Origin of the sequence: Ruegeria arenilitoris (genome assembly GCF_013032855.1) — a bacterium.
Taxonomy (GTDB): Bacteria; Pseudomonadota; Alphaproteobacteria; order Rhodobacterales; family Rhodobacteraceae; genus Ruegeria; species Ruegeria arenilitoris.
Map to the genome: position 1 here is coordinate 1,190,738 of NZ_WQDA01000001.1, position 54,888 is coordinate 1,245,625.

The 54,888-nt window shown below is 61.8% G+C and carries 61 protein-coding genes (2 of these 61 only partly in view); 44 read left to right on the top strand and 17 right to left on the bottom strand.

Annotated features, from left to right (window positions below):
• Both GOW72_RS05765 and moaA read right to left on the bottom strand, forming a co-directional pair.
• Positions 1-110, bottom strand: partial view of a 3-deoxy-D-manno-octulosonic acid transferase gene (locus tag GOW72_RS05765; RefSeq protein ID WP_170365847.1) — the beginning only. 1,201 nt of this gene lie to the left of the window's left edge; only the first 110 of its 1,311 coding nucleotides appear in the window; the start codon lies at positions 108-110; the stop codon falls past the left edge of the window.
• 1 nt (position 111) lies between these two features.
• Positions 112-1,119 (bottom strand): GTP 3',8-cyclase MoaA, encoded by a 1,008-nt coding sequence (moaA, locus tag GOW72_RS05770; RefSeq protein ID WP_170365850.1) that lies wholly within the window; start codon positions 1,117-1,119, stop codon positions 112-114.
• Positions 1,120-1,210: 91 nt separating this feature from the next.
• Between moaA and GOW72_RS05775 the strand changes: the two genes are divergently transcribed.
• Positions 1,211-1,615 (top strand): hypothetical protein, encoded by a 405-nt coding sequence (locus tag GOW72_RS05775; RefSeq protein ID WP_170340364.1) that lies wholly within the window; start codon positions 1,211-1,213, stop codon positions 1,613-1,615.
• Here the strand turns inward: GOW72_RS05775 and GOW72_RS05780 are convergent.
• Genes GOW72_RS05780 through glmU form a run of 3 tightly spaced genes read right to left on the bottom strand, consistent with a single transcriptional unit; the run spans position 1,603 to position 5,476 of the window.
• A complete protein-coding gene (locus GOW72_RS05780) occupies positions 1,603-2,289 on the bottom strand; it encodes a DNA alkylation repair protein (protein ID WP_170365852.1) in 687 nt (228 codons plus the stop codon). The genes GOW72_RS05775 and GOW72_RS05780 overlap by 13 nt on opposite strands.
• Positions 2,290-2,295: 6 nt before the next feature.
• Positions 2,296-4,119: a glutamine--fructose-6-phosphate transaminase (isomerizing) gene (gene glmS / locus GOW72_RS05785; RefSeq protein WP_170365855.1), complete on the bottom strand. Its 1,824-nt coding sequence runs from the start codon at positions 4,117-4,119 to the stop codon at positions 2,296-2,298.
• Positions 4,120-4,123: 4 nt separating this feature from the next.
• Entirely contained in the window at positions 4,124-5,476 is a 1,353-nt protein-coding gene (glmU, locus tag GOW72_RS05790) for a bifunctional UDP-N-acetylglucosamine diphosphorylase/glucosamine-1-phosphate N-acetyltransferase GlmU (protein WP_170365858.1), read from the bottom strand.
• Positions 5,477-5,609: 133 nt separating this feature from the next.
• On the opposite strand from glmU, the gene GOW72_RS05795 reads away from it, so the two are divergent.
• The 3 genes from GOW72_RS05795 (at position 5,610) to GOW72_RS05805 (ending at position 8,832) form a co-directional block, all read left to right on the top strand.
• Complete coding sequence (locus GOW72_RS05795) at positions 5,610-6,281, top strand: HAD-IA family hydrolase (RefSeq protein ID WP_149776861.1); 672 nt, start codon at positions 5,610-5,612, stop codon at positions 6,279-6,281.
• 40 nt (positions 6,282-6,321) lie between these two features.
• Positions 6,322-7,512, top strand: a complete 1,191-nt coding sequence (locus tag GOW72_RS05800; RefSeq protein ID WP_170365860.1) for a DegT/DnrJ/EryC1/StrS family aminotransferase — start codon at positions 6,322-6,324, stop codon at positions 7,510-7,512.
• Between the two features lie 156 nt (positions 7,513-7,668).
• Positions 7,669-8,832 carry an isovaleryl-CoA dehydrogenase gene (locus GOW72_RS05805; protein ID WP_170340987.1) on the top strand — a complete coding sequence of 388 codons (1,164 nt, stop codon included), beginning with the start codon at positions 7,669-7,671 and terminating at the stop codon, positions 8,830-8,832.
• A 51-nt stretch (positions 8,833-8,883) separates the two neighbouring features.
• Here GOW72_RS05805 and GOW72_RS05810 read toward each other — a convergent pair whose 3' ends face one another.
• Positions 8,884-9,489, bottom strand: coding sequence for an OmpW/AlkL family protein (locus tag GOW72_RS05810; protein WP_170357333.1), 606 nt, complete (start codon positions 9,487-9,489; stop codon positions 8,884-8,886).
• Positions 9,490-9,625: 136 nt separating this feature from the next.
• Here GOW72_RS05810 and GOW72_RS05815 point away from each other — a divergent pair, with 136 nt between their 5' ends.
• The 31 genes from GOW72_RS05815 (at position 9,626) to GOW72_RS05960 (ending at position 38,348) form a co-directional block, all read left to right on the top strand.
• The gene (locus GOW72_RS05815) at positions 9,626-11,158 is read left to right on the top strand and encodes an AMP-binding protein (protein ID WP_170365862.1); all 1,533 of its coding nucleotides are present in this window, start codon (positions 9,626-9,628) and stop codon (positions 11,156-11,158) included.
• A complete protein-coding gene (locus GOW72_RS05820) occupies positions 11,148-11,948 on the top strand; it encodes a hypothetical protein (protein ID WP_170365865.1) in 801 nt (266 codons plus the stop codon). The genes GOW72_RS05815 and GOW72_RS05820 overlap by 11 nt, the downstream gene beginning before the upstream one ends.
• A complete protein-coding gene (locus GOW72_RS05825) occupies positions 11,945-13,549 on the top strand; it encodes a carboxyl transferase domain-containing protein (protein ID WP_170365867.1) in 1,605 nt (534 codons plus the stop codon). Before GOW72_RS05820 ends, GOW72_RS05825 begins: the two co-directional genes overlap by 4 nt.
• Before the next feature lie 13 nt (positions 13,550-13,562).
• Positions 13,563-13,979 (top strand): ASCH domain-containing protein, encoded by a 417-nt coding sequence (locus GOW72_RS05830; protein WP_170365869.1) that lies wholly within the window; start codon positions 13,563-13,565, stop codon positions 13,977-13,979.
• Between the two features lie 5 nt (positions 13,980-13,984).
• Positions 13,985-15,916, top strand: a complete 1,932-nt coding sequence (locus tag GOW72_RS05835) for an acetyl/propionyl/methylcrotonyl-CoA carboxylase subunit alpha (RefSeq protein WP_170365871.1) — start codon at positions 13,985-13,987, stop codon at positions 15,914-15,916.
• A gap of 57 nt (positions 15,917-15,973) precedes the next feature.
• On the top strand, positions 15,974-16,828 hold the full coding sequence (locus GOW72_RS05840) for a hydroxymethylglutaryl-CoA lyase (protein ID WP_170341000.1): 855 nt from the start codon (positions 15,974-15,976) through the stop codon (positions 16,826-16,828).
• A gap of 9 nt (positions 16,829-16,837) precedes the next feature.
• Positions 16,838-17,626, top strand: coding sequence for a crotonase/enoyl-CoA hydratase family protein (locus GOW72_RS05845; RefSeq protein WP_170365873.1), 789 nt, complete (start codon positions 16,838-16,840; stop codon positions 17,624-17,626).
• A 187-nt stretch (positions 17,627-17,813) separates the two neighbouring features.
• Complete coding sequence (locus GOW72_RS05850) at positions 17,814-18,179, top strand: NADH-quinone oxidoreductase subunit A (protein WP_093964903.1); 366 nt, start codon at positions 17,814-17,816, stop codon at positions 18,177-18,179.
• Positions 18,170-18,703, top strand: a complete 534-nt coding sequence (locus GOW72_RS05855) for a NuoB/complex I 20 kDa subunit family protein (protein WP_093964904.1) — start codon at positions 18,170-18,172, stop codon at positions 18,701-18,703. The genes GOW72_RS05850 and GOW72_RS05855 overlap by 10 nt, the downstream gene beginning before the upstream one ends.
• A gap of 12 nt (positions 18,704-18,715) precedes the next feature.
• Positions 18,716-19,318: an NADH-quinone oxidoreductase subunit C gene (locus GOW72_RS05860; protein ID WP_170341004.1), complete on the top strand. Its 603-nt coding sequence runs from the start codon at positions 18,716-18,718 to the stop codon at positions 19,316-19,318.
• Positions 19,319-19,320: 2 nt separating this feature from the next.
• Positions 19,321-19,494, top strand: a complete 174-nt coding sequence (locus GOW72_RS05865; protein WP_010442775.1) for a hypothetical protein — start codon at positions 19,321-19,323, stop codon at positions 19,492-19,494.
• A gap of 7 nt (positions 19,495-19,501) precedes the next feature.
• Positions 19,502-19,627, top strand: a complete 126-nt coding sequence (locus GOW72_RS19020) for a hypothetical protein (protein WP_261391884.1) — start codon at positions 19,502-19,504, stop codon at positions 19,625-19,627.
• Positions 19,627-20,850 (top strand): NADH-quinone oxidoreductase subunit D, encoded by a 1,224-nt coding sequence (locus GOW72_RS05870; RefSeq protein ID WP_170340391.1) that lies wholly within the window; start codon positions 19,627-19,629, stop codon positions 20,848-20,850. Before GOW72_RS19020 ends, GOW72_RS05870 begins: the two co-directional genes overlap by 1 nt.
• Positions 20,850-21,998 carry an NADH-quinone oxidoreductase subunit E gene (locus tag GOW72_RS05875; RefSeq protein ID WP_170365875.1) on the top strand — a complete coding sequence of 383 codons (1,149 nt, stop codon included), beginning with the start codon at positions 20,850-20,852 and terminating at the stop codon, positions 21,996-21,998. Before GOW72_RS05870 ends, GOW72_RS05875 begins: the two co-directional genes overlap by 1 nt.
• A 32-nt stretch (positions 21,999-22,030) precedes the next feature.
• Entirely contained in the window at positions 22,031-22,252 is a 222-nt protein-coding gene (locus GOW72_RS05880; protein ID WP_093964908.1) for a DUF5337 domain-containing protein, read from the top strand.
• A gap of 12 nt (positions 22,253-22,264) precedes the next feature.
• Positions 22,265-23,563 (top strand): NADH-quinone oxidoreductase subunit NuoF, encoded by a 1,299-nt coding sequence (gene nuoF, locus GOW72_RS05885; RefSeq protein WP_170365877.1) that lies wholly within the window; start codon positions 22,265-22,267, stop codon positions 23,561-23,563.
• Positions 23,564-23,568: 5 nt separating this feature from the next.
• The gene (locus GOW72_RS05890) at positions 23,569-23,985 is read left to right on the top strand and encodes an MAPEG family protein (RefSeq protein WP_170365879.1); all 417 of its coding nucleotides are present in this window, start codon (positions 23,569-23,571) and stop codon (positions 23,983-23,985) included.
• A complete protein-coding gene (locus GOW72_RS05895; protein WP_170341011.1) occupies positions 23,985-24,362 on the top strand; it encodes a hypothetical protein in 378 nt (125 codons plus the stop codon). The genes GOW72_RS05890 and GOW72_RS05895 overlap by 1 nt, the downstream gene beginning before the upstream one ends.
• Before the next feature lie 98 nt (positions 24,363-24,460).
• Positions 24,461-24,865 (top strand): DUF5333 domain-containing protein, encoded by a 405-nt coding sequence (locus GOW72_RS05900; RefSeq protein ID WP_170357345.1) that lies wholly within the window; start codon positions 24,461-24,463, stop codon positions 24,863-24,865.
• A 3-nt stretch (positions 24,866-24,868) separates the two neighbouring features.
• Positions 24,869-26,854, top strand: a complete 1,986-nt coding sequence (gene nuoG, locus GOW72_RS05905; protein WP_170365881.1) for an NADH-quinone oxidoreductase subunit NuoG — start codon at positions 24,869-24,871, stop codon at positions 26,852-26,854.
• Positions 26,855-27,094: 240 nt separating this feature from the next.
• A complete protein-coding gene (gene nuoH / locus GOW72_RS05910; RefSeq protein ID WP_170340401.1) occupies positions 27,095-28,132 on the top strand; it encodes an NADH-quinone oxidoreductase subunit NuoH in 1,038 nt (345 codons plus the stop codon).
• 2 nt (positions 28,133-28,134) lie between these two features.
• Positions 28,135-28,629 (top strand): NADH-quinone oxidoreductase subunit NuoI, encoded by a 495-nt coding sequence (gene nuoI, locus GOW72_RS05915; RefSeq protein WP_170341017.1) that lies wholly within the window; start codon positions 28,135-28,137, stop codon positions 28,627-28,629.
• Complete coding sequence (locus tag GOW72_RS05920) at positions 28,626-29,048, top strand: carboxymuconolactone decarboxylase family protein (RefSeq protein ID WP_170341019.1); 423 nt, start codon at positions 28,626-28,628, stop codon at positions 29,046-29,048. The genes nuoI and GOW72_RS05920 overlap by 4 nt, the downstream gene beginning before the upstream one ends.
• A complete protein-coding gene (locus tag GOW72_RS05925) occupies positions 29,045-29,647 on the top strand; it encodes an NADH-quinone oxidoreductase subunit J (RefSeq protein ID WP_170340404.1) in 603 nt (200 codons plus the stop codon). The genes GOW72_RS05920 and GOW72_RS05925 overlap by 4 nt, the downstream gene beginning before the upstream one ends.
• Before the next feature lie 4 nt (positions 29,648-29,651).
• On the top strand, positions 29,652-29,957 hold the full coding sequence (gene nuoK, locus GOW72_RS05930; protein WP_005984024.1) for an NADH-quinone oxidoreductase subunit NuoK: 306 nt from the start codon (positions 29,652-29,654) through the stop codon (positions 29,955-29,957).
• Positions 29,958-29,963: 6 nt separating this feature from the next.
• On the top strand, positions 29,964-32,090 hold the full coding sequence (gene nuoL / locus GOW72_RS05935; RefSeq protein WP_170365883.1) for an NADH-quinone oxidoreductase subunit L: 2,127 nt from the start codon (positions 29,964-29,966) through the stop codon (positions 32,088-32,090).
• Positions 32,090-33,631, top strand: coding sequence for an NADH-quinone oxidoreductase subunit M (locus tag GOW72_RS05940; RefSeq protein ID WP_170365885.1), 1,542 nt, complete (start codon positions 32,090-32,092; stop codon positions 33,629-33,631). Before nuoL ends, GOW72_RS05940 begins: the two co-directional genes overlap by 1 nt.
• 15 nt (positions 33,632-33,646) lie before the next feature.
• Positions 33,647-35,089, top strand: coding sequence for an NADH-quinone oxidoreductase subunit NuoN (gene nuoN / locus GOW72_RS05945; RefSeq protein ID WP_170365887.1), 1,443 nt, complete (start codon positions 33,647-33,649; stop codon positions 35,087-35,089).
• A gap of 54 nt (positions 35,090-35,143) precedes the next feature.
• On the top strand, positions 35,144-35,893 hold the full coding sequence (locus GOW72_RS05950) for a biotin--[acetyl-CoA-carboxylase] ligase (RefSeq protein ID WP_170365889.1): 750 nt from the start codon (positions 35,144-35,146) through the stop codon (positions 35,891-35,893).
• Positions 35,894-35,904: 11 nt separating this feature from the next.
• A complete protein-coding gene (locus GOW72_RS05955) occupies positions 35,905-36,684 on the top strand; it encodes a type III pantothenate kinase (RefSeq protein WP_093964922.1) in 780 nt (259 codons plus the stop codon).
• Positions 36,681-38,348, top strand: a complete 1,668-nt coding sequence (locus GOW72_RS05960) for a ribonuclease J (protein WP_170365891.1) — start codon at positions 36,681-36,683, stop codon at positions 38,346-38,348. Before GOW72_RS05955 ends, GOW72_RS05960 begins: the two co-directional genes overlap by 4 nt.
• A 6-nt stretch (positions 38,349-38,354) precedes the next feature.
• On the opposite strand, the gene GOW72_RS05965 is transcribed toward GOW72_RS05960, so the two are convergent.
• A complete protein-coding gene (locus tag GOW72_RS05965) occupies positions 38,355-39,056 on the bottom strand; it encodes an NUDIX hydrolase (RefSeq protein WP_170365894.1) in 702 nt (233 codons plus the stop codon).
• Between the two features lie 24 nt (positions 39,057-39,080).
• The gene (locus GOW72_RS05970; RefSeq protein WP_170364465.1) at positions 39,081-39,479 is read right to left on the bottom strand and encodes a DUF983 domain-containing protein; all 399 of its coding nucleotides are present in this window, start codon (positions 39,477-39,479) and stop codon (positions 39,081-39,083) included.
• Between the two features lie 218 nt (positions 39,480-39,697).
• Between GOW72_RS05970 and GOW72_RS05975 the strand changes: the two genes are divergently transcribed.
• Genes GOW72_RS05975 through GOW72_RS05990 form a run of 4 tightly spaced genes read left to right on the top strand, consistent with a single transcriptional unit; the run spans position 39,698 to position 41,599 of the window.
• On the top strand, positions 39,698-40,165 hold the full coding sequence (locus GOW72_RS05975) for an EF-hand domain-containing protein (protein WP_170340413.1): 468 nt from the start codon (positions 39,698-39,700) through the stop codon (positions 40,163-40,165).
• A gap of 6 nt (positions 40,166-40,171) precedes the next feature.
• Positions 40,172-40,786, top strand: a complete 615-nt coding sequence (locus GOW72_RS05980) for an RNA polymerase sigma factor (protein ID WP_170365897.1) — start codon at positions 40,172-40,174, stop codon at positions 40,784-40,786.
• Positions 40,779-41,132, top strand: coding sequence for a hypothetical protein (locus GOW72_RS05985; RefSeq protein WP_244952326.1), 354 nt, complete (start codon positions 40,779-40,781; stop codon positions 41,130-41,132). Before GOW72_RS05980 ends, GOW72_RS05985 begins: the two co-directional genes overlap by 8 nt.
• Positions 41,129-41,599 carry a periplasmic heavy metal sensor gene (locus GOW72_RS05990; RefSeq protein ID WP_170365902.1) on the top strand — a complete coding sequence of 157 codons (471 nt, stop codon included), beginning with the start codon at positions 41,129-41,131 and terminating at the stop codon, positions 41,597-41,599. The genes GOW72_RS05985 and GOW72_RS05990 overlap by 4 nt, the downstream gene beginning before the upstream one ends.
• A 5-nt stretch (positions 41,600-41,604) precedes the next feature.
• Here GOW72_RS05990 and GOW72_RS05995 read toward each other — a convergent pair whose 3' ends face one another.
• Positions 41,605-43,005 (bottom strand): diguanylate cyclase, encoded by a 1,401-nt coding sequence (locus GOW72_RS05995; protein WP_170365904.1) that lies wholly within the window; start codon positions 43,003-43,005, stop codon positions 41,605-41,607.
• Between the two features lie 88 nt (positions 43,006-43,093).
• On the opposite strand from GOW72_RS05995, the gene GOW72_RS06000 reads away from it, so the two are divergent.
• From GOW72_RS06000 to GOW72_RS06020, 5 genes are all read left to right on the top strand, one after another.
• Positions 43,094-43,378, top strand: coding sequence for a DUF3572 domain-containing protein (locus tag GOW72_RS06000; RefSeq protein ID WP_093964931.1), 285 nt, complete (start codon positions 43,094-43,096; stop codon positions 43,376-43,378).
• A 26-nt stretch (positions 43,379-43,404) separates the two neighbouring features.
• Positions 43,405-44,097 carry an HAD family hydrolase gene (locus tag GOW72_RS06005; RefSeq protein ID WP_170365907.1) on the top strand — a complete coding sequence of 231 codons (693 nt, stop codon included), beginning with the start codon at positions 43,405-43,407 and terminating at the stop codon, positions 44,095-44,097.
• Between the two features lie 119 nt (positions 44,098-44,216).
• A complete protein-coding gene (locus GOW72_RS06010) occupies positions 44,217-45,776 on the top strand; it encodes a trimethylamine methyltransferase family protein (RefSeq protein WP_170357356.1) in 1,560 nt (519 codons plus the stop codon).
• Positions 45,777-45,920: 144 nt separating this feature from the next.
• The gene (locus GOW72_RS06015; RefSeq protein WP_170365909.1) at positions 45,921-46,505 is read left to right on the top strand and encodes a heme NO-binding domain-containing protein; all 585 of its coding nucleotides are present in this window, start codon (positions 45,921-45,923) and stop codon (positions 46,503-46,505) included.
• Positions 46,505-47,497, top strand: a complete 993-nt coding sequence (locus GOW72_RS06020; RefSeq protein ID WP_170365912.1) for a GGDEF domain-containing protein — start codon at positions 46,505-46,507, stop codon at positions 47,495-47,497. Before GOW72_RS06015 ends, GOW72_RS06020 begins: the two co-directional genes overlap by 1 nt.
• Positions 47,498-47,526: 29 nt before the next feature.
• Here GOW72_RS06020 and GOW72_RS06025 read toward each other — a convergent pair whose 3' ends face one another.
• From GOW72_RS06025 to GOW72_RS06060, 8 genes are all read right to left on the bottom strand, one after another.
• Entirely contained in the window at positions 47,527-48,222 is a 696-nt protein-coding gene (locus tag GOW72_RS06025; protein ID WP_170341048.1) for a CbiX/SirB N-terminal domain-containing protein, read from the bottom strand.
• Positions 48,223-48,285: 63 nt separating this feature from the next.
• Entirely contained in the window at positions 48,286-49,218 is a 933-nt protein-coding gene (locus GOW72_RS06030; RefSeq protein ID WP_170365914.1) for an AEC family transporter, read from the bottom strand.
• A gap of 61 nt (positions 49,219-49,279) precedes the next feature.
• Positions 49,280-50,077: an MBL fold metallo-hydrolase gene (locus GOW72_RS06035; RefSeq protein ID WP_170365916.1), complete on the bottom strand. Its 798-nt coding sequence runs from the start codon at positions 50,075-50,077 to the stop codon at positions 49,280-49,282.
• Entirely contained in the window at positions 50,074-50,889 is an 816-nt protein-coding gene (locus GOW72_RS06040) for a TatD family hydrolase (RefSeq protein ID WP_170365919.1), read from the bottom strand. The genes GOW72_RS06035 and GOW72_RS06040 overlap by 4 nt, the downstream gene beginning before the upstream one ends.
• Positions 50,886-52,007, bottom strand: coding sequence for a DNA polymerase III subunit delta' (locus tag GOW72_RS06045; protein ID WP_170365921.1), 1,122 nt, complete (start codon positions 52,005-52,007; stop codon positions 50,886-50,888). The genes GOW72_RS06040 and GOW72_RS06045 overlap by 4 nt, the downstream gene beginning before the upstream one ends.
• Before the next feature lie 7 nt (positions 52,008-52,014).
• Positions 52,015-52,641 (bottom strand): dTMP kinase, encoded by a 627-nt coding sequence (gene tmk / locus GOW72_RS06050; protein ID WP_170341058.1) that lies wholly within the window; start codon positions 52,639-52,641, stop codon positions 52,015-52,017.
• Positions 52,638-53,804, bottom strand: coding sequence for a D-alanyl-D-alanine carboxypeptidase family protein (locus tag GOW72_RS06055; protein ID WP_170341060.1), 1,167 nt, complete (start codon positions 53,802-53,804; stop codon positions 52,638-52,640). The genes tmk and GOW72_RS06055 overlap by 4 nt, the downstream gene beginning before the upstream one ends.
• 13 nt (positions 53,805-53,817) lie before the next feature.
• Positions 53,818-54,888 carry the 3' portion of an SPOR domain-containing protein gene (locus tag GOW72_RS06060; RefSeq protein WP_244952327.1) on the bottom strand. The gene runs 33 nt beyond the window's last position, so the window shows 1,071 of its 1,104 coding nt (coding positions 34-1,104); its start codon lies off the right edge, out of view — the gene reads right to left on this strand; it ends in the stop codon at positions 53,818-53,820.

Sequence of the window (54,888 nt, forward strand, 5' to 3'; positions counted from 1 at the left end):
GCCGTCTGCAGCTTGGCGCGAACGGTGCGCCAGGCCAATGGCATGGCGATGGACGTCAACGCGCAGTACATACGGTACAGCGTCGTGGGTTGCCCCGACTGGTCTGCCATGTCAGCCGCCCGTGTGGCTCATGTGACGGCTCATCTGGCCATCGATCTTCTGGCGGGAATAGTCGAAATCATGGCCCTTGGGCTTGAGGGTAATCGCCGCGCGGATCGCCTGTTCCAGCGGCTCTTCGCTGTCGGGATGGTCGCGCAGGGGCGCGCGCAGGTCGGCCATGTCCTCTTGCCCCAGGCACATGTACAACTCGCCCGTGCAGGTCAGGCGTACCCGGTTGCAACTTTCACAGAAATTATGGCTGAGCGGCGTGATGAAGCCGATCTTCTGCCCGGTTTCCTCCAACCGGACATAGCGCGCCGGTCCGCCCGTGCGCTCGGCCAGATCGGTGACGGTATATTGGTTTTCGTACTCGGCCCGGACGTCCTTCAGCGACCAGTACTGGTCCAGCCGGTCCTCGTTGCCGATGTCACCCATGGGCATGACCTCGATCCAGGTAAGGTCCATGTCGCGTTCGGCGCACCAGCGGGTGATCTTGGGCAGTTCGTCCTCGTTGAACCCTTTCAGGGCCACCGCGTTGATCTTGACGCGCAACCCGGCCTTCTGCGCGGCATCGATCCCGCCCAGGACCTGTTTCAAGCGACCCCAACGGGTGATCTGGGCGAATTTGTCCTCGTCCAGCGTGTCGAGCGAGACATTCACCCGCCGCACCCCGGAGGCATACAGGTCGTCGGCGAACCGGGCGAGTTGCGAGCCATTGGTGGTCAGCGTCAGCTCTTTCAGTGCGCCGCTGTCCAGATGCCGGGTCATCGAGTCGAAGAACCCCATGATCCCGCGGCGCACAAGCGGCTCGCCCCCGGTGATCCGCAGCTTTTCCACGCCCAGCCGGACGAAGGTCGAACACATCCGGTCCAGTTCTTCCAGCGTCAGCAGCTCTTTCTTGGGCAGAAAGGTCATGTTTTCAGACATGCAGTAGACACAGCGGAAATCGCAGCGGTCCGTGACGGAGACGCGGAGATAGGTGATTGCGCGGGCAAACGGGTCGATCAACGGAGCAGTCATGCCCAATAGGTAAAGCGCACCGTGCCTTGCGACAAGTCAGAACTGCGCTTGAGGGGTGGAACGCGGGCGCGGGCAGGGGTAGGCTGGTTGCATGCGATACCTGTTTGTCATTATTCCTGCGTTTTTGACCGGCTGTGATGCGGTGCGGCAAAGCCTTGATCGCGCCCCGGATGCGGAACCTGCGCAGACGACAGAAACCGCCGCTGCGACCGAAGAGGTGGAAGCAACGCCTGTTGCGGCCGTGAACACCGGATGGGCCGGCGCCAAGACAACGATTGCCGGACTGGGCGATCCGAACAAGCCCGGACGCTGGCTTGAAACGCCGTTGGTCGAAACAGAGATCAATGGCCGGGTGGTCGTGCCCAAGACGGGCGCGCAGGCCTATATCACACTTGTACCGGCGCCCTCAGGCGGCAGCCGCCTGTCGGTTGAGGCGATGCGTGCGCTATTGGTGCCGTTTGACGAACTGGTTGAACTGGACGTTTATTCCAACTGATCTTTCAGGTACTTGCCGGCCTCTTTGCGGGCAAACGGCTTCATCGCGTCACCATGCGCGGCCAGAAACGCCCGCACCCGGTCGGGGTCATGTTTGGACAGGTCGCGCAGCCACCAAGCCACCGCCTTCTGGATGAACCAGTCGCGATCAGGGGCATAACCGGCGGCCCACCCCAGAATTCGGTCGCGGCGCTCAAGGTCTTCGGGCTTGGGGTGGTTCTGCTTGGTCCAGGGCAGGGTGGCCACCAGCGCCGCGCGTCGGGTCCACATGTGATCCGAGGTCGTCCAGCTTTCGACCTGGTCCAGCCGCGACGGATCGGCCCACAGGCGCTTTTGCACGGCCATGCTCGCATGATCGGCCACCGCCCAGGCGTCGAAATCGGGCAGCCAGCTTTGCAGCAGGTCCCAAACCGCCTGATCGGGGCGGATGCGCGCTTGGGTCAGCAGCTTGGCGGCGGCCAGCCGCGCCTCGTGGATGTTGGTCTGCCACAGCTGATCGGCCAGCGCGACACGGGCGTCCACGTCCATCTGCTGCCGCCAGCTTTTGGTCAGATCATTCAGCACCGGATTCGGTACCCCAAGATAGGGACGATCGACCTTATGATAGGCCGCCATCTGGGCGGCCCGATCCGGGTCGGCATACGCCTTGATCTGGTCCAGAGGGCTGTCCGGCATGGCGGTTTACTCGACCGTGACGGATTTCGCCAGGTTGCGCGGCTGGTCCACATCGGTGCCCTTGGCGACCGCCGTGTGATAGGCCAGCAGCTGCGCGGGTACCGAATACAGGATCGGCGCGACCGAGGCGTGGGCATGCGGCATTCGGATCGTGCTCCAGACCCCGTCCTTGGCATCTGCGATCCCGTCGTCGTCCGAGACCAAAATGACCTTGCCCTTGCGTGCCATGACCTCTTGCATGTTCGACACGGTCTTGTCGAACACCGCGTCGCGCGGGGCCATCACCACCACGGGCATGTGCTTGTCGATCAGGGCGATGGGGCCGTGCTTCAGCTCGCCCGAGGCATAACCTTCGGCGTGGATATAGCTGATTTCCTTGAGTTTCAGCGCGCCTTCGAGGGCCAGCGGGTACATCAGGCCGCGCCCCAGGAACAGAACGTCGCGTGCCTCGGACAGGCGCTGCGCGGATTTCCGGATCGCCTCCTCCTGATCCAGCGCGGCGTTCAGCAGCGTCGGCAGGCCGCGCAGTGCGGCGGCGTGATCGGCTAGCGCATCTTCGTCCAGTGTGCCCCGGTCGGCCGCGGCCTTGAGCGCCAGCATCAGCAGAACGCTCAGCTGGCAGGTGAAGGCCTTGGTCGAGGCCACGCCGATCTCGACCCCGGCATGTATGGGCAGCGCCACGTCGCTTTCCCGCGCGATCGAGCTTTCGGGGACATTGACCACCGACACGATCTTGTCGGCCTTGCCCTCACAATAGCGCAGCGCGGCCAGGGTGTCGGCGGTTTCGCCCGACTGGCTGACGAACAGGGCCAGCGTGCGGTCGGTGATCGGCGGTTCGCGATAGCGGAACTCGCTGGCGATATCGACCTCGACCGGCATCCGGGCCAGTTTCTCGAACCAGTATTTGGCGGTCAGGCAGGCATAGAAGGCTGTGCCGCAGGCCACCATGGTTAGGCGGTCCAGCTTGGAGAAATCAAGATCCGCGTCCGGTAAAACCACCCTGTCGCCGCCGGTGGGCAGGTACGAGCGGATCGCTTCGGCCACCACCACCGGCTGTTCGGCGATTTCCTTGGCCATGAAATGCTTGTGCCCGCCCTTGTCGGTCCGGGTCTGATCCAGCTGGATCTTGCGGATCTCGCGATTTGCGATCTCGCCCGCCTCGTTGCGGATCTCGACCGAAGTGCGGGTGACCACGGCGCGGTCGCCTTCTTCCAGATAGGTGATCCGGTCGGTCAGCGGCGCCAGCGCAATGGCGTCCGAGCCGACGAACATCTCGCCATCCCCGTGCCCGATGGCCAGCGGCGAGCCCTTGCGGGCGGCGACGATCAGGTCATCCTCGCCGTCGAACAGGAAGGCCAGCGCAAAGGCACCTTGCAGCCGGTCGATGGTCTTGAAGGCGGCCTCGACCGGGCTCAGCCCCGATTTCATGTAGAATTCGGTCATCAACGCGACGGTTTCGGTGTCGGTCTCGGTCTGGAAATCGATTCCGTTCTCGGCCAGTTCGGCCCGCAGCTCGCGATAGTTCTCGACGATGCCGTTGTGGACCACGGCAACCGGCCCGGCCTGATGCGGGTGCGCGTTGCTGACCGAGGGTGCGCCATGGGTCGCCCACCGCGTATGCCCGATGCCCGACTTTCCGGGCAAGGGGTCATGCACCAGCAGGTCGCTGAGATTGACCAGCTTGCCTACCGCGCGCCGACGACCCAGCTTGCCGCCGTTTACGGTTGCGATGCCCGCGCTGTCATAGCCGCGGTATTCCAGCCGTTTCAGTGCTTCGACCAGAATGGGCGCCGCTTCGTGCTTGCCCAATACGCCAACAATTCCACACATTTACTCAGGCTCCCTTGTCCCGGCGTGCCTTTTTCGCCTTCAGCATCTCGAACAGCTTGCGGGCATAGCCCGGTTTGTTTTCCTGTTTGGCGCGACCCACCGCCAGGGCGTCGGGTTCGATGTCGCGGGTCACGATGGTGCCCGTGGCCGTCATCGCGCCGCTGCCCACGGTGACCGGGGCCACCAGCATGGTGTTCGAGCCGACAAAGACGTTCTCGCCGATCACCGTGCGGTGCTTCATCACGCCATCATAGTTGCAGGTGATGGTGCCCGCGCCGATATTCGTACCCGCGCCGACCGACGCATCGCCGATATAGCTGAGGTGATTGACCTTGGCGCCCTCGGCGATTTCGGCATTCTTGATCTCGACGAAATTGCCGATACGGGTGTTCTCGGCCAGTTCCGCCCCCGGGCGCAGCCGGGCATAGGGGCCGACCACGGCGCCGCGGCTGACATGGCAGCCTTCCAGGTGCGAAAACGCCCGGATCGCCGCGCCGCTTTCGACCGTGACGCCGGGGCCGAAGACCACGTTGGGTTCGATCACCGTGTCGCGGCCGATCACCGTGTCGGCAGCCAGATAGACCGTCTCGGGGGCCATCAGGGTGACGCCCAGATCCAGTAGCTCGGCCCGGGCGCGGGCCTGGAACACGGCGTCGGCCGCGGCCAGATCAGCGCGCGAGTTCACGCCCAGCGTCTGCGCCTCGTCGCACGAAACGGCGGTGACCTTCAGGCCGCGGTCGCGCGCGATCTCGACCACGTCGGTCAGGTAGTATTCGCCCGACGCGTTGTCGTTTCCGACCGCGTCGATCAGGTCGAACAGGGTGCCCGCGTCACAGGCCAGAAGACCGGAGTTGCAGAAGGTTATGGCGCGTTCTTCATCTGACGCATCCTTGAACTCGACGATCCGTTCCAGAGCATCTCCGTTCATCACCAAACGGCCATACCGGGCCGGGTCGGCGGCCTCGAAGCCCAGGATCACCAGATCGTTGTCAGCCCGCGCGGCGATCATGCGCTCCAGCGTGTCGGGCTGCAGAAACGGGGTATCGCCGTACAGAACGACCACGTCGCCGGTGAACCCGTCCAAAGCCGCGCGCGCCTGGGCGACGGCATGGGCGGTGCCCAACTGTTGGTCCTGCACGACGATGCGGGCGTCTTCATCCTCGGCCTGCGCGACTTTGGCCACCGCCTCGGCGCCGTGGCCGGTGACGATGGCCGTGCGTTCGGGTGCCAGAACCGACCCGGCGCGCATGGCGTGCACCAGCATCGGAACCTGGGCGATCGGGTGCAGAACCTTTGGGATATCCGAATTCATCCGGGTGCCTTTTCCGGCGGCAAGGATGACAAGGGCAGTGCTCATGAATGCGTTTTCTCTTTTGTTTTGTCGCGGTCCGTTTTATCCGCTGAGGGCAAAGGCGCAAGCCGTTCGGCCATCAAACAAGATTGCCGTTTGCAACACGACATGGCGGAAAACTGCCGAGCAAGGAGACAGAATGCGCACGGTCATCTTCGATCTGGACGGGACTTTGGCCGATACGTCGGGCGATCTGCTGGCGGCGGCCAACCATTGTTTCCGGCAGATGGGGCATGGCGACGTGCTGGTGCACGGGCAGGATGCGGCGGTGGCTTTGCGCGGCGGGCGGATGATGCTGACCCACGGGCTGAAACGCGTGGGCGCCTATGACGAAGAGACCGTGAACGCCTATTACCCGGTCCTGCTCGAGGCCTATGGGCAGGCGATCGACACCCACACCACCTTCTATCCCGGCGCGCTGCAGGCGGTCGAGGCGCTGAAGGCCGCCGGATACGGTGTCGGCATCTGCACCAACAAGCCCGAGGCGCTGGCCGAGCTGCTGATGACGCGGCTGGGAGCGCGGGCGTTGTTCGGCTCGTTGGTGGGGGCGGACACGCTGCCGGTGCGCAAGCCCGACCCCGCGCCGCTGCGCGAAGCGGCGCGCCGGGCCGGTGGGCATCCCGACCACTGCATTCTGGTAGGCGACTCGGATACCGACCGTAACACGGCCCGGGCCGCAGGGGTGCCTTCGATCCTTGTGACCTTCGGCCCGTCCGGTGATGACATGGCCGCACTGCAGCCCGAGGCGCTGTTGCACCATTTTGACGATCTGCCCGCAATCGTCGCCGAGCTTGTGGGCGCGGCGGCCTGATCTCTTGACCCGGGCTGCGACTGGCCCCACAAACGACGCCATGACCGAGCGATTTTCAGGCAGTTTCACCCAACAGGAGCCGATCCCCGACGCGGCGATCGAGGCGGCGCTGGCCGTTCTGCGCCACGGGCGGTTGCACCGCTACAACGTGGCCCCCGGAGAGCTGAGCGAAACCGCCCTGTTGGAGCAGGAATTTGCCGCGCAGATGGGGGCGAAATACTGTCTGGCCGTGTCCTCGGGCGGCTATGCGCTGGCCACGGCCCTGCGTGCCGTGGGTGTCCAACCGGGGGACGCGGTTCTGACTAACGCTTTCACGCTGGCCCCGGTGCCGGGGGCGATCGCCTCGGTCAATGCGCGCCCGGTTTTCGTCGGCGTGACCGAGGGGCTGACCATCGATCTGGACGATCTGGAGGCCAAGCTGGACCGCGCCAAGGTTCTGATGCTCAGCCACATGCGCGGGCACCTCTGTGACATGGACCGGTTGATGCAGATGTGCGATGCCGCCGGGGTGACGGTGATCGAGGATTGCGCCCATACGATGGGCGCCGCCTGGCGCGGACAGTTATCCGGCCGTCAGGGGGCGATCGGCTGCTATTCCTGCCAGACCTACAAACATGTGAACTCGGGCGAGGGTGGCCTGTTGATCACCGATGACGAAATGCTGGCGGCCAAAGCCACGATGCTGTCGGGCTCGTACATGCTGTACGAACGCCACCTTGCGGTGCCGGGTCCCGAGGTGTTCGAGCGGATCAAGTACACCACGCCAAACGTGTCGGGGCGGATGGACAATCTGCGCGCGGCGATCCTGCGCCCCCAGTTGCGCGAGTTGGATCGGCAGGTGCGGCGCTGGAACGAACGCTATGCCGAGATCGAGGCGGGCCTGCGCGGCACGCCCGGCCTGACCATCGTCGAGCGGCCTGCCGAGGAGAGCTATGTCGGCTCGTCGATCCAGTTCCTTCTGCTGGATTGGGCGCAGGACAGGATTACCGAGGTTCTGCGACGCTGCGCCGATCGCGGAGTCGAGTTGAAGTGGTTCGGCGGGGCCGAGCCGACCGGGTTCACCTCGCGCTATGACAGCTGGCGCTATGCCGAGTCGGAACGGATGCCCGAGACCGACCGGATTCTGCGCGGGATCATCGACATGCGCGTTCCGTTGACCTTCTCACTGGACGATTGCCGCCTGATTGCCGGCATCATCCGCGCCGAGGTCGGCGCCGTTTTCCAACAGTAATTCAATCGAGTGCGCCATGCGGCGCACGCTCGAACACTGCAAAAGCCGCCCGAGGGCGGCTTTTTCATTTGGGTCACGCGATGATTGACCGCGCGGGGAAAGGTCTGTATCAGTTTATTGAACACCTGTTCATTAACGCGAAAGAGGAGAGCGCGGATGTTCACGGCGACAATGCAATTCGATCTGGGTGAGGATGTGAACGCGCTGCGCGAGATGGTGCACCGCTGGGCGCAGGAGCGGGTCAAGCCGATGGCGGCCGAGATCGACAAGACCAACGCCTTTCCCAACGAGCTGTGGAAGGAAATGGGTGAACTCGGTCTGCTGGGCGTAACCGTTCCCGAACAGTATGGCGGCGCCGAAATGACCTATCTGGCGCATACGATCGCGGTTGAAGAAATCGCACGCGCCTCGGCATCGGTGGCGCTGTCCTACGGGGCGCATTCCAACCTATGCGTCAACCAGATCAAGCTGAACGGCACTGAAGAACAGAAGCAGAAATACCTGCCGCGCCTGATTTCGGGCGAACACGTAGGTGCCCTGGCAATGTCGGAACCCGGAGCGGGGTCGGATGTTGTGTCGATGAAACTGCGGGCGGAAAAGCGCAACGACCATTACCGCCTGAACGGCAACAAATACTGGATCACCAACGGGCCGGATGCCGATACGCTGGTCGTCTATGCCAAGACCGACCCCGAGGCCGGGTCCAAGGGCATCACGGCCTTCCTGATCGAGAAAGAGATGAAAGGGTTCTCGACCTCGCCCCATTTCGACAAGCTGGGTATGCGCGGTTCGAACACGGCCGAGCTGATCTTCGAAGATGTCGAGGTGCCCTTCGAGAACGTGCTGGGCGAAGAAGGCAAGGGCGTTGCGGTTCTGATGTCGGGCCTCGACTATGAGCGCGTGGTTCTGGCCGGGATTGGCACCGGCATCATGGCTGCCTGCCTGGACGAGATCATGCCCTATCTGGCCGAACGCAAGCAGTTCGGCAAACCGATCGGAACCTTCCAGCTGATGCAGGGCAAGATCGCCGACATGTACACCGCGATGAATTCGGCCCGGGCGTATGTCTACGAGGTCGCCAAGGCCTGTGATCGGGGCGACGTGACCCGGCAGGATGCGGCGGCGTGCTGTCTCTATGCGTCCGAGCAGGCGATGGTGCAGGCGCATCAGGCGGTTCAGGCCATGGGCGGGGCCGGGTTCCTGGCGGATGCGCCGGTCAGCCGGATCTTCCGCGATGCCAAGCTGATGGAGATCGGCGCGGGCACCAGCGAGATCCGCCGGATGCTGATCGGCCGCGAATTGATGAACGAAATGCTCTGAAGAAAAACGCCTCGCCGACGAGGTCACGGCGAGGCGTATCCGATCGAAGGATCAGAAGCGATGGACGTAGGACACGCCAACCAGCCACGGATCGATCTCGGCCTTGCCGATGTCGGCTCCGTTGAGGGTGACGTCCGAGTCGATGTCGAACCAGCGGACGTTCAGGCGAACCGCGCCCTTGTCCGTGACCATGTAGTCCAGGCCGGCCTGCAGCGACACGCCGAACGAGTCGTCGACCTTCAGATCGCCCAGCGGCGATTCCTCGTCAAAGAACACGGTGTAGTTCAAACCGGCGCCGACATAGGGTTTCCAGGCGCTGCTGGTTGCAAAGTGGTAGTTCAGCGACAGTGTGGGCGGCAGGTGCTTGACGCTGCCCGCGTCGACACTTCCGCCCAGCGTGATGTCATGGCTGAACGGCGTTGCGGCCAAAAGCTCGATGCCCAGATTGTCACGAATGAAATACTCGGCGGTGAAGATCGGGCGGGTGTCCGAGTCGACATCGGCGCTGAAGCCGGCGAGGGATCCGTTGTCGGATTTCGGGTCGAGGTAGCCGATACCGACACCAACGGTCCAGTCTCCCTGAGACTGGGCGAATGCGGGGGCCGAAACAGCGGCCAACGCGGTGGAAAGGGTGAGGATGGCGAGTTTGCTGGTCATGTTCTTGCCTTTGGTTTTGTGTGCAAGCCGACCATGCCTGCAGGACGGGGCGGCCACTCTGATCTGCATCAAGTTTCGTTGATGTTCGATATTCAATTTGGCGCGGCAAGTCGCTTAAATTTAAGGGAAAAACGCCATGCGTCCCGCTGAGGTCATACCGGGTTTGCGGTCTGGTGGCAGCTGGGACATTCCGCCCAGGCTGAACATGGCACGTCAGTGCCTGTCGCGGCCTAGTGAGCAGGTGGCGATCCTCGATCTGTCTTCCGCGGCTACGACCGAGATCACCTATGGTGAACTTGAACGTATGACCGACCGGCTGGTGCGCGGGTTGCTGGGTAGGGTGCAACCCGGCGATCGGGTCGGCGTGCTGCTCAGCCAGTCGCCGTGGTGCGCGGCCGCGCATCTGGCCATCTGGAAGATCGGGGCAATCTCGGTGCCGTTGTTCAAGCTGTTCAAACGCGATGCCCTTGCCTCGCGCATCGGCGATGCGGGCGCCAGGTATGTGCTGACCGACGGCGAGGGCGCCGGTATGCTGGGTGATCTGGCGCAGCCGCTGATCGTGTCCGAGCTTGGGGCGGACGGGCCTGCCTTGGATTTTGCTGACACAGGCCCCGAAGATCCGGCGGTGCTGATCTATACCTCGGGCACGACGGGCAAACCCAAGGGCGCGCTGCATGGGCACCGGGTGCTGACCGGGCATCTGCCGGGCGTTTCGATCAGCCACAACCACCTGCGCGCGGGCGACTGCCTGTGGACGCCGGCCGACTGGGCCTGGATCGGCGGGTTGTTCGACGTACTGATGCCGGGGCTGGCGCTGGGCATTCCGGTCGTTGCCGCGCGGCTCGACAAGTTCACCCCCGAGGCCTGCGCGGATGTGATCGCGCGCGGCGGCGTGCGCAACGTTTTCTTTCCGCCCACGGCGCTGCGGATGCTCAAGGCCGCGGATGTGACGATCCCCGGCCTGCGGTCCGTGGCTTCGGGCGGAGAGCCGCTGGGCGCGGAAATGCTGGCGTGGGGAGAGCGGGCCTTTGGCCTGACGATCAACGAATTCTACGGCCAGACCGAATGCAATATGGTGGTTTCCTCCTGCGCCGAGGATTTCCCCGCGCGCCCGGGCTGCATCGGCAAACCGGTGCCGGGGCATGAGGTCGCGGTGATTGACGCGGACGGCAACCCGACCGACGCCGAGGGTGACGTGGCCATTCGGCGGGGCTCAGCCTCGATGCTGCTGGAATACTGGAACAACCCGCAGGCCACGGCCGAGAAGTTTCGCGGCGATTGGCTGGTCACCGGTGACCGCGGCGTGTGGGAGGGCGACTATCTGCGCTTTGTAGGCCGCGAGGATGACGTGATCACCTCGGCCGGCTACCGCATCGGCCCGGCCGAGATCGAGGATTGCCTGCTGACCCATCCGGCGGTGGCCACCGTGGGCGTGGTCGGCAAACCTGATCCGCTGCGGACCGAGATCGTGAAGGCCTATGTGGTGTTGAAACCGGGGTCCGAGGCCTCGGAGCAAGAGCTGCAGGATTGGGTCAAGGACCGTCTGGCGCATTATTCCTACCCGCGAGAGGTGGCTTTTGTGCAAGACTTGCCTTTGACCGTGACGGGAAAAGTCATTCGCAAGGAATTGAAACGTCGCGCGTCCGAGGAGATGTGCCATGGCAGATAAATCCAGCGTCCGGACCGGAATCGAGTTCAGCGCGACAGTCATCGCGGTCATCGGGGCCGTGTGGGCCGGAAAGACCTATTTCGAAACGTGGATGCACGACACGATCGACAAGGCGGTCGAAGAAAAGATCGCCGTCATCGAAAAACTGCAATTGGCCGACCTTCTGGTTTTATACGGCTACCCGGATGAGGCCATCTCGGAATTGCGCAAGATCGCCGATCGGGTCGCCAGGCTGGACGCCGATGACAAACGAAAGATCGCCTTTTACGACAACTATCTGGATGCGGTGGCCGATTCCGACGGCACCCTGAAATTCGAACCGGAAATCCGGATGTTGCACTCGGTTTTCAGCAATGAAATGCAGACCGACGGCTGGCATGACGAGAAGCTGGCCTATGTCGCGATGTTCCTGCCCGAGGCGCAGGCGGATGATGGGTATTTCGACCGTCAGGTCGTTGGGCGGCTCAAACTTGCGGTCAACCAGTACGAGGCAGACGACGACAATGAGAGCCTCGGGAGCGCCTATCGTAACCTGTCGCTGGCCTATCTGTGTCGCGGAGAACAGGACATGGCCGTCGAGGCGATGGAAATGGCGGCCGAGATGCTGCCGTTCGAGTATTATTTCATGGTTCCGATGTGGGACCTTGAGGATTTCCTTGAAGAGCCGGAAATCAAGAAGCTGGACACCGTCTGCTCCAGCAATGTGTCGCAGGGCTATGCGCGCATCATGCAGAGCTTTGGCGTCAGCGAAAACCCCGTTCGCGAATTCCTGAGAGAGTATACCAGATGAAGCTGCGATCTTCCGCTTTGCCCTCGTCCGATGGCTTCAAGCAAAACCGTGCTGCGCACCTCGACGCGCTGGCGCAGATCTCTGACGCCGCCGAGGCCGCGCGCATGGGCGGGGGCGAGAAATCGCGCGAACGCCATGTGTCGCGGGGCAAGATGCTGCCCCGGCGGCGGGTGGCCAACCTACTGGATCCGGGGTCTCCGTTTTTGGAAATCGGCGCGACGGCGGCGCATGGCATGTATGGTGACGCGGCCCCCTGTGCCGGCGTGATCGCGGGCATCGGCCGGGTGCAGGGGCAAGAGGTCATGGTGGTCTGCAACGACGCTACCGTGAAGGGCGGCACCTATTATCCGATGACGGTCAAAAAGCACCTGCGCGCGCAGGAGATCGCCGAGGAAAACCATCTGCCCTGCATCTATCTGGTGGACAGCGGGGGCGCGAACCTGCCCAACCAGGACGAGGTCTTTCCCGACCGCGACCATTTCGGCCGCATCTTCTACAACCAGGCCCGGATGAGCGCCAAGGGCATTCCGCAGATTGCCGTGGTCATGGGCTCGTGCACTGCCGGCGGCGCCTATGTGCCGGCCATGTCCGACGTGACGATCATCGTCAAGGAACAGGGCACGATCTTTCTGGCCGGCCCGCCGCTGGTCAAGGCGGCGACGGGCGAGGTCGTCAGTGCAGAAGACTTGGGCGGCGGCGATGTGCATACGCGCCTGTCCGGCGTCGCCGACTATCTGGCCGAGGATGACGCCCACGCGCTGGCTCTGGCCCGCCGGGCCGTTGGCTCGTTGAACCGGAACAAGCCGCAGACGGTGGATTGGGCCAGCCCCGAAGACCCGGCCTATGACCCCGAGGAAATCCTGGGCGTCGTCCCGGCCGATCTGCGCACCCCGTATGACATCCGCGAGGTAATCGCACGTCTGGTCGATGGCTCGCGCTTTGACGAGTTCAAGCCTCGGTTCGGTGAAACGTTGGTGACAGGCTTTGCTCATGTCAAAGGCTGCCCCATCGGCATCATCGCCAACAATGGCGTGCTGTTCTCCGAGGCCGCGCAGAAGGGCGCGCATTTCGTCGAACTGTGCAGCCAGCGCAAGATCCCGCTGGTCTTCCTGCAGAACATCACCGGCTTCATGGTTGGCCGCAAGTACGAGAACGAAGGCATCGCGCGCCACGGCGCCAAGATGGTGACCGCCGTGGCCACCACAAGCGTGCCCAAGATTACCATGCTGGTGGGCGGCTCGTTCGGGGCCGGGAACTATGGCATGGCGGGCCGCGCCTATCAGCCCCGCTTCCTGTGGACGTGGCCGAACAGCCGTATCTCGGTCATGGGTGGCGAACAGGCCGCCGGTGTTCTGGCAACGGTCAAACGCGACGGGATCGAACGGCAGGGCGGCACATGGTCGGCCGAAGAAGAGGCCGAATTCAAACGCCCAACGCTCGAGATGTTCGAGGAACAGTCGCACCCGCTCTATGCCTCTGCCCGGCTGTGGGATGACGGCATCATCGACCCGCGCAAAAGCCGCGACGTGCTGGCCCTGTCGCTGAGAGCCGCGTTGAACGCCCCGATTGAGGACACGCGCTTTGGCGTGTTCCGGATGTAGAAGGGGCGGTTTGATGCTGGAAAGCTTGAAAGAAAGATATCCGGGGGCCGAGACCTTTCAGTTCGGCGACAACCGGGCATTGTGTGACGAATTGCTGGCTCTGGTCCGCTCGGGGCACAAGACCGCGACATGTGGCGCGTTGCGTGACTTTGCGGCGGGTGGCGAGGCGATGCCGCAGGCAGGCCGCCGCGACATCGCTTTGGACTGGGACGGACGGCCTGCGCTGGTCATCGAAACGGTCGATGTGTCGGTCCGGCGCTATTGCGATGTTGACGAGTCATTCGCCCTGGCCGAGGGCGAGAACGACAGCCTGGAAGGCTGGCGCGAGGATCATCGCAGATATTTCGAAAGAAACGGCGGCTTCGACCCAAAGATGGAGTTGGTCTGCGAACGGTTTCGCCTTGTGGAAGATCTGGCAGGGAAAGGGTAACGGCCATGTTTGACAAGATCCTGATCGCCAACCGGGGCGAGATTGCCTGCCGGGTCATCGAAACCGCGCACAAGATGGGCGTGGCCTGCGTTGCCGTGTACTCGGATGCCGACGCGGCCGCCAAACATGTGCAGATGGCGGATGAGGCCGTACATATCGGCGGGGCGGCTCCGGCCGACAGCTATCTGAAAGGCGACGTGATCATTCAGGCCGCGCTGGATACCGGCGCGCAGGCGATCCACCCCGGCTATGGGTTTCTGTCCGAGAACCCTGATTTCGTCGATGCGGTACAGGCCGCGGGCCTGACCTTCATCGGCCCCTCGGCGGATGCGATCCGCAAGATGGGCCTGAAGGATGCCGCCAAGGCGCTGATGGAGCAGGCCGGCGTCCCGGTCGTGCCCGGCTATCACGGCGACAACCAGGACCCCGAACATCTGGCCGGCGCGGCCGACACGATCGGCTATCCGGTGCTGATCAAGGCGGTGGCCGGCGGTGGCGGCAAGGGGATGCGGCTGGTCGAGAGGCCGGCGGATTTCGCCGCTGCTCTGGACAGTGCCCGGGGCGAGGCCAAGACCGCCTTTGGCAATGATGCTGTTCTGGTCGAGAAATACGTGGCCAAGCCCCGCCATATTGAGGTGCAGGTTTTTGGTGACGGCACCCATGCCGTGCATCTGTTCGAACGCGACTGCTCGCTGCAGCGCCGCCATCAGAAGGTGATCGAAGAAGCCCCGGCGCCCGGAATGACACCCGAAATGCGCGAAGCGATGGGCCAGGCGGGCGTGCGCGCGGCCGAGGCCATCGGCTACAAGGGCGCGGGCACCGTGGAGTTCATCGTCGATGCCTCGGACGGTCTGCGCCCCGACCGGTTCTGGTTCATGGAGATGAACACCCGCCTGCAGGTCGAACACCCGGTGACCGAGGCCATAACCGGCATCGACCTGGTCGAATGGCAGTTGCGGGTTGCGGCCGGGGAAAGCCTGCCCAAGCGGCAGGCAGAGCTGTCGATCAACGGCCATGCCTTCGAGGCCCGGCTCTATGCCGAGGACGTACCCAAAGGGTTCCTGCCCGCGACGGGCACCCTGACCCATCTGGAGTTTCCGCACGGCTGCCGCGCCGACAGCGGCGTGCGGGCGGGCGACACGATCAGCCCATGGTATGACCCGATGATCGCCAAGGTGATCGTGCACGGCCCGACCCGCGCGGTGGCGCTGGAACAACTGCACCGCGCGCTGCGTCGGACGCAGGTGGCGGGAACCGTCACCAACTTGTCTTTCCTAGGCGCACTGACCCGGCACGCCGGGTTTGCGGCGGGCGATGTCGATACCGGGTTGATCGGCCGCGATCTGGACGATCTGGTGCGCGAACCCGCCGTCACTCCGGCAATGACCGTTGCGGCGGCGATGGCCGCGACCGGGCTGGACAAACCCGCCGAGGACGCCGGGTTTACCCTCTGGGCCCCGCTGCACCGGGCGCTTCAGCTGAAGCGCGAAGGCGAGGTTCTGGATCTGGACGTCCAGGTCGCAGGGCCGGACCGGCAGGACTGGCAGGTCGGCGGGGCCAGCGTGATCGCCGAAAGTGTCAACGGCCGCTGGATTATCGACGGCCAGCCGATGCCGCCGGTTGCGATTGCGGGCCACGATGTCACCGTGTTCGACGCCTATGGCGTGAGCTTCGAGGTGCTGGACCCGCTGGACCGCGACGTCAGCGCCGCCGGTGACACCAACGTGGTCGAAGCGCCGATGCCCGGGCTGGTCAAGGCGGTGTTCGCCGCGCCGGGACAGGCAGTGAAGGAAGGCGACCGGCTGGCCATTCTCGAGGCCATGAAGATGGAACATTCGCTGCTGGCCGCCCGCGACGGTGTCGTGGCCGAGGTTCTGGCCGAAGCTGGATCGCAGGTCGAGGCCGGCGCGGCGCTGGTCCGGCTGGAAGAGGACTGAAACCCTGAACGCCCGCCCCGAACAGGGCGGGCCGGTACTGAACAGGAGGGCACCGCCATGGCGGAACGTGTCGAGATTTTCGAAGTGGGGCCGCGCGACGGGCTGCAGAACGAAAAGCGCGAAATCCCGGTTTCCGAGAAGATCGCGCTGGTCGACTGCCTCAGCCGGGCGGGGTTCAGCCGGGTCGAGGTGGCCAGTTTCGTGTCACCCAAATGGGTGCCGCAGATGGCCGGCAGCGCTGAGGTGCTGGCCGGGATCACCCGCGCCCCCGGCGTGCGCTACGCCGCGCTGACCCCGAACATGCGCGGCTATGAGGACGCGCTCGCTGCCGGGGCGGATGAAATCGCGGTGTTTGCCTCGGCCTCCGAGGGGTTCTCCAAGGCCAACATCAACGCGACCATTGCCGAATCCATCGAGCGTTTCGTCCCGATCCTCGAGGCGGCGCGCCATATCGACCTGCCGGTGCGGGGATACGTCTCTTGCGTGACCGACTGCCCCTATGACGGGCCGACTCCGCCCGCCAAAGTGGCCGAGGTGGCCGACCTGCTGTTCTCGCACGGCTGTTACGAGATCTCGCTGGGCGACACGATCGGGCAGGGGACACCCGACAGCATCGCGCGGATGCTGCTGGCGGTGCGTGAATATGTGCCCCCGACCCGCCTGGCCGGGCATTTTCATGACACCAACGGGCGCGCGATCGACAATATCGACGCGTCGCTTGCGCTGGGCGTCCGGGTGTTCGACGCCGCCGTGGGCGGGTTGGGCGGCTGCCCTTACGCGCCGGGCGCGGCCGGGAATGTGGCCACCGAAGCCGTGGCCGCGCATCTTGAGCGGTTGGGCTATGACACCGGACTGGACGCCGCCGTGCTGAACGAAGCGGCGGAAATGGCCCGCGCGATGCGGGCGGGTTAAGAGGCTGACATGTTCGAAACCATCTCGATTTCCACCGATTTGTGCGGCGTTGCCAAGCTGACGCTGAGCCGGCCGGAAAAACACAACGCGATGTCGGCGCAGATGATCGCCGAGCTGACCCAGGCCGCCGCGCAACTGGGGGAAACCAACGACGTGCGCGTCGTAGTTCTGACCGGCGCGGGCAAAAGCTTCTGCGCAGGGGGTGACCTGGGTTGGATGCAGGCCCAGATGGCCGCCGACCCCGAGACCCGCTTTATCGAGGCGCGCAAGCTGGCCGAGATGCTGAACGCCCTGAACACCCTGTCAAAACCGTTGATCGGCGCGCTGCAGGGCAACGCCTTTGGCGGTGGCGTGGGCATGGCCGCGGTCTGCGACGTGGCAATCGGCGTGGACAGCCTGAAGATGGGTCTGACCGAAACCCGGCTGGGGGTGATCCCGGCCACCATCGGGCCCTATGTTATCGCCCGCATGGGTGAGGCCCGCGCGCGGCGCGTGTTCATGTCGGCCCGTCTGTTCGACGCGGCCGAGGCGGTAGAACTCGGCCTGCTGGCGCGGGCCGTTCCGGCAGATGAGTTGGGTGCCGCGATCGAAGCCGAAGTGCAGCCTTATCTGTCCTGTGCGCCGGGCGCCGTGGCCTCGGCCAAGGCGCTGGTGCGGGACCTCGGGCCGCGCATCGACGACGCGGTGATCGACCACACGATCCGGGCGCTGGTCGACCGATGGGAAACGGACGAGGCGCATGAGGGAATCAGCGCTTTCTTCGACAAGCGAAAACCTTCATGGAATAGTAAGGTTTGACCGCCCGCGACCATTTGAAGCCAAGGGCTTGCGCCTAGTGCAGCGCTGGGCGTTGGCAAGCCGAATATTCGGTGCCATGCGCGCTTCTGCTCGGTTGACCCTCTGACCCCGCGCGGATAGAGAATGTCCAGTCAACACGCCAATTGACGGCGCGTCTCGTTCGGGATGCGCAGGAAAGGAGCCACTCGTGGAAGAGCTGTTGCGGGAATATCTCCCGATCCTGGTGTTTCTGGCCGTCGCCGTGGGCCTTGGAATCGTCCTGATTCTGGCCGCCGTCGTTCTGGCTGTCCGCAATCCCGACCCCGAAAAGGTCAGCGCCTATGAGTGCGGGTTCAACGCGTTCGACGATGCGCGGATGAAGTTCGATGTCCGATTCTATCTGGTGTCGATCCTTTTTATCATCTTCGACCTCGAGATTGCGTTCCTGTTTCCCTGGGCCGTGGGCTTCAAGGACATCAGCGATGTCGGCTTCTGGTCGATGATGGTGTTCCTGGGCGTTCTGACCATCGGCTTTGCCTATGAATGGAAGAAGGGGGCCTTGGAATGGGAGTGATGACGGGTGCAAACACCGCGGGCGTCGACAAGGAAGTCGCCACCCAGGCCCTGAACGCCGAGCTGCAGGACAAAGGGTTCCTGCTGACCTCGTCCGAGGACATCATCAACTGGGCGCGCACCGGCTCGTTGCACTGGATGACCTTTGGTCTGGCCTGCTGCGCGGTCGAGATGATGCACACCTCGATGCCGCGCTACGACGCCGAACGCTTCGGCATAGCGCCGCGCGCATCCCCGCGCCAGTCGGACGTGATGATCGTGGCCGGTACGCTGACCAACAAGATGGCCCCGGCGCTGCGCAAGGTCTATGACCAGATGCCCGAGCCGCGCTATGTGATCTCTATGGGCTCCTGCGCCAATGGTGGTGGCTATTACCACTATTCCTATTCCGTCGTGCGTGGTTGCGACCGCATCGTTCCGGTGGACATCTACGTTCCCGGTTGCCCGCCGACCGCCGAGGCGCTGCTGTACGGTCTCCTGCAGCTGCAGCGCAAGATCCGCCGCACCGGCACCATCGTCCGCTGAGGAGGGACCGAGATGAGCGAAGCACTCAAGGAGCTCGGCACGCATATCGAGCTGAAGCGCACGGACTGCGTTCTGTCATGGACCGTAGCCCATGACGAACTGACGGTGGATGTTGCGCCCTCGAGCCTGGTGGAATTTGTCGAGTTTCTGAAAACGGATCAGAACTGCAAGTTTTCTACCTTGGTCGACATTACCGGAGTTGACTACCCCGAACGCGCCAAACGGTTCGACGTGGTTTACCACTTTCTTTCGATGTACCAGAACCAGCGTATCCGTATCCGGATTTCGGTGCGCGAGGAAGACATGGTTCCGTCGATCGTCGATGTGCACCCCTCGGCCAACTGGTTCGAGCGTGAAGTGTTCGACATGTTCGGCATCCTGTTCTCGGGCCACCCGGACCTGCGTCGCATCCTGACCGACTATGGCTTCCGCGGCTATCCGCTGCGCAAGGATTTTCCGACTACCGGGTATATCGAAGTCCGCTACGACGAAGCGCAGAAACGGGTCGTGTACGAACCGGTCTCGCTGGTTCAGGAGTATCGCCAGTTTGATTTCATGAGCCCGTGGGAAGGTGCGAACTATGTTCTGCCGGGGGATGAAAAACAGGAGACCTGACAATGGGTGGCATCTGGTGGCTGATCCTTTCTGCACTGACCATCATTCCGATGGTGAAGATTTTGCCGTTTTTCGGGATCAACAAATACTGGTGCCTTCTCTGCCTGGTCCCATTCGGCACGATCGCGTTGCTGTGGTGGGTCGGTTTGAAACTGCAGGAACTGGAGCGCCGCTGAGATGGTCATGCTGCTGGGGGAACTGATTGCGTTGGGTGCGCTGGGGGTCCTGCTGGCGGGGGCCGCGGCCAAGGCGCTTGAGGCGGAAAAGGTCCGGGTTCGGGCCGAAGCGAAAAAGAAACGAGGGCGTTGATGGACGGCTCAAGATACGATGACGGCAGCACGGACGCGCTGAGCGGAGAACAGAAGATCCGCAACTTCAACATCAACTTTGGCCCGCAGCACCCTGCGGCGCACGGAGTTTTGCGTCTTGTGCTTGAGCTGGACGGCGAGATCGTCGAACGTTGCGACCCGCATATCGGCCTGCTGCACCGCGGTACCGAAAAGCTGATGGAAAGCCGGACGTATCTGCAGAACCTGCCGTATTTCGACCGTCTGGATTACGTGGCGCCGATGAACCAGGAACATGCCTGGTGCCTTGCCATCGAAAAGCTGACCGGCGTCGAAGTTCCGCGCCGGGCCTCGTTGATCCGGGTCCTCTATTCCGAGATTGGGCGCGTTTTGAACCATCTGCTCAACGTGACCACGCAGGCGATGGATGTGGGCGCGCTGACCCCGCCGCTGTGGGGTTTTGAAGAGCGCGAAAAGCTGATGGTGTTCTACGAGCGTGCCTGCGGTGCGCGCCTGCACGCGGCCTATTTCCGCCCCGGCGGTGTACATCAGGATCTTCCGCCCGAACTGCTGGATGACATCGAGACCTGGAGCCACGAATTCCCCGCCGTTCTGGACGACATTGACGGGCTGCTGACCGAGAACCGCATCTTCAAACAGCGCAACTGCGACATCGGCGTGGTCACCGAGGAGGATATCCAGCAATACGGCTTCTCGGGCGTGATGGTGCGCGGATCGGGCTTGGCCTGGGACCTGCGTCGCGCGCAACCCTATGAATGCTACGACGAGTTTGAGTTCCAGATCCCCGTTGGCAAGAACGGGGACTGCTACGATCGTTACCTGGTGCGGATGGAAGAAATGCGCCAGTCGGTGTCGATCATCCGGCAGGCCATCGCCAAGCTGCGCGACTGCCCGGGCGACATTTTGGCCCGCGGCAAGATCACCCCGCCGAAACGCTCGGACATGAAGACCTCGATGGAGAGCCTGATCCATCACTTCAAACTTTACACCGAAGGCTTCCACGTCCCCGCAGGCGAAGTCTATGCCGCCGTCGAAGCGCCCAAGGGCGAGTTCGGCGTCTATCTGGTGGCCGACGGCACCAACAAGCCGTACCGCGCCAAGCTGCGTGCGCCCGGTTTCCTGCACCTGCAGGCTATGGACCACGTCGCCAAGGGCCACCAACTGGCCGACGTCGCCGCCATCATTGGCACCATGGACGTCGTATTTGGAGAGATTGACCGCTAATGCTCCGCCGTCTTCATCCCGAACAACCCGAAAGCTTTGCCTTCACCGCTGCCAACCAGCAATGGGCCGAAGCGCAGATCACCAAATACCCCGAGGGCCGTCAGGCCAGCGCGGTCATCCCGCTGCTGTGGCGCGCGCAAGAGCAGGAGGGCTGGCTGAGCCGTCCGGCGATTGAAACCGTCGCTGACATGCTCGGCATGTCGTACATCCGGGTGCTCGAAGTTGCATCCTTCTACTTCATGTTCCAGCTGCAACCGGTTGGGTCCGTCGCGCATATTCAGGTCTGTGGCACCACGTCCTGCATGATCTGCGGGGCCGAGGATCTGATTGCTGTTTGCCGCGAAAAGATCGCGCCCAAGCCGCACCAACTGTCGGCGGACGGCAAGCTGAGCTGGGAAGAGGTTGAATGCCTGGGTTCCTGCACCAACGCGCCGATGGCACAGATCGGTAAAGACTATTACGAGGACCTGACCGCCGAGAGTTTTGGTCGGATCATTGATGAACTGGCCGCTGGCAAGGTTCCGGTGCCCGGTCCCCAGAATGGTCGCTTTGCGGCCGAGCCTCTGGGCGGGGTGACCAGCCTGAAGGATTATCAAGGTAGCAAGGCAAAGCACAATGCCAGTGTACAACTGGCCACGGAATTGGGCGATACCGTCAAGCGCATCGACGGAACCGAGGTTCCGATACTAACGCCATGGTTGGGCAAGGATGGCAAGGCCGCCGGAGCGAAAGCCGCACCCAAGCCGCCGAAGGTGCCAGAGCAGGGCAAACCAGCCGCCCGTCAGGCCGCGCCCAAGAAATCCGCCAAGGCGGAGCCATCTTCGCCCGAGGGTGCTGCGGCCAAGCCAGAAGCGACTGAGGCTCAGCCCGAAACGCTGAGCGGTGCGCGTGAGGGCAAGCCCGACGACCTCAAGCTGCTGAAAGGTGTGGGGCCGAAGCTCGAGCAGACGCTGAACGAGCTCGGGTTCTACCACTTCGATCAGATCGCAGCTTGGACGCCAGAACATGTGGCCTGGGTTGATGCCCGGCTGAAGTTCAAGGGCCGGATCGAACGCGACGGTTGGATCGAGCAGGCGGCCAAGCTGGCTGCTGGCGAGGAAACCGAATTTGCCAAACGTGCCAAGCAAGACGGCACCTACGAAGACTGAGAGACGGTGCCCGATACGGGCATCGGAGTGTGATGGACAAGGACAAGGAACAGGCCATCGCCCGCAAGGGCCGACATATCGGCGTGGTCATCGCGGTGACCATGCTGTTGTGGCTTGCCATGACCCTGTTCATCGGCCCGGCGCTGGAGCTGCCGGGACGCTTTGCGCTGCTGTTTGATTTCGCCGCGATCGCGGCGTTCATCTATGCGGGCGTCAACATATTTCAACTCTGGCGCATGCGTCAGGACAGCTGAAGGTAACACGCGATGCTGAAGGATCAGGACCGGATCTTTACCAACATCTACGGGATGCACGAGCGCACCTTGAAGGGCGCCCAGGCCCGGGGGCATTGGGACGGCACTGCTGGCCTGATGGAGAAGGGTCGCGACTGGATCATCCAGACTATGAAAGACTCAGGGTTGCGCGGGCGCGGCGGTGCGGGCTTCCCGACCGGCCTGAAATGGTCGTTCATGCCGAAGGAAAGCGATGGCCGCCCGTCCTATCTGGTCGTAAACGCCGACGAATCCGAACCGGGCACCTGCAAGGACCGCGAGATCATGCGCCACGATCCGCACACGCTGATCGAAGGCTGCCTGATTGCGTCTTTCGCGATGAATGCGCACACCTGCTACATCTACCTGCGCGGCGAGTATATTCGTGAGCGCGAGGCACTGCAGGCTGCAATCGACGAGGCCTATGATGCGGGCCTTCTGGGCAAGAACGCCGCCGGATCGGGATGGGATTTCGACCTGTTCCTGCATCACGGGGCAGGCGCCTATATCTGTGGCGAGGAAACCGCGCTCATTGAAAGCCTAGAAGGCAAGAAGGGCATGCCGCGCATGAAGCCGCCGTTCCCGGCGGGGGCGGGCCTGTATGGCTGCCCGACCACCGTGAACAACGTGGAATCCATCGCCGTCGTGCCCACGATCCTGCGCCGCGGTGCCGACTGGTTCGCCGGTTTTGGTCGCCAGAACAATGCGGGTACCAAGCTGTTTGCCGTCTCGGGTCACGTCAACAATCCCTGCGTGGTCGAAGAGGCGATGTCGATCAGCTTCGGGGAACTGATCGAAACTCATTGCGGTGGCATCCGCGGCGGGTGGGACAACCTGCTGGCCGTGATCCCCGGTGGATCGTCCGTGCCCTGCGTGCGCGGCGAGAACATGCGCGACGCGATCATGGATTTTGACTATCTGCGCAACGACCTGGGCTCGGGGCTTGGCACGGCGGCGGTGATCGTGATGGACAAGTCCACCGACATCATCAAGGCGATCTGGCGCCTGTCGAAATTCTACAAACACGAAAGCTGCGGCCAGTGTACGCCCTGCCGCGAAGGTACGGGCTGGATGATGCGGGTGATGGATCGCCTGGTACGCGGCGAGGCCGAACTGGAAGAGATCGACATGCTGTTCGAGGTGACCAAGCAGGTCGAAGGCCATACGATCTGTGCGCTGGGTGACGCGGCCGCATGGCCGATCCAGGGCCTGATCCGCAACTTCCGCGAAGAAATCGAAGACCGCATCAAGGCTCAGAAATCGGGCCGTATGGGTGCGATGGCGGCGGAGTGACAACGATGGAAGCCTATGCAGAGTATTCCCACGCGATTGCGTCTTTGGTGATTTTCACACTGGTCGTTTTGTTCCTGTCGCCGTTTTCGGCACTGGCGAAACAGGGCAAGGGGCTGGCTCCTGGCGCGACCCCCGACCAGGACTACGCCGACAAGGCCTATCGCCTGAACCGTGCCTACCTGAACGGCACCGAGACTTTGCCCGCGTTTCTGGCCGTTACTGTGGCAGCCATTCTATTGGGCGCCAGCCCGTTCTGGGTGAACTGGCTGGCCGCGATTGCCTTGGTCGCGCGACTGGTGATGCTTGTCGTACACATTCAAGGCGTCGGCAAACCGCATAGCGGTATTCGTTCTGTCCTGTATGTGGTGGCGTGGGCCTGCATGTTCGTGATTGGGATCCTTGCATTGGTGGCTGCGTTCTGATGGCCGTCACACTTGTTGATATCACCGCGAACCTGCGCCGCCCGGCTGTCGGTGTCCTTGTTCTGCTGACGCTGCTTTCGGCCTGCGGGACAGCGCCAACCAGTGACCGGATCCTGTTTGACGGCAAGTCGTTTCGGGCCAAGGCAAAGCCGGTCGACAAGAAACGGTCGCCTGCGGATTTCACCGTGACGATCAAAGGCGTGTCGGCTTCGCTGGACGGCGCGCGCGAGGCTGGTCGGTACGAGGGCACCCGGTTCTGCATTCAGAATTTCGGTTCCTCCCGCATTGCGTGGAAGGTTGGTCCTGACACCGAACCGCAGAACCTGCGCGTCGAAAACGACAGCCTGACATTTGCCGGAGCCTGTCAACGACCATGAGCTTCGCTATTGCATATCCTGCGCTGATCGGGCGGCCGTTATTGCATAACAGCCGTGCTGCGGAACGTCTTGGGGAACCCAAGACGAAAGGATATGTCATGAAACTTGTGAAACTTGCCGCATTTGCCTGTGCGATGGCGTTGCCCGTCTCGGCGGACGCCAAGCCGCCCTTGCGCGAAGTCAAGGAAATCGACAACGAGCTCTACTACATCGCCATCGCAAATGAGATCTCGGAATACTGCCCGTCGATCAGTGGGCGGCGTATGAAGGCAATCGGTGTGATGTGGAGCCTGCGGTCCAAGGCCAACAGCCTGGGTTATTCGGACGGCGAGATCCGGGCCTATGTCGAGTCGGATTCCGAAAAGGCGCGGATGCGGGCCAAAGGCGAGAAATACCTCGCGCAGAACGGCGTGAGCTACGGAAAAGCTGAAACATTCTGTGCCCTGGGGCGCAAGGAAATCGAACGAAACAGCGCCATTGGCGTGTATTTGAGGGCGAACTAGACCATGTCTGACCTCCGCAAGATCGTAATCGACGACAAGGAAATCGAAGTCGATGGCGCGATGACCCTGATCCAGGCCTGCGAACAGGCCGGGGTCGAGGTGCCACGGTTCTGCTATCATGAGCGCCTGTCGATTGCTGGTAACTGCCGCATGTGCCTGGTCGAGGTCGTGGGCGGGCCGCCCAAGCCCGCCGCCTCGTGCGCGATGCAGGTGCGCGATCTGCGCCCAGGGCCAGAAGGTCAACCGCCGGTGGTCAAGACCAACTCTCCCATGGTCAAGAAGGCCCGGGAAGGCGTCATGGAGTTTCTGCTGATCAACCACCCCTTGGATTGCCCGATCTGTGACCAGGGCGGTGAATGCGATCTGCAGGACCAGGCAATGGCCTACGGTATGTCGGCCAGCCGGTTCAAAGAAGCCAAGCGGGCCGTGGACGATCTGGATCTTGGCCCGCTGGTCGGGACGGCCATGACCCGCTGCATCAGCTGCACCCGCTGTGTGCGTTTCACGACCGAGATCGCGGGTATCGACCAGATGGGCCAGACGGGTCGGGGCGAGGATGCGGAAATTACCTCGTACCTGAACCAGACCCTGGATTCGAACCTGCAGGGCAACATCATTGACCTGTGCCCGGTGGGGGCGCTGACTTCCAAGCCTTATGCCTTTACCGCACGCCCGTGGGAACTGACAAAGACCGAAACCATCGACGTGATGGATGCGCTGGGATCGAATATTCGTGTCGATACCAAGGGCCGCGAAGTGATGCGCATTCTGCCGCGCAACCATGATGGCGTGAATGAAGAGTGGATCTCGGACAAGACGCGTTTCGTCTGGGACGGTTTGCGCCGTCAACGTCTGGACACGCCCTATATCCGTGAAAACGGTCGCCTGCGTGCTGCCAGCTGGCCCGAGGCTTTGGCCACCGCCGCAGCGGCGATGAAGGGCAAGAAAGTTGCAGGTCTGATCGGCGGTCTGGTTCCTGTCGAAGCCGCCTTTGCGCTGAAGCAGATGATTGAGGGGCTGGGTGGCAAGGTCGAATGCCGAACCGACAATGCCCGCCTGCCTATCGGCAACCGTTCGGGCTATGTCGGCAATGTGACGATCGAGGAGATCGACACGGCGAAAGAGATCATCCTGATCGGCACCAACCCGCGGGACGAGGCCCCGGTGCTGAATGCGCGCATCCGCAAGGCGTGGCTGGCGGGCGCCGATGTCAAATTGATTGGCCCGGCCGTTGATCTGACTTATGACTACGAGCATCTTGGCACCGACCGCGATGCGCTGACGAAGGCCAAGGCAAGCAACGAAGCCGTTGTGATCGTCGGACAGGGCGCCGTGTCCGAGGCAGACGGTCTCGCCGTTTTGGCCGCCGCGCGCGCGCTGTCGGGTCGGATGCTTGTTCTGCACACTGCGGCGGCTCGCGTTGGTGCGATGGATGTGGGTGCAGCGACGGAGGGTGGCCTTGAGGCTGCAATCGACGGCGCCGAGGTGATCTTCAATCTGGGCGCGGACGAGGTCGATATCGATGCGGGCCCGTTTGTCATCTACCAAGGCAGCCACGGAGACCGCGGTGCACACCGCGCCGACGTCATCCTGCCTAGCGCGGCCTATACCGAGGAAAACGGTCTGTTCGTCAACACCGAGGGTCGCCCTCAATTGGCGATGCGGGCCGGATTTGCACCGGGTGAAGCCAAGGAAAACTGGGCGATCCTGCGGGCGCTTTCGGCGGAGTTGGGCGAGAAACTTCCTTATGACACGTTGGCCCAGCTGCGGCAAAAGCTGATCGAAGCAGTGCCGCATCTGGCCGGGATCGACCAAGTGCCCGAGAACGAAGATCAGGCAATCGAGGCCGGACCTTTGGGACTGGCCGATTTCCGGACCGTGATCAAGGATTTCTATCTGACCAACCCGATTGCACGAGCCTCGCAGTTGATGGCCGAGCTTTCGGCGCTGGCCAAGGCGCGCGGTGACCAAAAGATTGCCGCGGAATGAGGCTTGCGACGACCATAAACCGCAAAGCGGGCGGAAACCCGAGCTCGTTTTTCCGAGAGGAGATGCGAGGGGCGTGGTCGTGTGTTTTGCCGAATGAAATGAAGGAAAAAGGTGGCGTGCAGGCAGCGGATGCTGTTTACACCAACTCGCCAAACCAATCGCAGGCGACGCGAGTCTCCGACCGGCCGGTCGGGCCTCGCGATGGCAGCGGAAAACGGAATACCCACGGTGTGAGGACCAATGGCTGAATTCTTTGACACCCCAGGCGGAATAGCCCTGATCATATTGGCGCAGGTGCTGGCCGTCGTGGCCTTCGTGATGATCTCGCTGCTGTTTCTGGTCTATGGCGACCGCAAGATCTGGGCCGCGGTCCAGATGCGTCGCGGCCCCAACGTGGTTGGCGTTTACGGCCTGCTGCAATCGGTGGCGGACGCGCTGAAATACGTCGTCAAAGAGGTGGTGATCCCTGCCGGCGCGGACAGGACTGTTTTCATCCTGGCGCCGCTGACGTCGTTCGTCCTGGCCATGATCGCCTGGGCGGTCATTCCGTTCAATGACGGCTGGGTCCTGTCCGACATCAACGTGGCTATCCTCTATGTGTTCGCGGTGTCCTCGCTCGAGGTGTACGGCGTGATCATGGGCGGATGGGCGTCGAACTCGAAATACCCGTTCCTGGGCTCGTTGCGCTCGGCCGCGCAGATGATTTCGTATGAGGTTTCGATCGGCCTGATCATCATCGGGGTGATCATTTCGACCGGGTCGATGAATTTTGGTGACATCGTGCGGGCGCAGGATGGCTCGTTCGGGTTCTTCAGCTGGTACTGGCTGCCGCATTTCCCGATGGTCTTCCTGTTCTTCATCTCGGCCCTGGCCGAGACCAACCGCCCGCCGTTCGACCTTCCGGAAGCGGAATCGGAACTGGTCGCAGGCTATCAGGTCGAATACTCGGCAACGCCCTTCCTGCTGTTCATGGCGGGCGAATACATCGCCATCTTCCTGATGTGCGCGCTGACCACGCTGCTGTTCTTCGGCGGCTGGCTGTCGCCGATCCCCGGCCTGCCCGATGGCGTGCTGTGGATGGTCGCCAAGATGGCGTTCTTCTTCTTCCTCTTCGCGATGGTCAAGGCGATCACGCCCCGCTACCGCTATGACCAGCTGATGCGGCTGGGCTGGAAAGTGTTCCTGCCGTTCAGCCTGGTGTGGGTGGTCTTCGTGGCCTTTGCGGCGAAGTTCGACTGGTTCTGGGGTGCATTCGCCCGTTGGAGCGTAGGAGGCTGACAATGGCAAATATCGACTATACCCGCGCGGCCAAATACTTCCTTCTGCAGGATTTCTGGGTCGGCATGAAGCTGGGGCTGAAGTACTTCTTCGCGCCCAAGGCCACCGTGAACTACCCGCACGAAAAGGGCCCGCTGTCGCCACGGTTCCGCGGTGAACACGCCTTGCGCCGTTACCCCAACGGCGAGGAGCGCTGCATCGCCTGCAAATTGTGCGAAGCTGTGTGCCCCGCGCAGGCCATCACAATCGACGCCGAACCGCGCCAGGACGGCAGCCGCCGTACCACGCGATATGACATCGACATGACCAAGTGCATCTACTGCGGCTTCTGCCAAGAGGCCTGCCCGGTCGATGCTATCGTCGAAGGACCTAATTTCGAATTCGCCACGGAAACCCGCGAAGAGCTGTTCTATGACAAGCAGAAGCTGCTGGACAACGGTGAACGCTGGGAAGCCGAGATCGCCCGCAATCTGGAACTGGACGCGCCCTACCGATGAGCGATCCGACGAAAAACCCATTCGAGCAGATGCTCAGACAGGCGCATGACATGGCCAAGGCGTTCAACCCGGCGCTGGAGAGCTATTCGCCCGTCGACGCGATGCGCGGCTTCGAGGCGCTGTGGCCGACCATGCCCAAAGAGGTCATGGAGATGATGTTCGGCAACACCGTCAATCCGGGCGGACTGGATGCCAAGACCCGCCTGTTGCTGACGCTGGCCGGGCTGACCTGTCAGGGCGCACAGGCCGACACGGCCCTGCGCCAGACGGTACGCCATGCCATCGAGGCAGGGGCCAAGAAACAAGAGATCGTGGAAACGATCGGTCAGATGTCGGTCTTTGCCGGCATCCCGGCCATGACCCGGGCGCTGGAACTGGCGCAGGAGGCCATGGGCGAAAACGAGGAAGATGACCAATGAGCGTATTTGCCTTTTACCTCTTTGCCATCAGCGCCATCACCGGCGGGCTGTTCACCGTGATCAGCCGGCAGCCGGTGCATTCGGTGCTGTGGCTGATCCTGGCCTTCCTTTCGTCGGCGGGACTGTTCGTGCTGCTGGGGGCGGAATTCGTCGCCATGCTGCTGATCATCGTCTATGTCGGCGCGGTGGCGGTGCTGTTCCTGTTCGTGGTGATGATGCTGGACGTGGACTTTGCCGAGCTCAAGGCCGAGATGGCGCGCTACATGCCTCTGGCCCTGCTGATCGGTCTGGTCATCCTGATGCAGTTCGTCATGGCCTTTGGCGCCTGGGACAGCGCACAAGGCGCGGCGGCCAACCTGGCCCAGCCGATCCCTGCCGACCGCCACAACACCGAGGCACTGGGTGTCATCCTTTACGATCAATACTTCCTTCTGTTCCAACTGGCGGGCCTGATCCTGCTGGTGGCCATGATCGGCGCCATCGTGCTGACGCTGCGCCACCGCAAGGACATCAAGCGTCAGGACATCGTCGGCCAGATGATGCGTGACCCGGCCAAGGCAATGGAGTTGAAGGACGTGAAACCGGGGCAGGGACTTTGAGACGATGATCGGACTTGAACACTATCTTACCGTCGCGGCGACGCTGTTCGTCATCGGCATCTTCGGTCTCTTCCTGAACCGCAAGAACGTCATCATCCTGCTGATGAGCATCGAACTGATGCTGTTGGCCGTGAACATCAACCTCGTGGCGTTTTCCAGTTTCCTCGGCGATCTGGTCGGGCAGGTGTTTACGCTGTTCGTGCTGACCGTGGCCGCGGCCGAGGCTGCCATCGGGTTGGCCATTCTGGTCTGCTTCTTCCGCAACCGCGGCACCATCGCGGTTGAAGACGTCAACATGATGAAGGGGTAAGGGATCATGGAAACCACAATCCTCTTTGCCCCGCTCGTGGGCGCGCTGATCTGCGGCTTTGGCTGGAAGTTCATAGGCGAAAAGGCCGCGCTGTGGACGGCGACGGGTCTGCTGTTCCTGGCCTGTTTGCTGTCGTGGATCGTCTTCTTCAGCTTTGACGGGCAGACCCAGCAGATCGAGATCATGCGCTGGATCGAGAGCGGCTCGCTGTCGACCTCGTGGGCCGTTCGTCTGGACCGGCTGACCGCCATCATGTTGATCGTCGTCACCACCGTTTCGGCGCTCGTGCACCTTTATTCGTTCGGCTATATGGATCACGACCCGCAGTGGCGCGAGGGCGAAAGCTACAAGCCGCGCTTCTTTGCATATCTGTCCTTCTTCACCTTCGCCATGCTGATGCTGGTGACGGCCGACAACCTCGTACAGATGTTCTTCGGCTGGGAAGGCGTGGGCGTCGCGTCGTACCTGCTGATCGGTTTTTACTATCGCAAACCCTCGGCCAATGCGGCGGCGATGAAAGCGTTCATCGTTAACCGTGTGGGCGACTTCGGCTTCGCGCTTGGGATATTTGCGCTGTTCTTCCTGACCGACAGCATCAACTTCTCGGATATCTTTGCCGCTGCACCCCAGCTGGCAGAAACGCAACTGACCTTCCTGTGGAGCGAATGGACCGCGATCGAGGTCATCTGCGTGCTACTGTTCATCGGTGCGATGGGCAAGTCGGCGCAGTTGATCCTGCACACCTGGTTGCCGGACGCGATGGAGGGCCCGACGCCCGTGTCGGCGCTGATCCACGCGGCCACCATGGTGACGGCCGGTGTGTTCCTGGTTTGCCGCATGTCGCCGCTGATGGAGTTCGCGCCAGGAGCAACCGGGTTCGTCACCGTGCTCGGGGCTGCCACCGCTTTCTTTGCCGCGACCGTGGGCTTGGTGCAGACGGACATCAAACGCGTGATCGCCTATTCGACCTGCTCGCAGCTGGGCTACATGTTCGTGGCCGCGGGCGTGGGCATGTATTCGGCGGCGATGTTCCACCTGTTCACGCATGCCTTCTTCAAGGCGCTCTTGTTCCTGGGGGCGGGTTCGGTGATCCACGCCATGCACCACGAACAGGACATGATGAACTATGGCAACCTGCGCAAGAAGATCCCCTATACCTTCTGGGCGATGATGATCGGTACCCTGGCCATCACCGGTGTCGGCATCCCGCTGACCACGATCGGCTTTGCCGGTTTCCTGTCCAAGGATGCCATCATCGAAAGCGCCTATGCCGGCGGATCGGCCTTCGGGTTCTGGGCGCTGGTGATCGCGGCCGCGATGACCTCGTTCTACAGCTGGCGCCTGATCTTCCTGACCTTCTATGGCGAGGAGCGGGGCGACAAGCACACGCATGAGCACGCGCACGAAAGCCCGATGGTCATGCTGGTGCCGCTGGGTGTTCTGTCGCTGGGCGCCGTGTTCGCGGGCATGATCTGGTACAACAACTTCTTCGGGCACGCCGATCAGGTTGGCAAGTTCTATGGCATTCCGGTGGCCGAGGCGCATGCCGAGGCCGGTGACCATGCCAAGGCCGATGACCATGGCGACGACACGCATGCCACCGAATCCCATGGCGACGACGCTGCGCACGACGATAAGGCCAAGGGCGGAGATCACCACTATGCCTTTGTCGGCAAACCGGGCGAGGGCGCGCTGTACATCGCGCCGGACAACCATGTTCTGGCCGACGCGCATGCGGCGCCGAAATGGGTCAAGGTCTCGCCGTTCATCGCAATGGTTCTGGGTTTTGGGCTGGCTTACCTGTTCTACATCGTGAACCCGGCGCTGCCGGGCCGCCTGGCCGAGAACCAGCGTCCGCTGTACCTGTTCCTCAAGAACAAGTGGTACTTTGACGAAATCTACGACGCGATCCTTGTAAAACCGACCGTGGCCCTGGGCCGGTTCCTGTGGAAGGGCGGTGACGGCAAGACGATCGACGGTTTCCTGAACGGAGTAGCAATGGGCGTCGTTCCCTTCTTTACCCGCCTCGCAGGCAAGGCGCAGACGGGCTACATCTTCACTTACGCCTTCTGGATGGTTCTGGGGATCGCCGCCCTGGTCACCTGGATGTCGATCGGCGGAGGCGCAAACTGATGGACAATATCCTATCCATTGTAACGTTCATTCCGGCCATTTCCGCCGGTCTGATGGCGCTGTTCCTGCATGGGAACGATGTGGCCGCACAGCGCAATGCCAAGTGGATCGCGCTGGTTGCGACCACAGTGACCTTCCTTGTTTCGATCGGAATCTATACCGAGTTCGACCCATCGAACACCGGCTTCCAGATGGTGGAAGAGGGTCAGTGGCTGCTGGGCCTGAAGTACAAGATGGGCGTGGATGGCATCAGCGTTCTGTTCGTGCTGCTGACCACCTTCATCATGCCGCTGACCATCTTGGCCAGCTGGAACGTGACCGACCGGGTCAAGGAATACATGATCGCCTTCCTGCTTCTGGAAACGCTGATGCTCGGCGTGTTCATGGCGCTGGATCTGGTGCTGTTCTACCTGTTCTTCGAAGCCGGGCTGATCCCGATGTTCCTGATCATCGGGATCTGGGGCGGCAAGGACCGGATCTACGCCAGCTTCAAGTTCTTCCTCTACACCTTCCTCGGCTCGGTTCTGATGCTGGTGGCGATGGTGGCGATGTATGCGGATGCAGGCACAACGGACATTGCCGCGCTCATGACGCACCAGTTCTCGTCCGAGAGCTTCAGCGTGCTGGGTGTCCACATTGTCGGCGGTATGCAGACGCTGATGTTCCTCGCGTTCTTTGCGTCCTTCGCGGTGAAGATGCCGATGTGGCCCGTGCACACCTGGTTGCCAGACGCGCACGTTCAGGCACCGACGGCGGGCTCGGTCGTGCTGGCGGCAATTCTGCTGAAGATGGGTGGCTATGGTTTCCTGCGTTTCAGCTTGCCCATGTTCCCTGTCGGGTCGGCCGTGATGACCGATCTGGTGCTGTGGCTGTCGGCAATCGCCGTGGTCTATACCTCGTTGGTGGCGCTGGTGCAGGAGGACATGAAAAAGCTGATCGCCTATTCTTCGGTCGCGCATATGGGTTTTGTGACCATGGGCATCTTTGCCGCCAACCAGCAGGGCATCGACGGGGCGATCTTCCAGATGCTCAGCCACGGGTTCATCTCGGCCGCGCTGTTCCTTTGTGTTGGCGTGATCTACGACCGGATGCACACCCGCGACATCGAGGCCTATGGCGGCCTGGTGATCCGGATGCCGGCCTATGCGTTGGTGTTCATGCTGTTCACTATGGCCAATGTGGGCCTGCCGGGCACCAGCGGGTTCATCGGCGAATTCCTAACGCTGATGGGCACCTTCCAGGTCAACACCTGGGTGACCGCAGTGGCGGCCAGCGGTGTGATCTTCTCGGCAGCTTATGCGCTGTGGCTGTATCGCCGCGTGGTCTTTGGCGACCTGATCAAGGAAAGCCTCAAGTCGATCACCGACATGAGCACTCGCGAACGCCTGATCTTTGCGCCGCTGATCGTCATGACCATCCTGCTGGGGGTCTATCCGTCGCTGGTCACCGACGTGATCGGCAATTCGACCGCCGCGCTGATTTCGAACTATGACACGGCTCTGGCCGCGGCCCAAGCCGCGACCCAGGTCGCTTCGCACTAAGGGAGCTTTGGAGACATGATCCAGGCTGATCTCACTGTAATTCTGCCGGAAATCATTCTGGCGATCTATGCGATGGCGGCGCTGATCGGAGCTGTCTACACCAGCAAGGATGCGCTGGCTCCGGTTCTGGTCTGGACGACGGCCGGACTGATGGCGGCGCTGTCGTTCTGGATCGCGTCGAACGGCTCGGGGACCAACGTGGCCTTCAACGGCATGTTCATCGACGACGGGTTCGCCCGATTTGCAAAGGTCGCGATTCTGCTATCGGCCGCCGCGGTTCTGGTTATGAGCCAGGAGTACATGGCGCGCCGGAACCTGCTGCGTTTCGAGTATCCGTTGCTGGTGGCTTTGGCAGCGGTCGGCATGATGATGATGGTCAGCGCCGGCGATTTGATGTCGCTCTATATGGGTCTCGAGCTGCAGTCGCTGTCTCTGTATGTCGTGGCGGCCCTGCGCCGTGACAGCGCCAAATCGACCGAGGCGGGGCTGAAGTATTTCGTTTTGGGTGCGCTCAGTTCGGGATTGCTGCTGTTCGGCGCATCTCTGGTCTATGGGTTCACCGGTACGACGCTGTTCTCGGGCATCATCAACACGGTGCATCACGGCGATGTCTCGGTTGGGCTTCTGTTTGGCCTTGTTCTGCTGATCTCGGGTTTGGCATTCAAGATTTCGGCGGTTCCGTTCCACATGTGGACACCGGACGTTTACGAGGGCTCGCCCACTCCGGTGACGGCTTTCTTTGCAACCGCACCCAAAGTTGCAGCGATGGCCTTGTTCGCGCGCGTTCTGCATGATGCGTTCGGCGGTGCCATCGCGGACTGGCAGCAGGTGATCGTGCTGCTTTCGGTCCTGTCGATGTTGCTGGGGGCCGTGGCTGCCATCGGGCAGCGCGACATCAAACGGCTGATGGCCTATTCGTCAATTGCACATATGGGGTACGCGCTGATCGGTCTGGCCGCGGGCACCGAATTGGGTGTCAAAGCGATGCTGATGTATCTGGCGATCTATGTGACCATGAATATCGGCACCTTCGCCTTCATCCTGATGATGGAGCGCGACGGCAAGCCGGTGACAGACATCGACGCCCTGCGCCAGTATTCCAAGCGGGACCCGGGCAAGGCGCTGGCCGTGCTGATCCTGATGTTCAGCCTTGCCGGCGTACCGCCAATGCTGGGGTTCTTCGCCAAGTTCGGCGTCTGGCAGGCCGGAGTGCAAGCTGACCTGATTGGGTTGGTTATTGCATCGGCAATCGCCTCGGTGATCGGTGCCTTCTACTACCTGCGGATCGTCTTCTACATGTATTTCGGCGACGAAAACGAAGATCCGATCGAAACCCGCTCGACCCCGGTATTGTGGATTGCTCTGATGGGGTCGGCCGCATTGATGTTGATCGGTGTGGTCTACCAGTTCGGGATCGAGGGCGCAGCGGCAGCCGCGGCGACGACGCTTGTCAACTGACCGTTTCAACAAAATCTGGAAAGGGGCTCGGCCATCAGGCCGGGCCTTTTTGGCATGAGCACCTGGCCCCAAGGATACGGTCTGCATATCCTGCAGGAAGTTGACAGCACCCTGAATGAGGCCGCGCGGATCGCACCCACTGCAACAGGTCCGGTCTGGATCATGGCGCATCATCAAACCGCCGCGCGTGGCAGGCGCGGCCGGGCGTGGTCCAACCCCCAGGGCAACCTGGCAGCAACCTTGTTGCTGCGGCCCGAGGGCAATCCAGAGCAGGCAGCCCTTCGCAGCTTTGTTGCCGCGCTGGCGCTTTTTGATGCCTGTGTTTCGGTCACCGGTCGCGCACAGGGGTTCGCATTGAAATGGCCGAATGACGTGTTGTTGAACGGCGGGAAACTGGCCGGCATCCTGTTGGAAAGCACGGGGCAGGGGCGCGACGTATCCCACCTTGCGATCGGCATCGGGGTGAACCTCGCAGACGCGCCTGATCCTGAGACAGTTGAGCAGGGAGCTCTGCGGCCCGTTTCGTTGTTGTCGGAAACCGGGGCTCAGGTGTCCGCCGAGGATTTTCTGACCGAACTCGCCGATGCCTACGCAAAGCTCGAACACCAGTTTGTTACCTACGGGTTTGAACCGATCCGCAAAGCGTGGCTGGCCCGAGCCGCGAAGCTGGGCGAGGTGATTACCGCGCGCACAGGTGCTTCGGAAACCGTCGGGACCTTTGAAACGGTGGACGCGGGCGGCAACCTTGTCCTAAACACCGCCAAGGGCCGCGTCAGCATTCCGGCGGCAGACGTCTATTTCTGAAAGGGGCGCATATGCTTCTGGCCATTGACTGCGGCAACACGAACACCGTTTTCTCGATCTGGGATGGCGAGAAATTCCTGTGCACGCTGCGCACCTCGACCCATCATGCCCGCACGGCCGATGCCTATTTCACCTGGTACTCGACCCTGGTGAAACATTACGGGATCGAGGCTGACATCACCGACGTCATCATCGCCTCGACGGTGCCGCGGGTGGTGTTCAACCTGCGCGTCTTTGCCGACCGGTTCTTTGGATGCCGGCCGTTGGTGGTGGGCAAGCCCGATTGCGAGTTGCCGGTGGCGCCGCGCGTTGATGAAGGGACGATTCCCGGTCCGGACCGTCTGGCGAATGCGGCCGGTGCCTTTGATCGGCACGGCGGGAATGTCGTGGTGGTGGATTTCGGGACCGCCACGAATTTCGATGTGGTCGCCGCTGATGGCGCCTATGTCGGAGGAGTGATCGCCCCCGGCGTGAACCTCAGTCTCGAGGCCTTGCACCAGGGCGCTGCAGCTCTGCCGCATATCGACGTGACGCGTCCCGAGAAAGTCATCGGCACAAACACGGTTGGATGTATCCAGTCAGGTGTGTATTGGGGGTATTCCGGCCTCATCGAAGGTTTGATCGACAGGATCAAGGCGGAATACGGAATGCCCATGAAGGTCATAGGGACGGGCGGTCTTGCACCGCTGTTCGATCAGGCCGATGTGGGCTTTGATGCAATTGAAGACGATCTGACGATGCACGGGCTTACCGTGATCCATCGCTACAACAAGGATACTGGCTCGGCATGAGCAGCGAAAGACTGATCTACTTGCCGCTCGGCGGCGCGGGCGAAATCGGTATGAACGCCTATGTCTACGGCTATGGCAAACCCGGTCAGGAACGTCTGATCCTGGTCGATCTGGGCGTGACCTTTCCCGACATGGATACAACGCCGGGCGTCGATCTGATCTACGCCGACATTTCGTGGTTGAAGGAACGTGCGGATCGGCTTGAGGCGATCTTCGTCACCCATGCGCACGAGGATCACGTCGGCGCCGTGGCCCATTGTCATGAGGCCCTCGGCGCGCCGGTCTACGCGCGTGCTTTCACCGCAAATATCGCCCGCCGCAAAATGGAAGATGCCGGACATCCGCCCGAAGCCGTGCGCACCGTTTCCGCCTGGCCCGAGCAGATCAAGGCAGGTCCGTTTACGGTCGGGTTCCTGCCCGTTTCGCATTCGATCCCCGAGAGTGCGGCGCTGGTGATCGACACGCCGGCTGGCCGTGTCGTGCATACCGGTGATTTCAAACTGGACACCAATCCGGTTGTGGGCGAACCGTTTGATCCCGATCTTTGGGCCGAAGTGGCCAAGCCTGGGGTCAAGGCGTTGGTTTGTGACAGCACCAACGTGTTTTCCTCGCATCCCGGTCGCTCGGAGTCAGAGGTTGGGCCGGCCATCACCCAATTGGTCGAGGACGCGACCGGTATGGTGGTTGCAACGACCTTTGCGTCGAATGTCGCGCGGGTCAAAACGCTGGCCGAGGCCGGGCATCGGGCGGGTCGTTCGGTGGTTCTGTTGGGCCGGGCCATGCGCCGCATGATCGAGGCTGCGACCGAAACCGGTATCCTGTCTGATTTTCCGCGCGTGATCAGCGCTGAGGAAGCCTTGGATCTGCCCCGCCAGAACCTGATGCTGATCGTCACCGGCAGCCAGGGTGAGCGCCGCGCGGCCAGCGCGCAGTTGGCGCGCGGCAAATACCGGGGGATCGAGCTGAAGGATGGCGACCTGTTCCTTTTCTCCTCGAAGACCATTCCGGGGAATGAACGCGGTGTGATCCGCATCATGAACCAACTGAGCGAAAAAGGCGTCGACGTGGTCGATGACAGTGCTGGCTTGTACCACGTTTCCGGCCACGCCAACCGCCCTGATCTTGAGCAGATGCATGCCTTGGTCGATCCTCAGATCGTCGTTCCAATGCACGGTGAACACAGGCATCTGCGGGAACACGCCAAGCTGGCCGAGGCCGCAGGTCGTGCCGGTGTCCTGGCGGTCAATGGCACGATGCTGGATCTGTCGGGGAACGCGCCCGAGGTCGTGGATTATGTCGAGACCGGCCGGACCTACCTGGACGGTTCCGTCAAGATTGGCGCGCTGGACGGTGTGGTGCGGGACCGTATCCGCATGGCTCTGAACGGGCACGTGACCGTAACTGTCATCCTGGACGAAGACGATGAGCCACTGGGCGAACCTTGGTGCGATACCATGGGGCTGCCGGAAACCGTCGTGTCGCGGGCCGGATTGATCGAGGTGCTGGAAGAGGACCTGAACCAGTTCCTGATGCGGGCTGAGGTCAAAACGCTGCGGGACGATGACAAGCTGGAAGAAGCCATGCGTCGCATCGTTCGACAAAGTGCACAGATCGAAATCGGCAAAAAGCCCGAAGTCACAGTTGTAATAAGCCGAATGAAATAAGGCGGCTCAGTCTGTTTCGGGCATCGGGTGGCCCTTGAGGCGCTGGAACAGACTGGCTTCTTCGTTGTTCAGAAAGAACGGCACAGAGTCGGGGGGCGTTGTATCTGATACGCGCGCCTCGACTTCCGACAGAACAACCTCGGTGATGAACGGCAAGTCGAACTCCCGCGCCTGTTCCAGCGGAATCCACTGTAGATGTGACAGTTCATCCGAAGCCTGGCTGAAATCGTCCAGATCATCGGCAATGGCATCTGCGTCCAAAAGAAAAAAACGGGCGTCGAACCGGCGTGGACGTCCGGGCGGGGTTACCGCGCGGAACACGAACTGCAGCGCTTCGGCCGACGGAATGTAGCCTCTTTCCGCGAAGCCGGTCCAGGCATGTGGAACCGGACCCGGCCAGGTGTCGCGGACACCGAGGATAAAGCCGGTCTCCTCCCACAACTCGCGAATTGCCGCTGCCGCCAGTGGCACATGCAGTCCGGCAGGAGCCTGATCGCTCAGCCTTTGTTGGCAAATCTCGGGTACCGGAGTGGCCAGCGGAACTTGCGCGTCTTCAGCATCCACGGCACCCCCCGGAAACACGAACTTGTTCGGCATGAAGGCCGCCGCGGCACCACGTTGGCCCATCAGGATCGACGGGGTTCGAAAACGGTCGCGCAAAACGATGATCGTCGCGGCGTCGCGAATTGTGGATTTGTCCACGGTCATGAGAAGCTCAGCTGCATTGACGGGTCACTTGCTGTCGTCGAACCCGTGCATCTTCCGGGCCCATTGAAAGCCGACGACCGCTCCTTTGAGTCTGGGAAGAAGGAACAGCGACAGGGCAACGCAAGCTATCGAAAAGCCGATTGCCATGGCCCACGGAGACGGGCGCAGGCCGACGTAAGTGACATGCAGCGCCGGAGCCAAAAGGTGTCCGACCAGCAGAATGGTCAAGTAGGCCGGCCCGTCATCTGCCCTGTGGTGAAACAATTCCTGACCGCAGTCTGCGCAGGTATCATTCACCTTCAGGTAGCTGTGCAACAGCTTGCCTTTGCCGCAATTGGGGCATTTGCACCGGAACCCTTTCACGATGGCGGGCCACGTGGGGCGTTCCTCCTGAGAGAGGGTGTCGATGGTTTGATCTGTCATCTTGATACTCGCGCTCGGATTTCGGGGATATTGCGCTTGTTTCATCCCGCAGAAAAGGGGGGTGCGTCGCTTTGCACCGACCCTCTCCAAAATATTGACCGGAAATGCAGGTTTCAATGCCGGAAAAAAATTCGCGGACAGCGACGGAAACTTTGCCGGGCTGCGTTTGAATGAATGTAAGCAGCGGCACAGGGCCGCGACAACAAAGGAAACGAGCAATGAAGAGCGCAAAATTTATCTCGGCCATCATTCTGTCTGCAGTTGCCGTCACCGGGACGGCTGCGCTGGCCAAAGGACCTCGCGACCGTGAACCGGTCAGCTTTCAGGAGCTGGATGCCAACGGGGACGGCCAGGTGACCAAGGCCGAGATGGAGGCCCATCGCCTGCAGAAGTTCACATCGGCCGATACCGACGGTGACGGAAAGATCAGCGTCGAAGAAATGCAGGCCGAGGCCCAGAAGAAGGCAAACGACCGCGTTTCCGACATGTTCGAGCGTCATGATGCCGACAAAGACGGCTTTCTGACTGCGGACGAGTTGCCGAAACCGCGCCGGGCTGACAAGATGTTTGACCGCCTTGATGCGGATGGAAACGGATCTCTGTCCGAGCAGGAGTTCGCCAATGCACGGGATGGAATGGGTCGGCACCACAAGAAGGGTGGCCGCCCGGACCCAGACAACAACTGACGCAGGATGAAGGACGTGCCGTCCTCTGCGCATACTGTCCGCGGCGACACGTTCGCCGCGGATGCCTGCAGCGACGACGTGTTGCTGAAGCGGTTTGCCGAAGGCGACGCCCAGGCAGCACGCCTGTTGACCGATCGGTTGGGGCCGCGGTGCTATTCGGTTGCTCTGCGCATGTTGAACAACACGGCAGAGGCCGAAGACGTAACCCAGGAAGCGATGCTTCGGCTGTGGAAAGTGGCGGCGGACTGGGTTCCGGGGCAGGCCAAGATCTCGACCTGGTTGTACCGCGTGGTCTTGAACCTGTGTGTCGATCTACGGCGGAAGAAAACGGCAGGCACATTGGACGATGTGCCAGAGCCTGAGGACGACCAGCCCAGTGTCGTGGACCGAATGCAGCAAAACGCCCGCGTGGATGCGTTGCAAGCGGCCTTGGCACAATTGCCCGAACGGCAGCGCGAAGCTGTCATACTCAGGCATATCGAGGAGTTGTCCAATCCGGAAATCGCGGGAATCATGAGGATTTCCGTAGAAGCGGTAGAAAGTCTTGTTGCCCGCGGAAAGCGGTCGTTGACGGCCATATTGTCAGGCCGTCAGGAAGAGTTGGGGTATGACCATGTCTGACCAAGATACAGAACTGGATCTCTTGTTTGCCGAGGCACGGCAGGCACATGTTGATCTGCCCGGCGATTTGGCCGTTCGTATCCTGACGGATGCCGAGGCCATCCGGCTTGCGGCGACAAAAACAGCGAAACCCAAGTCACAGGGGTTTTTGGGCAATCTCGTTGCCGGTCTCGGGGGCTGGCAGGCGCTCAGTGGGCTTGCGGCGGCCAGCGTGGTTGGCGCATGGGTCGGTTTTGCCGCGCCGTCCTTTCTGCCGGACCCGGCAAATTACATAATGACCCAGGATGCATCCTACATGGTCGCCAATCTCGGTCTCGAGGCCGCGTTTCTGGAGGAAGCGGAATGAATGAAGACGTTAAACCCCCAAGGCGCTGGGTGCCTGTGCTATTGGTGGTATCCCTTGGCCTGAACCTGCTGGTCGCCGGGGTGATCATCGGGACTGCGCTGCGGTTTCACGGTGTGCGGGACGATGTTCCTCCCGGATTTGGACCTGCCCTGTACCGCGCTCTTCCTGATCCGGAACGCAAGGCGTTGAGAGGCGATCTGGCCGACAAGCATCGGCGCGGGGCCGAGAAAAGGTCTCGTGATTTCAAGGCGCTTGGCAAAGCGCTGCGGGCCGTTCCGTTCGACCGAGATGAAGTCCAGAACTTGCTGGAAGAACAAGCCCGGGCGAATGACGAAATCCAGGCGGCTCTGCAAGAGCAATGGCTGGCTCGGGTTTCGGCCATGTCCGACGAAGAACGAAAAGCTTATGCCGACCGCTTGGAAGACGTGTTGAAGCGGCGCCCGGATCCCAAGAAACGCAAGGACTGACCCGCTTAGGCCGCGTTCTGTTTCATCCACACCTGGTTCCGGCCTGCCTGTTTTGCCGCATAAAGCGCCTTGTCCGCGCATTTGATCAGGCTTTCGGCCGACAGTGAGCCGTCTGGAAGTGGGGAGAAGGGTGGCTCGCATACCTTCAGCCCGATGCTGACCGTCACCGGAAGCCGGGCAGGAATGTCCGGCAGGACGATCGGTACGCTGCTGACGCCGCTGCAGATATCGGCCGCCTTCCTGAGCGCCTTTTCGCGGGTCGCGTTTGGCAGTCCGAACAGGAATTCCTCTCCTCCGATGCGGGCGAGGAAGCCGTCAGGTCCGAAAGCGCGCTTCATCCGTTTTCCGGCCTCGACCAAAACCCTGTCACCGGCACTGTGGCCATAACGGTCATTGATGGATTTGAAGTGGTCCAGGTCGGCCAGCATGATCGCAAAACCCCGCTGTTTGTGCACCGAACTGTGCAGCAATTGGTCCATCGCGGTCTGTGCGAAACGACGGTTGTTCAGGCCGGTCAGCGTGTCGATCCACGATTCCTCAATCCCACGGCGCAATGAGTCGCGCATTTGCTCGTCATGCGCCTTGCGTGCAATCAACGCCTCGACCCGAAGCGATACTTCGTCAGGGCAGAACCCTCCGAGGCAAATTGCATCGGCGCCGCGATCCAGGGCCTCGGCGGCAAGAGTGGCGTTGTCATCGGGAATGATTCCGATCAGAGCGGTCCGCCGAGTGCCGGTGCGGGATTTGAGGTCGGCCAACATGTTCAGGCCGGATGGATCGCTGTTCAATTCGACAACAATCGCGTCAGGTATGGTGCCGGACAAGACTCCGCTGAGGTTGGGCAGGGTATGGCTGCACACCGAATGCTGCGTTCGTCCGTTCAGGGCCTTGTGCCACAGCGTGCGAGTACGTGCGGTGTGGGCCAAGACGGCGATCTGACCATGCCGCGCGGGCGTGATCATTGCTGCGGGGGCTTCGGCAAATCCCACGGATTGAGGGTTGCCACTGTTCTTCAGATCCTGAGTTTCCGCACGGGCGCGCAGCAGGCTTCGCACACGCGCCAGCAACAGCGTATCTTTGAACGGATAGGCCAGAACGTCATCCAGCCCCTCGGACAGGTTCCGCAGCCGGGCGGTCCGATCGTTCTGAGGCGCAATCGCGACCACAGGGACATCCTGCAGGGCCGGAACGGACAGCATCAATCTTTTGACGTCGCCCGCGTCTCCGTCGGGTAGTGTCTGGGCCGTCAGCACCAGATCCGGCCGGGTCCGCCGCAGCAACGCCCCAAGACCAGCCAGCTTCTCGCCCTGCACGACATGATACCACGCCGCCGTCAGCTGCACCTTCAGCATGATGCGATTGGTCGAGACCCCGTCGAGGACAAGGATGGTTCCCTGCACGGACATTGTTTTCACCGTAGATTGCATGCCTTGCCAAAGTGTTTATGAGTCTGGTTAACAAACCCTTTCCAAATCTTCGAACCGGGGCCTGATCATGCCGATCTCTGCCGAATTCGCCGAAACTCTGGCCTTGAAAGCGCTTGGGTGGCTTGTTGGGAACGATGAATTGTTGCCTGTTTTCCTTGGTTCGACCGGCGCCTCGACGGATGACCTGAGGGACCGCGCCACAGAGCCCGAGTTTCTTGCTTCGGTGCTGGAATTTCTGATGCTTGACGATTCGTGGGTGTTGGCCTTTTGTGACGCAAACGCTGTCCCCTACGATCAACCGGCCCAGGCCCGAAGCGTCCTGTCAGGCGGCGCGGATGTTCATTGGACCTGAACGGGTCCGCGCAGGAGCAAGAATGCATGTCGATTGATGCGCTGGTTTTTGACAAGGACGGAACCCTGTTTGATTTCGCCGCCACGTGGGGGGCGTTCGGCAAGGCGGTGCTGCTGCGTCTGAGCGAGGGCGACAATGCGCGTGCGTCCGTGCTTGGAAAGAGCATTGGCTTTGACTTCGCGACAGGGACCTATTCCGAGGACAGTATCGTGATCGCTGGCACCGTCGACGAGGTCGCCGACGCCTTGTTCCCCGACCTTGACGGCTGGTCCCGCGAGGATCTGGTTCAGACCTTGAATGCGGCTTCTGCCCATGCGCCTCAGGTCGAGGCCGTTGCGCTTGCACCTTTTCTGCAATTCCTGAAAGACGCCGGCAAGAAGCTGGGTGTTGCGACCAATGACGGCGAGATGCCGGCGAAACGGCACCTGGCCTCGGTCGGAATCGAGACCTATTTCGATTTCATTGCGGGGTATGACAGTGGCCACGGGTTCAAGCCTGGGCCCGGCCAGTTGTTGGCTTTTGCTCAACATGTTGGCGTCCCACCGGACCGGATCGCCATGGTCGGCGACAGTCTGCACGATCTGGAGGCCGGTCGCGCCGCCGGCATGACCACTATCGGTGTTCTGACTGGATTGGCAAAGGTTGAGGATCTTGCACCGATGGCTGATGTCGTTCTTCCCGATATCAGCCACATCCCCGGCTGGCTGAACCTTCGTTAAAGCGCCTTGCCTGAAAATCGGCGGTTCATGAGTTGAAACCGACCTTGGCTGTCGCAGACAGAGCGGCCAGAGACCGGACTTCGGGTCTTGTTTGAGAGTAACAATCGCCGGAGGAACAGATGGCCGACACGAATACTCGCAAGCGCAGGGGTGGTGGACGCGCAGGCGCTGCAGCGCGCCGCGGTGCGGCAGTCATCGACCAGATGCCATGGAACCCGCCGATCAACATCGACCGGCCAACCGAACCGTTGGGCCCCGAGGGCGTCGAAGCCATCCATGACGGCGCCATGCGTATTCTCGAGGAAATCGGCATCGAGTTCTACAATCAGGAAGCCTTGGAGATCCTGCGTGAAGCTGGATGCATCGTCAACGGCGACAACGTGCGCATGGGTCGTGACTTCGTTATGGAAATGGTCGCCAAGGCGCCGTCGACCTTTACCATCACGCCGCGCAACCCGAACCACACGATCGAGATCGGCGGCAAGACGATGTTGTTCGGAAATGTCTCGTCACCGCCGAACTACTGGGACATGGAGATCGGCAAGAAGGTTCCCGGCAACCGCGAAATGTGCCAGAACCTGTTGAAGTTGACGCAGTATTTCAACTGCATCCACTTTGCCGGAGGCTACCCGGTCGAGCCGGTTGACCTGCACGCCAGCGTCCGGCACCTGGATGTCCTTTATGACAAGCTGACGCTGACGGACAAGGCGATGCATGCCTATTCGTTGGGCAAAGAGCGCGTAGAGGATGTCATGGAAATGGTGCGCATCGCAGGCGGTCTCAGCCACGAGGAATTCGAGGCGTCACCGCGCATGTACACCAACATTAACTCGACCTCGCCTCTGAAACACGACCACCCGATGATCGACGGGTGCCTGCGGCTGGCCCGGCGGGGGCAGGCCATTGTCGTCACGCCGTTCACTTTGGCGGGGGCGATGGCCCCGGTAACCATGGCCGGTGCCGTTGCGCAGTCGCTGGCCGAGGCGCTGTGTGCGATTGCCTTGTTCCAGTACGTCCGGCCCGGCATCCCATGTGTCATCGGGACGTTCACCTCGAATGTCGACATGAAGTCCGGTGCGCCCGCGTTTGGCACGCCTGAATACATCCGGTCGACCCAGATGACCGGCCAGATGGCGCGGTTCTATGGGCTGCCCTTGCGCTCGTCCGGTGTCTGCGCGGCCAATGTGCCGGACGGCCAAGCTGTCTGGGAGACGTCGAATTCACTCTGGGCGGCGGTGCAGTCGGGGACCAACATGGTCTATCACGCGGCCGGATGGCTGGAGGGCGGCCTGATCGCGAGCCCGGAGAAGTTCATCATGGACTGCGAGATATTGCAGCAAATCCAAAGATATATGCAGCCCGAGATCTGCGCCACAGGCCCGGACGAAATCGCACTGGAAGCCATCCGCGCGGTCGGGAACGATGGGCACTTCTTTGGCATCCAACACACGCAGGATCGCTATACCACCGCGTTCTATCAACCCTTCCTGAGCGATTGGAAAAACTACGAGGGCTGGGAAGTCGCGGGCGGGATCTGGACAGCCGAACGGGCGCATCTGATGTTCAAGGAGATCATCAACAGCTTTGAGGCTCCGCCCATGGATGAGGCGATCCGAGAGGAACTGGCTGACTTCGTCGCACGTCGCAAAGCCGAAGGGGGCGCGCCGACCGATTTCTGATAGCGCATCATCGGGCAGGCAGCTGGAACGGCAGGATATCTCATCCTGAGATTTCCGTGAATTTTCCGCATCTTGAACTGCCGCATTTGGCCTTTGTTAAGATCTTTGAGGTGGGATCGGCATGAAACCTTTTTGAGGGCATTCATGCACGGATTGATCAACAGGGCAGTTCAATCGTTTGTATGCGCGACCTATGGGCGTGAGCGCTGGCTTCGGGCGACCGAGGCCGCTGAACTTGGGTTCGCCGAGTTCGAAGCGATGCTCGTCTACGACCGGGAAAAGTCATATCGCCTGCTGGACGTGGTCTGCGATCAATTGAACCGTTCGCGGGACGAGTTTCTGGAAGATCTCGGAACCTATCTGGTCTCACACCCCAACATGGAAGGATTGCGGCGCCTTCTGCGCTTTGGCGGCGTTACCTATGTCGAGTTTCTGCAGTCTTTGGATGATCTGGCCGACCGGGTCAAACTGGCGGTCTCTGACCTTGAATTGCCTGCCCTGGAACTGCTGGAGCGTTCGCCCACAGAATTCGAACTGCGCTGCCATCCCGGGCTGGATGGGTATGCCAATGTCATGATCGGGATCTTGCGAGCAATGGCGGACGACTATGGCGCGCTCGTGATTCTGAGGCATGCCGGGCAGAGGGGCGGGGTGGACGTCATCTCGATGGTTCTGGTCGAAAGCGCCTTTGCCGAGGGTCGTCACTTTGATCTGGGGGCGCGGAACTGATGATGGATCTGGATCAACTGGGCAGGATGTTGGAGACGTTGTGCCCGATGTTCACCTTGGTGGATCAGGATGGGCGTATCCTTCAGGTCGGGCCGACACTGCAAAAACTGCGCCCCGACCAGCCGTTGGTTGGCAGCGAATTTCTGGAAATATTTGAACTGGTAAGGCCCAGAACCGTGACGACTCTGCCGGCGTTGATGGCGACGGCAGGTACCAAGCTTCATCTCAAGCTTCACGATGAACCGCGCACAGCATTGAAGGGTTTGGTGGCGCCGCTGCCTGACGATGCAGGCGCGGTTATCAACCTGTCCTTCGGGATCTCGATCCTGGACGCTGTACGGGATTATGCCCTGACAAGTGCGGATTTCTCGGGAACCGACCTTGCGATTGAGTTGCTCTACCTGGTCGAAGCCAAGTCTGCGGCGATGGAGGCTTCGAGGTCGTTGAACCTGCGGCTTCAGGGGGCAATGCTTGCGGCCGAGGAACAGGCCTATACGGATACTCTGACCGGCCTCAAGAACCGGCGCGCGATGGACCACATTCTCGAGCATTTGGTTTCAACGAAATCCACTTTTGCGTTGATGCATCTGGACCTGGATTTCTTCAAAGCCGTGAACGACGAATTGGGGCATGCCGCGGGCGACTATGTGCTGTCCCAGGCCGCCCGGATCATGCTGGAAGAAACCCGCAGCGACGACACGGTCGCCCGGATCGGCGGCGATGAATTTGTTCTGATATTCAAAAGCCTGTCGAGCAGGGCTCAGCTTGAACGGATCGCCAATCGCCTGATTGGCCGCCTTCAGAAACCGATGGTTTTCGAGGGCGAGACCTGCGCGATTTCGGCGAGCATCGGGACCGCACTTACGTCACAGTTTCTGTCCCCGAAACCGGCTGAGATTCTGCACGCGGCGGATTTGGCCCTTTACGAGGCCAAGCGAAACGGTCGGTCGTGCCATCGCTTCTATTCCGAAGAGGCGCGGGCACCGGAGTAGACCGGTGCGTCGGTAGGCTGGTTGCTTGACTACTCAGCGAAAGCCCCGTCCAATGTCCGCGCGATGTGCGACTGGATTTCATCCAACTCGCCGACCACAGGCAGCACCGGGCCACGAAATGCGGCCTTGCCCAGCTCGGCGGGAATATCATCCAACACGTGGCCCCCGGTGCAGGCAAAGAACGGCAGGCAGATCGCATGATCCCCGGTCATTTGGGCGGCGTCACTGATCGATGGGGGTTCTTCGACAAATCCACAGCGGATTGATTTCAGTGATATCAACCCGGCCAAACGGTCAGCGAATTCGTGGGTGACGGCTGCCGGGTTGCGGCTGCGGCCTGAGCCGTGTGCGGCAATAAGCAGATCCGTGGACGTGGTGCTCCAACCTAGCTCGTCGATCAAGGGTTGCAGGGCGCGCGCCACCAGGTTGGGTAGCTGCGGGTCAACGCCCAACGGGTCGAGTTGCCGAACTGCGCGCCCTTCAAGGCGCTTGGGAAGCGCAGAAGTCACGAACCATCCTTTCGCCATGAACAATGGATAAATCGCGCTGCCGTCCGGAATGTCATCAAGGACCTTTTCCAACGCGCCTGGCGCGGCGAGGGTCGCCGATCTGACTGTGACTCTATCCGTAAGTTGATCGATCCGAGCGGCCAGTATGGCCAGAGATGCCTCGGCCGGACCTGGGTCGGAGGGTTGGCCATGCGCTACGATGACGGCAGTCGGCATGCTGGGGCTTCCTTGTTCTGTTTCGGGATAGGTGTGGCGCCCTCCCGCAAAGTCAATTCGTCTTTATCCGAGCAACGTCAACCACATCCATACCGTAAGAATGGACACGCCTGTGCCAATCAAGACCGAAGAGGCGGCAACTCGTTTGGCCCGGCCATACATGTTGGCGAAGATGTAGGCGTTGAAACCGGGCGCCATCGCCGCGTTCAGAACGCCCGAGCGGAAAAGATCTTGCGGCAGGGCGGTCGCTGTACCGAACAACCAGACCAGGCTTGGATGCAGAACAAGTGAAACGCAGCAAACATAGCCGATTGTCCGCAGGTCGCCTTCGGGCTTGTATTTGACCAGAACTCCACCCAGGGCGAACAGGGCGCCGGGCAATGCGGCGCGGGTCACCAGGCTCAGGGCCTCGTCTGCCACAGCCGGAATGCCGACGCCCGTGAGATTGACGATGAAGCCCAGAGCGATACCCAAGATCAGTGCGTTCTTGAACATTGCCGAAAGCACCGATCGGGCCATGCGCATACCGCCATTGCCTCGGTTGCGGATGACCTCCATCACGGTAATGCCGACGCAGTAGCAGAACGGCGAGTGGAACGCGATGATCGCATAGTTTCCGGTCAGGTTGTCGGGCCCATAGGCGCGTTCGGTGATCGGCAGGCCCAGCAGGACCGAGTTCGAGAACAGGCAGCAGAACCCGATTGCGACGCAGTCTTCCCATTCGCGCTTGAATATCAGGCGAGCGCCGAAAACCCCCGCAAGAAAACACAGAGCTGCGGCGGTATAGAAACTGCCCAGAAGGCGCGGGTCAAAGCTGGCGCTCAGGTCCAGATGGGCGATGGCCAGAAACAGCAGGCAGGGGATTGCGAACCCCTGCGTGAACTTCATCAACCCGTCAATATGAACTTCTTTGAAGTAGCCCGTCAGCGTCGCGACATAGCCGGCCCCAATCACAAGAAAGACCGGAAGGATGACGTCGATCAGGCTTTGCAACATGTCACGACCTCAATCCAGGCTGTTCGCTCAGAGCTGGGGGAAGCGCGTGCAATCCGATGTCCTACAATGGCTGCCGGATCACCATGCCGTCATAGGCAGGCTCGACATGGTCCGGGGTCTCGGCATCGACGGCTGCATAGTCCAGATCGATGTGCATATTGGTCAGGACCGCCCGAGCCGGCTTTAGCTGTTCGATCCAGCCAAGGGTCTTTTCCAGGTGGGCATGGGTCGGATGTGGGTTCCGGCGCAGCGCGTCGATCACGAGGCAGTCCAATCCCTGAAGCTCGGGCCAGGCATCATCGTAGATTTCCGCAACATCAGGCAGATAGGCCAGGTTGTTCATACGAAAACCAAGCGCATCGATCGATCCGTGGTTCACCTTGAACGGGCGAAACGGGATTGATCCTCCCGGGCCGTCTATCTCGAACGGGCCGTCAATTGTCTTCAGGTCGAGTATCGGTGGATAGGGCGAGCCTTCGGGTTGAATGAAGGCGTAGCCGAACCGCCCCAGCAATGCGTTTTGCGTGTCGCCATCCGCCCAAACGGGCACCCGCGTGCGCATGTTGAAAACGATCATGCGCAGGTCGTCGATGCCGTGGACATGGTCGGCATGTGAGTGTGTGTAGACAACGGCGTCGAGGCGTCCGGTTCCGGTGTCCAGCAGTTGGCTGCGCATGTCCGGGGTCGTGTCGATCAGAACCGAGGTCGTGCCGTCCGGCCCGTCCCGTTCAACCAGCATCGAGCATCGGCGGCGGATATTGCGCGGATTTTGCGGGTCACAGTCTCCCCAATGCCCACCCAACCGGGGGACACCGCCAGAGGAGCCACAGCCCAGGATCGTGAACCGCAGCATGCTCATGCGGCAACCGGGTAGGCGGCCGCCTTCGCAAACAGTCGATCAAAATTCGCTTGGGTCTGCGCGGCGAAATCCGGGTAGTCCAGGCCGAACAGTTCGGCGCCGACCCGGGCCGTGAAAGTGGTATAGCCGGGCTCGTTCCGCTTGCCCCGGTGCGGCGGCGGGGCCAGGTATGGTGCGTCGGTCTCTATCAGAATTCGATCGACAGGCGCTGCCGCAAAGATATCCCTCAGCTCTTGGCTTTTTGGAAAGGCCGCGATGCCGGACATGGAGAGGTAGAACCCCAAATCCAACGCTGCCCGTGCCAGTTCGGCCGAAGACGAGAAGCAATGCATCACACAGGAGTAAGGTGCGTTCCGAAACTCGTCCTGCAGGATCGCCGCCATGTCCTCGTCGGCTGCACGGGCGTGAATGATCAGCGGCAGGCCTGTACTTTGGGCGGCCTGAATGTGAACCCTCAACGAGCGTTTTTGTATTTCGGCGCTGTCGGCGGTGTAGTGATAGTCCAGCCCCGTTTCGCCGATGCCGACAAATTTCGGATGTCGGGACAATGCGACGAGTTCGTCGACGCTCGCCAGTGGCTCTTCGGACGCGCTCATGGGATGGGTGCCCGCAGCGTAGAAAACCGGGGCATGTGTTTCGGCGATCGCGCGCACGGTCGGCTCATTGCGCAGACGTGTGCAGATCGTCACCATGCGTGTCACGCCCGCTTCGACCGCACGAGCGATGATTGCGTCCAACTGGCCCTCGAAATCCGGGAAATCCAGATGGCAATGGCTGTCAGTGATTGCGGGAGGTTGGGGCGTGTCGCTCATCTGCTCGGACCGGCGGTTTCCTGAATCTTGAACACCGTATCTAGGACGACGGCGGCAGGGTCAAGGTTCACCGCCTGCCCGTGCCGCGCACGGGCCGTGATGATGGATGCGGCCTCGGCCCAGCCCAAGGCTTGTGGGCGCGAGGATGACAGGCGCAACAGAACTTCGGCTTCGTTTGGCGCAGCTTCGGGCTGCGGAGGCGCGCCGGTCGCACCTGTCAGAGCAAGGCGAGAAAGGGCGATGTCAATCAGATTCAAAAGCAGGTCATAGCGCTCGGCTGCTCCGCGCTGCGCGGCCGCTTCGGCCAAAGCCAGCGCGCGCTGGCGGTCGAGGCGGGGCAGGGTGCCAAGTATCTGGATCAGCTCGGCATAGATCTCCATCCCGCCCAGATTGATCAGCCGTACCGCGTCGCCTACGGAACCGGCGGCCAAAGCCGCGAGGTGATCGGATTGCGGAGGCAATTCGGCCCCGGTCTGTGCCAGCGCCGATTTCATGTCCTCCGGCGACAGCGGTGACAGGCGCAGGGTACGGCACCGCGAGCGGATCGTCGGCAACAGCCGTGACGGCTGATGCGAAACCAGCAGCAGTGTCGTGCGGGCAGGGGGCTCTTCGAGCATTTTCAACAACGCGTTTGCGGCGCTGACATTCATTTCGTCTGCCGCATCCACGATAACCACGCGGCGCCCGCCGTCCGCTGAACTGAGGCCGAAGAAGCGCCCCAGTTTTCGGATGTCATCGACAACGATCTCGTTACGCAGGCGGCCCTGATCATTCAGGGATCTGGTGATCGCGGCCAGACCGGGTTCGGCCCCCGCCAGCATCCTTGCTGCAACCGGGTGGTCCGGCGCGATGTCGAGTGTCGTCGGATCCTCGGGCGCGCCGAACAGCCCGTCATCCTGTTGCGGCGGCGTGGCCAGCAGAAACCGCGCGATGCGCCATGCGAGGGTCGCTTTACCCACGCCACGAGGGCCGGTCAGAAGCCACGCGTGATGCAGCCGGTCAGACGCAAAGGCGGTCAGGAAGGCTTGCTCGGCCGCATCCTGTCCAAACAGTCTGCGTGTCTCGCGCGGGTGAAGCGCGCCGGGCGCCTGGTCCGGTGTGGGTGTGTCGTCGCTCATTCGTGAATTACCGCAGAACCTTCAGGACGGTTTCTCTCACATCCACGGCCACGCTGTCCACGTCGCGATTGCCATCGATCACACGGAACCGGTCCTTGAACTCGTCCGCCAGCGCAAGGAAACCCGAGCGCATGCGTTTTTGAAGGGCCGGGCCAAAATCCTCGAACCGTTCTTCGGTGCCTTGCCGGCCCTTGGCGCGGGAGAGGCCGATTTCCGGATCCATATCGATCAGCAAGGTCAGATCAGGCTCGCGGCCGATCATCAGGCCGTGGAGTTGGTCCACCAACGCGCGCAGATCTCCGCGCGACAGGCCCTGATACATTCGGGTGCTGTCGGCGAACCTATCGCAAATCACGATCTTACCCGCATTCAAGGCCGGTTCGATCGTGCGCTCCAAATGATCGCGTCGTGCGGCCGTGAACAGAAGGATTTCGGTTTCAGCCGACCACCTGTCGGGGTCGCCTTCCAGGACCAACCGGCGAATTTCCTCGGCCCCGGGCGAACCGCCCGGTTCGCGCGTCAGAACAACGTCATGTCCGGCCGCCTCGAGACTTTCTGCCAGCCTGCGGGCCTGCGTGGACTTGCCCGAACCGTCGATCCCCTCGAATGTCAGGAACAGACCGCGCGGGCTCACATCGACTCCAGTGGGGTATTGATCATGTCTTTCAGGACGATGCCGCCCACGGTCATCAGCCGCACCAAAAACCCGCCCATCGCCACATCCTCGGCCGCGACAAGGGGGCGCCGGATTTCGGGCAAACCTTCGGGTTGTATCACAAGTTCGGCCAGTTGTTGGCCCTTGGCGATCGGAGCGTTGATCGGGCCTTGATACACGACTTCGGCCTGCACGTTCTGATCGCCCAGAACGGGAAACAGAAGGGTGAGGTCACCGCCGGGCACAAGCCCAACCGTCTTTTGCGCGCCCATCCACACTTTGGCCTGTGCTATCGGCGTTTCGGCGTTGGCAACTGTCCTCTCGATAAAATTTCGAAACGACCAGTTAACCACGGCCTCAGCCTCCTCTGCCCGGCGAGAGATGCTGTCGAGCCCGGAAAGAACGAAGACCACCCGGCGATCGCCTTGCTTGGCCGATCCGACAAGGCCATAGCCTGCCTCTTGCGTGTGGCCGGTCTTCAGGCCATCGGCACCGATATCCAGTTTCAGCAACGGGTTGCGGTTGTTCACGTTCGACGGGGCACGGCCGTCGAATTCGAAGGTTTCCTCGGCAAACAGCGGATAGTATTCGGGAAAATCGGTGATCAGCCTGTCGGCCAGTACGGCCAGATCATGAACCGACATCATGTGACCCGCAGCAGGCCAGCCGTTCGAGTTGGTGAAGTTCGAGTGGTTCATGCCCATCTGCCTGGCGCGTTGGGTCATGTAACGCGCAAAGCCGGCCTCGGTACCGTCCGGGCTGAGCGCTTCGGCGATCACGACACAGGCGTCATTGCCGGACAGGACGATGATGCCTCGCAGCAGGTCCTCGACCCGGACCCGGTCCTGCGTGTTCAGGAACATGGTCGAGCCGCCATAGCTCATGGCATGTTCCGAGACCGGAAGCGTTTCATCCAGCGTCAGTCGACCGTCGCGCAGAGCTTCGAATGCCACGTAGAGCGTCATCAGCTTGGACATCGATGCTGGTGGAAGCGGTTCATCGGCATTCTTCGACAACAGCACAGTGCCTGTCGTTTGATCGATCACGTAGGCCGCGCGCGCGGACGTGTCGAAGGCGTGAACCGGCAGGGCCAGCAGGGCAAGGCCCGCGGCCAGAACAGCCGACTTGAGTGAGGTCAGCATTGGACCCTCCTGTTCAGTTCTTCACGATAAAGGCATCGGTAAAGCCCAGGTCTTTCATATCTCCGAGGATCGCCTTGCGTTCGGCGCGGGTTGTGGCAGGGCCGACCAATACACGCCAGACCGACTTGCCCGCCGACTCCAGTTCCAGAACTTCGGCCGCCAATCCGTTCGTGCGGACCTTTTCGGCCGCGGCTTTCGCATTCGCTTCAACCCCGAACGTTCCGATCTGAACATAGGGTTTGGTCAGGTTCGACGATGCGGCCGTGGCACTGGCCGCCGCAGCCGGCGTCGGCTCGGATGCGTCTATGGCGGCGGCAGCACCTGCGATCGGGTCCAGCGGCGTCTCGGTAATTTCATTGGGATCTTTCTTCTGCCACCACTTGCGTTTTTTCTGGGCGGGTGGCGGTGCGACGACCGGATCCGTCAATGCAGCGGTCGCGGACGCATCTGCCGCTTCCTCAATCGCGGGCGCAGTTTCTTCGGCGGCGGCGCTTGCGGCCGCTCCGGCCGCGGCAGCACCGGCGACCACGGCACCGGTGTTTTCAGGTGTCTTTTTCTGCCACCATTTCCGCTTGGCCGGCTTTTCTTCGACATTTTCGTCGGGCCCGGCCGTTGTGGCTTCTTCGGCTGCGGTTGCTTCGGCGGCGTTTGCAGTTTCTTCGGTCGGGGCTGCTTCGGGTTCCGGCGCAGGCTCCGGCTCGATCGTTTCGCGGCGGAGTGCAACCACCTGCAGACGGGCAGGAGCGCCGGCAAGCATTCCCAGTTTTTCAGCCGCTGCCGAGGACACCTGAAGGGCCGGCCCGGGCAGGTTTCGTTCCCGGCGGAACAAGGCGCCCGTCACGGTCTTGTTGTTGCTTGTGTTCTTGATGGCGACCCGCTCGGGCTGAGACGCGCTGGGGTGCGCGACCCAGATGCCACCCAACGAGGGACGCCCATCCCAGAGCCCGGCCTCGGTCACTTCAAAGACGTCCGGCGCTTCAACATCGCGCTGAGAGCCGCTGGCGACTTCGGGGAACAGTTCCGTGGTGTTGCTTTGGGTCTGCCCATCGTCACTGGCGGCCTCCGAGGAAGACTTGCCTGCGTT

Excerpts from the sequence above, each read along its gene's own strand:
- GOW72_RS05820 (WP_170365865.1), top strand. The coding sequence starts at position 11,148 with ATGGCAGATAAATCCAGCGTCCGGACCGGAATCGAGTTCAGCGCGACA.
- GOW72_RS05990 (WP_170365902.1), top strand. The coding sequence starts at position 41,129 with ATGAATGAAGACGTTAAACCCCCAAGGCGCTGGGTGCCTGTGCTATTG.
- GOW72_RS06010 (WP_170357356.1), top strand. The coding sequence starts at position 44,217 with ATGGCCGACACGAATACTCGCAAGCGCAGGGGTGGTGGACGCGCAGGC.
- glmS (WP_170365855.1), bottom strand. The coding sequence starts at position 4,119 with ATGTGTGGAATTGTTGGCGTATTGGGCAAGCACGAAGCGGCGCCCATT.
- GOW72_RS05800 (WP_170365860.1), top strand. The coding sequence starts at position 6,322 with ATGACCGAGCGATTTTCAGGCAGTTTCACCCAACAGGAGCCGATCCCC.
- GOW72_RS19020 (WP_261391884.1), top strand. The coding sequence starts at position 19,502 with ATGCTGCTGGGGGAACTGATTGCGTTGGGTGCGCTGGGGGTCCTGCTG.
- GOW72_RS06035 (WP_170365916.1), bottom strand. The coding sequence starts at position 50,077 with ATGAGCATGCTGCGGTTCACGATCCTGGGCTGTGGCTCCTCTGGCGGT.
- GOW72_RS06025 (WP_170341048.1), bottom strand. The coding sequence starts at position 48,222 with ATGCCGACTGCCGTCATCGTAGCGCATGGCCAACCCTCCGACCCAGGT.
- GOW72_RS06055 (WP_170341060.1), bottom strand. The coding sequence starts at position 53,804 with ATGCTGACCTCACTCAAGTCGGCTGTTCTGGCCGCGGGCCTTGCCCTG.
- GOW72_RS05845 (WP_170365873.1), top strand. The coding sequence starts at position 16,838 with ATGTTCGAAACCATCTCGATTTCCACCGATTTGTGCGGCGTTGCCAAG.
- GOW72_RS05835 (WP_170365871.1), top strand. The coding sequence starts at position 13,985 with ATGTTTGACAAGATCCTGATCGCCAACCGGGGCGAGATTGCCTGCCGG.
- GOW72_RS05880 (WP_093964908.1), top strand. The coding sequence starts at position 22,031 with ATGGACAAGGACAAGGAACAGGCCATCGCCCGCAAGGGCCGACATATC.
- GOW72_RS05960 (WP_170365891.1), top strand. The coding sequence starts at position 36,681 with ATGAGCAGCGAAAGACTGATCTACTTGCCGCTCGGCGGCGCGGGCGAA.
- GOW72_RS05965 (WP_170365894.1), bottom strand. The coding sequence starts at position 39,056 with ATGACCGTGGACAAATCCACAATTCGCGACGCCGCGACGATCATCGTT.
- GOW72_RS05955 (WP_093964922.1), top strand. The coding sequence starts at position 35,905 with ATGCTTCTGGCCATTGACTGCGGCAACACGAACACCGTTTTCTCGATC.
- GOW72_RS05825 (WP_170365867.1), top strand. The coding sequence starts at position 11,945 with ATGAAGCTGCGATCTTCCGCTTTGCCCTCGTCCGATGGCTTCAAGCAA.
- GOW72_RS06030 (WP_170365914.1), bottom strand. The coding sequence starts at position 49,218 with ATGTTGCAAAGCCTGATCGACGTCATCCTTCCGGTCTTTCTTGTGATT.
- GOW72_RS06015 (WP_170365909.1), top strand. The coding sequence starts at position 45,921 with ATGCACGGATTGATCAACAGGGCAGTTCAATCGTTTGTATGCGCGACC.
- GOW72_RS05900 (WP_170357345.1), top strand. The coding sequence starts at position 24,461 with ATGAAACTTGTGAAACTTGCCGCATTTGCCTGTGCGATGGCGTTGCCC.
- GOW72_RS05810 (WP_170357333.1), bottom strand. The coding sequence starts at position 9,489 with ATGACCAGCAAACTCGCCATCCTCACCCTTTCCACCGCGTTGGCCGCT.
- GOW72_RS06045 (WP_170365921.1), bottom strand. The coding sequence starts at position 52,007 with ATGAGCGACGACACACCCACACCGGACCAGGCGCCCGGCGCGCTTCAC.
- GOW72_RS06040 (WP_170365919.1), bottom strand. The coding sequence starts at position 50,889 with ATGAGCGACACGCCCCAACCTCCCGCAATCACTGACAGCCATTGCCAT.
- GOW72_RS06005 (WP_170365907.1), top strand. The coding sequence starts at position 43,405 with ATGTCGATTGATGCGCTGGTTTTTGACAAGGACGGAACCCTGTTTGAT.
- GOW72_RS05855 (WP_093964904.1), top strand. The coding sequence starts at position 18,170 with ATGGGAGTGATGACGGGTGCAAACACCGCGGGCGTCGACAAGGAAGTC.
- GOW72_RS05950 (WP_170365889.1), top strand. The coding sequence starts at position 35,144 with ATGAGCACCTGGCCCCAAGGATACGGTCTGCATATCCTGCAGGAAGTT.
- GOW72_RS05860 (WP_170341004.1), top strand. The coding sequence starts at position 18,716 with ATGAGCGAAGCACTCAAGGAGCTCGGCACGCATATCGAGCTGAAGCGC.
- GOW72_RS05780 (WP_170365852.1), bottom strand. The coding sequence starts at position 2,289 with ATGCCGGACAGCCCTCTGGACCAGATCAAGGCGTATGCCGACCCGGAT.
- GOW72_RS05970 (WP_170364465.1), bottom strand. The coding sequence starts at position 39,479 with ATGACAGATCAAACCATCGACACCCTCTCTCAGGAGGAACGCCCCACG.
- GOW72_RS05995 (WP_170365904.1), bottom strand. The coding sequence starts at position 43,005 with ATGTCCGTGCAGGGAACCATCCTTGTCCTCGACGGGGTCTCGACCAAT.
- GOW72_RS05975 (WP_170340413.1), top strand. The coding sequence starts at position 39,698 with ATGAAGAGCGCAAAATTTATCTCGGCCATCATTCTGTCTGCAGTTGCC.
- GOW72_RS05840 (WP_170341000.1), top strand. The coding sequence starts at position 15,974 with ATGGCGGAACGTGTCGAGATTTTCGAAGTGGGGCCGCGCGACGGGCTG.
- nuoH (WP_170340401.1), top strand. The coding sequence starts at position 27,095 with ATGGCTGAATTCTTTGACACCCCAGGCGGAATAGCCCTGATCATATTG.
- nuoN (WP_170365887.1), top strand. The coding sequence starts at position 33,647 with ATGATCCAGGCTGATCTCACTGTAATTCTGCCGGAAATCATTCTGGCG.
- GOW72_RS05795 (WP_149776861.1), top strand. The coding sequence starts at position 5,610 with ATGCGCACGGTCATCTTCGATCTGGACGGGACTTTGGCCGATACGTCG.
- nuoK (WP_005984024.1), top strand. The coding sequence starts at position 29,652 with ATGATCGGACTTGAACACTATCTTACCGTCGCGGCGACGCTGTTCGTC.
- moaA (WP_170365850.1), bottom strand. The coding sequence starts at position 1,119 with ATGACTGCTCCGTTGATCGACCCGTTTGCCCGCGCAATCACCTATCTC.
- GOW72_RS05775 (WP_170340364.1), top strand. The coding sequence starts at position 1,211 with ATGCGATACCTGTTTGTCATTATTCCTGCGTTTTTGACCGGCTGTGAT.
- GOW72_RS05925 (WP_170340404.1), top strand. The coding sequence starts at position 29,045 with ATGAGCGTATTTGCCTTTTACCTCTTTGCCATCAGCGCCATCACCGGC.
- GOW72_RS05805 (WP_170340987.1), top strand. The coding sequence starts at position 7,669 with ATGTTCACGGCGACAATGCAATTCGATCTGGGTGAGGATGTGAACGCG.
- GOW72_RS05815 (WP_170365862.1), top strand. The coding sequence starts at position 9,626 with ATGCGTCCCGCTGAGGTCATACCGGGTTTGCGGTCTGGTGGCAGCTGG.
- GOW72_RS05980 (WP_170365897.1), top strand. The coding sequence starts at position 40,172 with ATGAAGGACGTGCCGTCCTCTGCGCATACTGTCCGCGGCGACACGTTC.
- GOW72_RS05940 (WP_170365885.1), top strand. The coding sequence starts at position 32,090 with ATGGACAATATCCTATCCATTGTAACGTTCATTCCGGCCATTTCCGCC.
- nuoL (WP_170365883.1), top strand. The coding sequence starts at position 29,964 with ATGGAAACCACAATCCTCTTTGCCCCGCTCGTGGGCGCGCTGATCTGC.
- GOW72_RS05870 (WP_170340391.1), top strand. The coding sequence starts at position 19,627 with ATGGACGGCTCAAGATACGATGACGGCAGCACGGACGCGCTGAGCGGA.
- GOW72_RS05875 (WP_170365875.1), top strand. The coding sequence starts at position 20,850 with ATGCTCCGCCGTCTTCATCCCGAACAACCCGAAAGCTTTGCCTTCACC.
- GOW72_RS06020 (WP_170365912.1), top strand. The coding sequence starts at position 46,505 with ATGATGGATCTGGATCAACTGGGCAGGATGTTGGAGACGTTGTGCCCG.
- nuoF (WP_170365877.1), top strand. The coding sequence starts at position 22,265 with ATGCTGAAGGATCAGGACCGGATCTTTACCAACATCTACGGGATGCAC.
- GOW72_RS05895 (WP_170341011.1), top strand. The coding sequence starts at position 23,985 with ATGGCCGTCACACTTGTTGATATCACCGCGAACCTGCGCCGCCCGGCT.
- GOW72_RS05920 (WP_170341019.1), top strand. The coding sequence starts at position 28,626 with ATGAGCGATCCGACGAAAAACCCATTCGAGCAGATGCTCAGACAGGCG.
- GOW72_RS06000 (WP_093964931.1), top strand. The coding sequence starts at position 43,094 with ATGCCGATCTCTGCCGAATTCGCCGAAACTCTGGCCTTGAAAGCGCTT.
- nuoG (WP_170365881.1), top strand. The coding sequence starts at position 24,869 with ATGTCTGACCTCCGCAAGATCGTAATCGACGACAAGGAAATCGAAGTC.
- GOW72_RS05865 (WP_010442775.1), top strand. The coding sequence starts at position 19,321 with ATGGGTGGCATCTGGTGGCTGATCCTTTCTGCACTGACCATCATTCCG.
- GOW72_RS05985 (WP_244952326.1), top strand. The coding sequence starts at position 40,779 with ATGTCTGACCAAGATACAGAACTGGATCTCTTGTTTGCCGAGGCACGG.
- glmU (WP_170365858.1), bottom strand. The coding sequence starts at position 5,476 with ATGAGCACTGCCCTTGTCATCCTTGCCGCCGGAAAAGGCACCCGGATG.
- GOW72_RS05890 (WP_170365879.1), top strand. The coding sequence starts at position 23,569 with ATGGAAGCCTATGCAGAGTATTCCCACGCGATTGCGTCTTTGGTGATT.
- GOW72_RS05830 (WP_170365869.1), top strand. The coding sequence starts at position 13,563 with ATGCTGGAAAGCTTGAAAGAAAGATATCCGGGGGCCGAGACCTTTCAG.
- nuoI (WP_170341017.1), top strand. The coding sequence starts at position 28,135 with ATGGCAAATATCGACTATACCCGCGCGGCCAAATACTTCCTTCTGCAG.